The following is a 56967-nucleotide window of genomic DNA, read 5'->3' as shown; positions in this document are numbered from 1 at the left end:
GATGGCATCCCGCATGTTCATCCCTTTCGGTAATTTGACGAGCCAGTTACCGGGCACTTGGGCGTATTGACTGAAGCCACCGAAATGACGTTCCCCGATCCCGAAACCAGTGGCGATGACTTCGTCCCCAACTTTGATATCCAGATGATCCGATTCGATAACAATTCCAACGAATTCACATCCTGGAATGAATGGATAATGGCTCACGATTTTGCCCGATGTGGTTAATCCGAGCGCATCTTTATAATTCAATGCGGAGTAGTGGACTTCCACCAAGACGTTCCCATCCTCTTCTTTCGGAAGGACGTCGGCTTGTACTTCTTTTACTTCGGCATGAAGGTGTTCATCGTGCTGGTCGAGCACGAGTGCTTGGAATGATTCATTCATATGCGTAACCCCTTTTCCTTTGTGTGTCTTCACTCTATCAGTCTTTCCCGTGAGAAATAAAATATATGCACGAATCTTTAGGGAGAATCGGGTAGAGAGTGGTACAATAAAGGGGATTCAAATTGCGTAAGGAGGAATGTAGTATGCGGCACGATGACTATGAGTTTGACGATGTAGAAGTAGAAGAAGGCGAATTGTTCAACGTATACGATATTCTCCCGCCAGACGGAACAATCCTCGAGATGGCGACCGCTGAAGAAATGGTTCGGGCGGCCGAGTTAGAAGCGAAGCATCATGCGCTTCAACGACTTCAGGACTCAAACTTCCAGCTAACAGGTGTGTCGTTTAAAGAACTTCTGACAGAATTTGAACGGTTTGAGCAAGAGTCAATGGAGTTTTGGACAGGGGTTTATAACCGGTTACGCATTCCTTGGGCGTGGACGATTCGGATTGATGTGGCCAATGGTCCGATTCACGTCGTAAACGATCGCGATATCTTTATCGACGAAGACGACTTCGAAGAATACGATGTCGATGATTTATTAGATGAATACGAAGAAGATTGAATCAAAAACGTCTTTCCCTCATTCAGATGGGAAAGACGTTTTTTTGTCGTGAAGCAAGTCATGACGAACGCGACTTAATTCGGTCGATCCGAATAACAATCCGACGCTGCACAAAATGGAAACCCCACTCACCATGGCCCCGACGACGGCAGTATCTCCAATCATCGTAAACGACATAGTGAGACTGAACAGTCCAAATAATAATAATCCTCCGGCGATTGTTTTCATATCATCCACCCTTTCACGTGTCTATGCATGTAGTGTAGACGGTTTAACGAGAAAAGGGTGGTTCTATTTTTAACCTGGTAAATTATTTGATCAAGTCATAGATTGAATACGTCTTGCCATTTTCAAGGGGAAGGTCAACCAATTGTTCAGCGAATACACGCGCGACCGTCTCGGGAGAACGCAGTCGTCCTTCCGTCTCGTACGCACGGAACTGTTCAAGGTCGGCGAACGCCTCTTCCGAAGCAGAACGAATTTCCGCCTGCATCGACGTATCCATCACACCAGGATTAAAGAGCGCCGCGCGGTGTGGTGTTCCTTCCAGTTCTAGCGCTAGCGTCTCTGTGAAATGATCGAGTCCAGCTTTCGTGCCGCAATAGGCGCTCCAGCCTGAAATCGGACGTTTGGCCGCACCAGACGTCACGTGAATCAACTCGGACGGTTTGTTAAAAGAGAGAACCGCATTCGCTAACAGCATTGGTGCGAGCAGGTTGGCGTGAACATGAGCGGTCACTTTCTCCCCATCCAACTGTCCGACACGATGAATCGGTTCGATCCATGCTGCATTTTGAACGAGAAGGATTGAATCTGCACTCTCTAATAGCGGAGTGATTTCTTCGATGGTTGTTCCGATTCCAGAGACGTTCGAAAGGTCGACTGACAGCTGTTGATACGTAACGTCTTCTGCCTGTGAGCGTGAGAGTCCGACCACTTCATAACCTCGAGATTGGAGTTCTTGGGCGATCGCGCGACCGAGACCACGCGATGCGCCTGTGACGAGAGCGAGTTTCATATATATTCCTCCTATTCGTGAATGGTTTTTCGAAATCCGTAGAACGGACGGAATCGTAGTTTTTCGTAATATGTGTGCGAGGTTTGACTCGCCAACAGTTCGATGCGCGTTGTTGGGTATCGTGCGTGGATATGTTGGAGCAGCTGTCCACCGAGCCCACGTTTTCGATATGCGGGAGCGACCAATAATTCGCAGACGAACAAGGTTACTGTCGTATCGGTCAATCCACGCAAATAAGCGACAATCTCCCCATCTTCAGACTCCATGACATAAGTGACGTTGGATTGACGCCATGCCTCACGGGTCAACGCATCACGTTCCACCAATTGGCTCCAACCTTCATCGTGATTGAGTTGTTGAATCGAGTCAAAGTCTGATTCTTTATAGGCACGAATATTCATACAAGTGGTTCTCCAATCTGTGTTTCAATTTGTTTCATGACGTCAAACGCCCCATCTGATTGATTTGAACAAATGACCGAGATGGTATCGATTTCTGGATAGTAACCAGAATGGAAACTGACACCAGGGTCATAGCCCATCACGTGATATTTATAGACGTCCCCCGATGCATGATGTTGAATCCAAATCCCGTATCCATAACTGCGACCTCGGTCATTGACCGTCACATGCGGTGTGAGAAGAAGGGACGTGGAGGAGGCATCAAGAAGCTGATGTGAAAACAACGCCTCCCAAAAACGAGTCATATCTTGAACGGTCACATATGCGCCGCCATCTGCCCCGCCTTTAATCGGAATCGCATATTGATTCGTACGCCATGAGCCGTCCGAATGATCGATATAGCCGAGCGCCGTTTTGGCGGGTAAGGCATCGAGCGAGAAATATCCGGAATCGCTCATGTTGGCAGGTTGAAAAATCGACTGTTCGACGTAATCGGTGAAAGATTGCCCGGTCACTTCCTCGACAATCAACCCTAACAGAATATACCCGGCATTATTGTAGGAGAATCGAGAACCTGGTTCATCCTTCATCGTTTTTTGTTGAAATAGCGGTAAAAAATCATGGACTTGTTGAAGTCGATACATCGGAACATCACGCCACAACGCTTCGAAGTCGTCAGAGACGGACTCATCAAAATAGTCCGGGATGCCTGACGTATGGGTCAATAGCTGATGGATTGTAACTTCTGAGGATATATAGGGCAGGTCGAATGTCTGAAACGAATCAAGGGAAGTCGAAAAAGAGAGTCGACCTCGTTCGACTAACTGACAAATAGCGATTGCTGTGAACAGTTTGCAACCGGAAGCGATTCCGAACCTCGTCGCGACTTCATTTTGAATCTGTTCTGAGCGATTAGCATAGCCAAAGGATTGATGAATAGACGTATCCGCGTTGGTGACGGAATAGACACCAGAGAATGTTTCGTCCACCGTCAGATGCGTGATGTTTTGCAAAAGAACCTCCAATTGTTGAGTCATCAAGTACTTCGACTATATCACGTCTAAATGGTCCATCCATAAATTTACTCAATATTCAAAAAAACATTTACCAAATAACAGGAATTGAGACAGGTGTCTGACCTCGAACGTGGTACGATATGGGCGAACAGAGAGGAAGTGTATTCAATGACGCTATTCTTTTTAGGGATACTCGTTGGATGTTTGATTGCTTTGTGGCTACATAAACGTCAACGGCCACATCCACAGACGCTTTCGTTCATGCATTTCGGGAACCAAACGAAAGATGTCATCTATATTTTTGAAACGAAACCAACGTGGCGTTTTCGGTATATTAGTCCTTCTTTAGATTTATATCTAGGGGAAGGGACCGTCATGCGTAGTTATTCGAATGCGCAGGAATGTTTCCGCAGAATCCATCCGGACGATCGACGATTGTTGCTGGACAAAGTGTTGGGGCGCGTCGACTATGAAGAAGCAATTCTTCAGCGGTGGCGGACGAATGAAGGCACCTATGTATGGTTTGAAGAGTATACGACCCCGATCTATGAGAACGGTGAGATTGTGGCGGTGCAAGGTGTGATTCGGAACATCGAGGCGGCCATGACCGAGCGTGAGCGTCTTCTGTATGAAAGTCGTCATGACAGTTTGACGGGTGTCTTCAATCGTCGGGCGTTTGAAGAGACAATCGGTCAAGCGGAAGGGCTGAATAGCGTCGGAATCATCGTCATCGATGTGAATGACTTGAAAGTCGTGAACGATCAAAAAGGACACTCTGCCGGTGATGGTTTATTGAAGCGTGTCGGTAACCTCCTTCAAACCATCGAGTCCTCTGTCTATCGGATTGGAGGAGACGAGTTCGTCTTGTTTCTTCAGATGATGTCAGAAGAAGCATGCGAGAAGATGGTTCATGAGATCGAAACGACATGCCGAGAAGAGGAAATTTCAGTGGCCATCGGGTTGGCTTGGGCATCTCATCCAGAATCAATCGAAGTACTCTGGCAAGAAGCAGATGATGCGATGTATGAACAAAAGCAGCAACAAAAAAGAGATCTTCTTGACGTTTAGTTCAAGAAAATCTCTTTTTCGTTAACTACTCGCTTCCTCTACTTCAGGTGGTTCTTCACCTAAGTTATTGAGATAACGTTCATATCGTGCGAGTCCATAGCGATAAGATGCCCAAATCAGAAGGGTCGTCACGGCAATGAGTCCAACCGTCAATGGAGCGAACCATCCGGAAACAATCCCATCCGCGTAGGCAAGTCCAATTGGTGAAAAGACGAGATAGACGAAAATCATCGAAGCGACAAGCAAGATTGAAGTCGATAACGCGTGACGCCATGGTTTGACTCGTCCGAGCTCGATTCGAATCGGATTCGCTTGGAGCATCGGTCGTACGCGAGCGAAGATGAGCATGATGGCTGTCTCAACGACGAAGAGGATACCGTAAATGTGAATAAAGTTAATCCCGATTTCCACACCGAACCATTGTTCTGTCCCCCACACGAGGAAATAGTAAGCGATGACGTGGAAGAAAACGACGGTCTTCGCGGCAATCGGGGGAACTCGTTTGACGAGCATACCGATCAAGACGATGACAAGAATCGGGATGTTGAAGAAGCCTGTAAAACGACGAATCAAATCCCATAATCCATCTGGTGCATACATGAGATTCGGGGCGACAAAGAAAGAGACGAGCGCCACGAACGTGCCAAACCATTTGCTGACGCGAATTAAATCTTGGTCAGAAGCATTCGGCTTGAACTTTGGTTTATAAATATCGAGGACGAATAGCGTCGCGATACTATTTAACAGTGAGTTAAATGAGCTGAACACAGCACCGAGTAAGACGGCAAGGAAAAAGCCCATGAGCCACATTGGAAGTAGTTCGGCAATCAAGCTCGGATACGCTAAATCGGCTTTCTCGACGTTCGATCCATACAAATGGAAGGCGATGACGCCAGGTAAGAGCATAAAAATGGGAACAAGTAGTTTTAAATAACCCGTAAAAAGTACTCCTTTTTGTCCCTCTGCCAAGTTTTTTGCGCCGAGAGCGCGTTGAATCACGTATTGATTGAGTGCCCAGTAGAACAAGTTCGCAAAAATCATCCCCGTAAAAATGGAGAGGAACGGGACCGAGTCATTGGCCGAGCCAATGGCGTTCAATTTTTCGGGATTCGTCGTCGCAATCGTCTTCATCCCGTCCAAAAGATTCCCGTCACCTAGTGCGAGGAAGCCAAGCGTTGGAACGAGGAAGCCGATGATGATGAGACCAATCCCGTTTAGCGTGTCGGAAACGGCGACCGCGCGAAGCCCGCCGAAGATGGCGTAAATCGCCCCGATGATTCCGATGAACCAGACGACAATCCAAAGAGACTGTTCAAAACTGATGCCGAGAAGGGTAGGTACGTCGAATAGTTGGAGGACGGCTAATCCTCCTGAGTACAGCATAGACGGAATCGTCACGCACATATAGCCGAGTAAAAACAGCAGGACGGTCAATCGACGAACGTCCTCATCATAGCGTTGACTTAGAAATTCAGGGATGGTCGAGATCCCGATGCCAAGAAAACGCGGTAGTAAAAAAAGCGCCATGATGATGGCTGCAATCCCGGCCGTGACTTCCCAAGCCATTGCCGACATATTGCCGGCGAACGATTGACCGTTCAAACCAATCAATTGTTCAGCAGACAAGTTGGTCAAGAGGAGCGAACCTGCGATGAAGAGGCCCGTCAATCCGCGACCAGCCAAGAAATAATCATCGGCACTTTCGACTTTTCCTCGCGTCATGCGATATGAGACGTAGGCGACGAGTGCCATGAACAAAGCACCAGTCACGAGTATGTAGAGTACTTGCTGAATCGTCATAGAATCCCCTCACTTCTTAACTTATGTTTTATATGTATTTTTAGGAAATACCCTAAAGTGTAAGAAGGTAGTCCTTTTATCTTGATGGAATAATAAAAAGTCATGGACTGGGGCATAAATGAATTGAGCTACCGTTGTGATTAGAAAATCAAAAGAGTTAAATAGATGAATCGGTAGGAGGAATCTTTTTGAAAAAGTGGATGATTGGAATATTATCTGTTGCAGCGGTAGCAGGTTATGTCATGTTTAGCGAAATGCTGAGAGAAGAAAACACGAGTGATTTGGCTGTGACCGAAAGCTTCCGACACATAAACGATTTAGCTACACGCTCGCCGGTCGTCATCGTCGGCAAAGTGAGCAGTCACCCGAGATCTTTTGAATATCATTCGGTAGCTTTTTTTGAATCAGATATTCACGTGCAGAGCATCTATCGAGACGTGAGTCAGGAACTGAAGCAAACCGATACAATCACCCTCTTACAAAATGATATGGAAGAAGATTCGCTCGTCAAAGTAGGAGAGAACGTCCTCTTGTATTTACAAAAATACGAGGGACCCGTGATTGAGAACGCGTATCGAATTGTCGGTCTACAACAAGGACATTTCAAAGTGAATCGGACAGGGACACTGACTTCGGTAGGAGAATCCAATCTTTATCAAGAAAGCGGGCGAAGTGCTGACTTGAGTAAACTAGAGACATTATTGAACGACAATCCTTATATGGCAGAATATAACGACGTGATGACGGATGAAGACATTGAAGCTTTCAACGAGACCCAAGAACGTCTGTTAGAGGAATCTCAATGATATAACGAGTGAAAGCGGCGCTGACGAAATCAGCACCGCTTTTTCGTGTGAACTTTTATAAATGTCATAGAAATTGGAGCATGGACGTCGCGACCGTGAAGTAGATGATGAGACCGAGGTTGTCCATCAGTGTCGTGATAAACGGTCCAGAGGCGACAGCGGGGTCTAACTTCAGGCGATTGATGAGAAGTGGGACAATCGTGCCAATCATCGTGGCGACACTGAGTGCTGCAAAGATGGAGACCCCGACAATGAAGCCGATCAACATGTTGTCATAAAGAATCGTGATGACCCCGAAAATGACAATCATACAAGCAATCCCTAAGATGATGCCCGTCCCGAGCTCGCGTCGAATCATCTTCATGACGTTCTTACGATTAATTGTGCCAAGCGCAATCGAACGAACAGCAACGACGAGTGACTGGGTGGCCGCGTTCCCGGCAGACCCCATGACAAGTGGCATGAAGACGGCGAGGAGTACAATCGTCTCAAGCGTGTCTTCGAAGCCACCGATTGTCGAGGCTGTGATCATTCCGAGAAACATGAGGCTGACAATCCATGGAGCACGTTTTTTTGCCGCCTCGAACGGACTCATGTTGATATCGGACGACCCCTTCGTTGCGGAAAGTTCTTCAAAGTCTTCTGTCGTTTCGCGCTCGATGACGTCTAACACATCATCTACCGTGATGATGCCGAGTAGCTTTTGCTTATCGTCGATGACAGGAAGGGCCAACAAGTCATACTTTTGGACAATCCGGGCCAAGTCTTCCTGGTCGGTCATGACGTTTGCCGAGATGACGCGGAACCCCATGATGTCCTCGATTTTTGCATCGAGTGGCGCGACAATCAAATCACGTAAGGAGACGACACCAACGAGTTGGTGCGCTTGGTCGACCACATATAAGTAATAAATCGTCTCAGCGTCTGGTCCGAGTTCACGTAACTCTTCTAAAGTCAGTCCGACCGTCTTGTTTGCTTGAAGGACGACGAACTCGGTCGTCATGAGCGCCCCGGCCGTCTCTTCCGGATATTGCATCAAGTCTTTGACTTCTTGCTCCTCGATATCGTCCATCTGCTCGAATAGTGTGTCCATGAACGCATCGGGTAGCTCCCGCATCAAATCGGCAGCGTTATCTGAATACATCTCATTTAAAATTCGGACAGCATACGGCTGAGGTGTTTCTTGAATGAATGAACACTGTTCATCTAACGTCAGCTTTTCAAAAAGGTCAGTAAATATTTCAGGTGAGATCGTTCGATACACGAACGCACGCTCATGCTGATCGAGTTCGATAAAATGATCGGCCTGCTCACCGGGGTGGAGGGAGAGGAAGAGGTCTTGAAAATCGACCGGGTCTCCCTTTTGAATCAATGTGCGAAGTGCCGCTTCATGTTCGTTGTATTCCATTTCTTCTATTTTCATATGTTCACATCCTGATCTTTCGCATTTTTCAGCTTACTCTACAGGTTTTAAAAAAAGTTTTTCGTCTTTTTTAGGAGGATTGTATTCATCATCCATACATCTCATTTCCCCTTGTCAGGACGCCGATTTTTCATGCATTGTTTGTTCATTCACAAAGGTGAAGGTTTATACATAGCTATGTGGAATCCCTAACAGGTGAACTGCCGGATTAGACATTCGCAAATTTGGTAAAGTGATAAGGTAAGGGTAGTCACACACCCGAATCACAAGGAGGAAGCGAGATGATCTCAATGACGAATCAACCGATTTCACAAGATACGACGCTGAAACATCCGATTCATGTGTATTCAGAAATTGGAGAATTAAAAACGGTATTACTGAAACGACCGGGAAGGGAATTAGAAAACCTCACCCCGGAATATTTAGAACGCCTCTTGTTCGATGATATTCCCCATTTGCCGGTCATTCAAAAAGAGCACGACTATTTTGCGAGTGCGCTCCAAAATCGCGGTGTGGAAGTCCTTTATCTCGAAAAATTAATGGCTGAGACATTGTCGCTCCCTGGTGTGCGCGAAAAGTTTGTCGCGGATATCTTATCGGAGTCTAAATCAAATATCAACGGCTCTTACGAAACATTAAAAGAGTATTTACTGGATTTTGATAATGAGATGTTGATTGAAACGGTAATGGCCGGTATCCGAAAATCGGAGATCAAGCCGGAGAAGCGCCGACATTTACACGAAATGATTGAAGATACGTACCCCTTCTTTTTAGATCCTATGCCAAACCTCTATTTCACACGAGATCCGGCCGCCGCAATCGGTCATGGTCTCTCCATCAACCGAATGAAAGAACCGGCACGTCGCCGTGAATCACTCTTCACGCAATATATTATGCGCTATCACCCACGCTTTGCGAAACATGATGTTCCGATTTGGTCAGACCGCGACTATCGATTTGCGATGGAGGGCGGGGATGAGCTCGTCTTATCGAAAGAAGTCGTCGCCATCGGTATCTCTGAACGAACGACTGCGCAAGGAATCGAACGCGTCGCCCTCAATTTGCTCAAACATGGAGACAGCTTCAAAAAAGTAATCGCCATCGAAATTCCAAAATCACGCGCCTTCATGCATCTTGATACCGTCTTTACGATGGTCGACCATGATAAATTCACCATCCATCCGTTCATTCAAGGACCGGAAGGAAAGATGAATATTTTCGAACTTTCATTGAATACAGAAGGTGAATTGCAGATCACACAGCATACCGATTTGTTGAAAGTGTTAAAAGACGTCCTCGGTTTACAGGAAGCGACGTTAATTCCTTGTGGAGGCGGCGACCCAATCGCAGCGGCGCGCGAACAGTGGAACGATGGATCGAATACGCTTGCCATCGCACCAGGTGTCGTGGTCACGTATGACCGGAACTACGTCTCAAATGAACTGCTCCGTAAAGAAGGCGTCGAAGTGATTGAAATCATGTCGAGTGAACTATCGCGCGGACGTGGAGGTCCACGTTGCATGAGTTGTCCGATTATCCGCCAAGACATCTAAATGTGATAAGGAGGAAGCAGTATGTCTACAACGTTCAATTTTGATTTGAAAGGTCGTCACTTTTTATCGTTAAACGAGTTTTCTGGTGAAGAAATCAATTATTTGATCGATTTGTCTGCTGCATTCAAACGTCAAAAGAAACAAGGCATCCCACATCGGATTTGCGAAGGCAAAAATATCGCTCTTCTTTTTGAAAAACCGTCGACACGGACGCGTTGTGCGTTCACGGTCGCCGCAATCGACTTAGGGATGCACCCTGAATATTTAGGTAAGAACGACATCCAGTTCGGGAAGAAAGAGTCGGTACGCGATACGGCCATCGTCCTCGGGCGCATGTTTGACGGTATTCAATTCCGAGGGTTCGCCCATGAGACGGTAGAAGGTCTGGCAAAAGATGCAGGGGTACCGGTTTGGAACGGATTGACCGACCTCTATCATCCGACACAAATCTTGGCCGACTTCTTGACGGTGAAAGAACAAAAAGGAGAATTGGCCGGAATCAAATTCGTGTACGTCGGCGACGGCCGGAACAACATGGGGAACACCTTGTTGATCGGTGGCGCAAAAGTAGGAATGGATATGCGGATTTGCGCACCGAAATCACTTTGGCCATCTGATGAAATCGTCAATTATGCGAAATCGGTTGCTGCTGAAACAGGCGCCTTTATCACGTTGACGGAGAGTATTGAAGAAGCGATGGACCAGGCAGACGTCGTCTACACGGATGTATGGGTGTCGATGGGCGAAGAGGCGGCTTTCGCAGAACGGATCGAACTGTTGCGACCATATCAAGTGAACATGGATATGCTTCAAAAGAGCCGCAACCCGGACATCATGTTTTTACACTGCCTCCCTGCCTTCCACGACTTAGAGACAGAGGTCGGTCGGGCGATTCATGAACAGTACGGATTGACGGAAATGGAAGTGACTGATGAGGTGTTCCGCAGTCGTCACTCGTTCGTATTTGATGAAGCGGAAAACCGGATGCATACGATCAAGGCGGTAATGGCGGCAACGCTCACAGAGACACGCGAATGGCTTGAACGTTGACGGGGGAGGGGGACTTCCCCTCCCGTTTCAAAATAAGTGAAAGGGATGAGTAGAATGTCTACGAAGTTGGAGCATGACTCAGGTGGTTCGGCTGGAGTACATCCTGACAAGCAAGACAAGCGATTAGGTCTCGGAGCGTTGACGGCACTTGTCGTCGGATCGATGATTGGCGGTGGCGCATTCAACTTGGCCGCCGATTTAGCGCAAGGCGCGAACGCGGGTGCCATTCTCATCGGGTGGGTCATCACCGGAATCGGGATCATCGCGCTCGGTCTCAGTTTTCAAAACTTGACGATGCGTCGCCCTGATTTGGACGGTGGTGTCTATAGCTATGCCCGTGCCGGTTTCGGTTCGTTCGTCGGATTCAACTCGGCCTGGGGATACTGGTTATCTGCCTGGCTCGGAAACGTGGCGTATGCCACACTGCTGTTCAGTTCGGTCGGCTATTTCTTCCCGATTTTTGAAGGGGGACAAAATATTGCCTCCATCGTCGGAGCCTCCATCATGCTTTGGCTCGTACACACACTCATTCTTCGTGGGGTGCATGAGGCGTCGATGATCAACATCGTCACCACGATTGCCAAGCTCGTTCCGATTTTTGCATTCATTACGATTACGTTGTTCTTCTTCAATCTCGAAAACTTCACCTTCGATTTTTGGGGACAAGGCGGCTTCTCATGGGGAAGTGTTCGCGACCAGGTCGTCTCGACGATGCTCGTCACGCTTTGGGTATTCATCGGCGTCGAGGGGGCGGTCGTTCTCTCAGGTCGGGCTCGAAAGCGTTCTGACGTCGGAAAGGCAACTGTCATCGGGTTACTCGGCACACTCGTCATCTATCTGCTCATCTCCATCATGTCGCTCGGTCTCATGACACCGGAAAACGTGGCGAACGCCTCGCAACCGGCGATGGCTTACTTGCTCGAGTCAGCAGTCGGTCCTTGGGGCGCGATGCTCATCAACGGTGGACTCGTCATCTCCGTACTCGGGGCATGGCTCGGTTGGACGCTTCTCGCGGCTGAGATTCCGTTCGTTGCTGCGAAAGACGGCGTGTTCCCGAAATGGTTCACGAAAGAGAATAAAAATCAGGCACCTGTCAACGCACTTTGGTTAACGAACGGATTGATCCAGCTCTTCCTCTTTACCTTCTTGATTTCAGATGCCGCCTATAATTTTGCGTTCTCCCTCGCTTCAAGTGCCATTTTGATCCCGTATGTATTCTCGGCATTTTACCAAGTGAAGGTATCAAAAAATGGAATCGGTTATAGCGTCAGTGAACGGAGAACACGCGATTTAGCGATTGGATTGGTCGCTTCCATTTACGGATTGTGGCTCATCTATGCGGCAGGAATCGATTATTTACTGCTCACGACCCTTCTATACGCACCAGGAACACTTCTCTACATGAAAGCGCAACGTGAAAATGGCATCAAGTCACTCAACAAAACGGAATGGTTGGTCGCTGGAGTGTTGACCGCACTCGCCATTTTCGCAGTCGTACGCATACTATCTGGTAATATCTCAGTCATCTGATCGGGGGTATCGATATGGAGAAAAAACGTGTGGTCATCGCCTTAGGCGGAAATGCGATTCAACAAGGAAAAGATGCGACAGCGGAAGCGCAAATGCGAGCGGTCGAAGCAACGGCAGAATCTCTCGCAACACTGATTGCAGAAGGAATCGATGTCATCATCACGCACGGGAACGGTCCGCAAGTCGGAAATTTAATGCTACAACAAGCCGCATCAGACAGTCCGGCTACGCCGGCGATGCCCCTTGATGTATGTGGTGCGATGACGCAAGGGATGATTGGATACTGGTTTGAAAATGCGCTGACGAAAGCACTGCGTGCGCGCGGTCTCGAACGAGATGTAGCTTCTCTCGTCACACGAAGCGTGGTCGATCCGAATGATAGTGCGTTCCATCATCCGTCGAAGCCGATTGGTCCGTTTTATACGGAAGAAGAGGCACTTCATCTCGAACGGACGACGGGTTACGTATTCAAAGAAGATGCAGGACGTGGATACCGTCGTGTCGTCCCGAGTCCGGTCCCGATGAAAATCGCGGAACACGCCGTCATCCGAACGCTCGTTGAAGCGGGACACATCGTTGTCGCCTCGGGCGGCGGTGGCATCCCGGTCATGGAGACGACTGAAGGATATGTCGGAATCGAGGCGGTCATCGATAAAGATTTTGCGGCTGCGAAACTCGCGGACCTCGTCAACGCAGACGTGTTGCTCATTCTGACTGCGGTCGAACATGTGTATGTCAACTTCGGAAAACCAGACGAGATGGCGCTACAAGAGACCTCAAAGGAACAGATGGAGACGTATATCGCCGAAGGACAGTTTGCTCCGGGCAGCATGTTACCAAAAGTAAGGGCGGCACTGCAGTTCGCAGAATCCGGTACGAACCGGGTCGCGATCATCACGTCACTCGACCAAGCGCTAGCTGCTATTTATGGGGATGCCGGAACACGTGTCCGTTTGGCCCCATCTCTTCAACAATAAGAATGTGTCGCAAACGTGAAACGTTTGCGACTTTTTGTTTTCTGTCCCGATTCAAGGGGAAGGAATGTTGTATGCCAAAAATGAGATTGTTATCATATTCAGTGTAAACGTTTGCACTAATTTCAGGAAGGAAGTGACGGAGAGCGGAAACGCTCGAGTGTATGCGCCTATTCGAAGAAAATCATGTATATCAGTCGTGGATGAGACCAAAAGCAAGAGAAGAGGCAATCGTGCAAGGAAGCTGTTATCGATTCACCGTATTGACGAGTCAGTTGATTCGGATGGAGTACGCGGAGGATGGGATTTTTGAAGACCGTGCCACCCAAGTGGCGTGGAATCGAGAATTTGATGTTCCACAATTCCGAGTGATTGAAAATGAGGCAGAGCTCCAAATCATCACGGAACATGTTCACTTATACTATACGAAAGGACCGTTCGCACCGAACACGCTCTATGTGGACGTGAAAGGGAATTTCAGTACGTATTATAGCCGCTACATGTTCAACGGTCCCGAGCGGACGCTGAAAGGGACAGCGCGGACGCTCGACCATGTGGACGGGGCGACGGAGTTAGAAGAAGGAATTCTCTCCAAACAAGGGTATGCGATTATTGATGATTCGTCCTCGTTTTTGATGACGGATGATCGCTTCGTCGAACCGAGACGAAAAGGGATTCATGACATTTATTACTTCGGATATGGCCATGATTATAAACAGGCACTTCGAGACTTTTATACGTTGACGGGCCCGACGCCGATGCTTCCTCGTAAAGCGCTCGGAAACTGGTGGAGCCGCTACTGGCGATACGACGAAAAAGAATATAAGACGTTAATGCGCCGCTTCAAGTCCGAAGACGTCCCGTTTTCGGTCAGCGTCATCGATATGGACTGGCACGTGACAGACATCCCGGAAGAGTATGGGAGTGGCTGGACGGGCTATTCGTGGAATAAAAACTTGTTTCCCGAACCGAAGCGATTCCTCAAATGGTTAAAAGATGAAGGAATGATGGTGACATTGAACCTGCACCCCGCGGATGGGGTCCGTGCGTTTGAAGATCAGTATGCGGCGATGGCTGAGGCGATGGGGGTCAATCCGGAATCGGGAGACCGAATCCCGTTCGATTTTTCGGACAAACGATTCATTCAAGCATATTTTGAACAGATGCATCACCCGCATGAGGCGGACGGCGTTGACTTTTGGTGGATCGACTGGCAACAAGGGTCGACATCGAAGATGGAGGGACTCGATCCGTTATGGATGTTGAATCATTATCATGCCATCGATATCGCCCGTGACGGCAAGCGCCCCCTCATTTTTTCTCGTTACGCAGGACCAGGGAGCCACCGTTACCCGGTCGGATTCTCAGGGGACACGATCATCTCATGGGCATCGCTCGCCTTTCAGCCGTATTTCACAGCAACAGCGACGAACATCGGTTATGGATGGTGGAGTCATGACATCGGAGGGCATCATCGTGGTAAAAAAGACGATGAGCTCGCGGCACGTTGGGTCGCATACGGAGTGTTCAGTCCAATCATGCGTCTCCACTCAACGTTCAGCACGTTCAACGGAAAAGAGCCTTGGCGTTTCGGAATCGAAGCCGAACAGTCGATGAAGCGATTCTTACGCCTGCGTCATCAGCTCATCCCTTATTTGTATACGATGAACTATCGGAACCATGCCGAAGCATTGCCACTCGTGTTACCGATGTATATCGAACATCCCGATGATGAAGCGGCTTATCAGGTGCCGAATCAGTTTTATTTTGGAAGTGAACTCATCGTCTCCCCGATTGTCACACCAATGGACCGACAGCTTCATGTCGCGGGGGCGAACGTGTGGTTGCCGAAAGGGGAATGGTTCGATTTCTTTACAGGACATCGTTATGAAGGCGACAAGTCGATTCGTGTGTTCCGTGGACTCGAAGGACAACCGGTTTTCGCCAAAGCGGGTGCCATCATTCCGATGATGCCGCATGAACCGCATGCGAACGAAACAGGCAACCCGAGCGAGCTAGAAGTACTCGTTTTTCCAGGTGCCTCGAATACGTTCACGATGTACGAAGATGACGGGGAAAGCCGGGATTATGAGACGGGGGCATCGCTCGAAACGACGTTCACGCTTGACTGGGAAGCACGCACGCTCCACATCGAGACGTCAGGTGATCTGACACTCGTCCCGGCGAATCGAACGCTGACAATTCTAGTCCGCGGGGTCGTCGGAGAAGGGGACTATGATGCGGAGACGCAGACGTTACACATCCCACTCGGTGAATGGAAACAGGAGCAGACTGTGACGCTTCCGGTCGATCTGACACAGAACGCGCATCGACTCGACCGTCTCTATCGGTTCTTAGACCGTGCTGAAATCGCTTATGACTTGAAAGATCGTCTGTATCAGATGGCGACCACGAAGACGCGTCTCGAGGCATGGCTGTTCGACATCCATGCGCTAGAACTCGATCGTGATTTACAGGACGCGCTATTGGAACTGATGTTGGACTGAAAAAGGGGGGAGACCCCCTTTTATCATGTCAGAAAAATGTTGGATTTAGAAAGCGTTTTCATTGAAAATCCCACTATACTGAAGATAGAAGAATGGAAATGAGGGGATAAACATGCGACACATGTGGACGATTGACGATTTACGGCAGTTGACACTGTTTGCGACATGTCCAAGTCGAGCACTTGAACAGTTGATTCCGCACGTCTATTGCCGGACGTATCGGAAAGGACAACTATTGTTCATGGAAGGGGATCCGCGCGAGCGTGTGTATTTCTTGATGAGCGGTTATATCAAACTCGAACGGATGAACGAAAATGCGACCCATCATTATGCCGACTATGTGAAACCCAAACAATTCTTTCCTTACAACGGTCTGTTTACGGGGGAAGACTATCGTCATACGGCCGAGGCCGTGACGGACATTGAGGTCATCTACATCCCGACGGATCGATTTGAGCGATTCGTGGCCACACAGTCGAGCATGCTGCTCTATATCGTGGGTCAGATGAATCGGATTCTCGATTTGCATGAGCGTCGCGTCCAAGAAATTATCACGCCGAGTGCAAAAGAGCGCGTCTTGAATACACTCCATTTCTTGATGGAAGATTTAGGAGAGCCAGATGAACAAGGCGTCCGCGTCCGCTGTCCGTTCACCGCAATCGAACTTTCTCGTCTGTCCGGTACGTCCCGGGAGACGGTTTCGACGATTTTAGCCAAGCTCCGAAAAGAAGATGTCCTTCGGATCGACGCCCACCAACTCGTCATCGGACATCCCGAATATTTTGAACAAGACATCGATTGACGCCACTCGGATGAGGGCGTCTTTTACATACTTGAACGAGCGGAGCGTTCGCTTCGAGACGGTGCATATTGTATAATTAGTGATGAATCTCACAAAGCAATGGAATTGTAGATAGAGAAAGGATGAATGCAGTGAAACGACTGCAAGCCCTTGCTTTCGCCGAAAGAAGTCATATCATCGGACTCGTGTTGTCCGCAATCATGATCGGACTATCGATTTTGGCGCAAGCATATTTAATCGTCGACATTGTCGACCGAATTTTCTTGAAAGATGAATCATTCGAAGCCATCCTTCCGGCATTGATGTGGCTCGTCCTCGCCCTCTTGGCGCGAGCACTCTTCGGCTACGTATCGGGACGAATTGGTGCGAGTTTGTCCGAAAAAGCAAAACAGGCATTACGCCTTCAATTGTTGGATCGGTATGCCACGAGCCCGGTCGAATCGTCCTTGACCGGTCAGTCCGGGAAAAAGGTCAGTGTGTTCATGGATGCAGTTGATGAGGTGGACGCTTACTTTAGCCAATACTGGCCACAAGTCATCCAAACATCGATCATCCCGCTTCTTATTCTGGTCGTCGTCTTCAGCCAACACTGGATCTCAGGAGTCATCATGATGGTGACGGCACCGTTCATCCCGCTGTTCTTCATCATCATCGGGATTGCGACCCAGAAAAAATCGGAAGAACAAATGGAGAAGATGAACCAGTTTTCCGGTAAGTTTTTAGATGTGTTACAAGGATTGACGACGCTTAAACTCTACAATCGCACCGAGCAAGAAGCGAAGGCAATTGAGAAGAGTAGTCTCGACTTTCGGGATGCGACGATGGTCGTCTTGAAGACGGCGTTCTTATCGGGACTCATGCTGGAGTTCATCTCGATGCTCAGTACCGGTGTCGTTGCGTTAGAGGTCGCATTGCAGATGGTCGTGTGGCAAAACCTCACGTTCTTCTCTGGCTTTTTGATTCTCGTTTTGGCGCCAGAGTATTATTTGGCGATTAAAGATTTAGGAAGTGCCTTCCATACGGGACGTGGGAGTATGGGCGCGGCCGACCGAATCTTTGAGGTATTAGACGCCCCCGATGACCGCATCGAATGGGGAACGAAGTCACTTGGTTCACGAACACCAAACCTTGAACTCGAAGACGTCTCCTTCGAATATGCAGGCGGACGTTTTGCACTTCAACCGTTGAGCGGTCGGATTCCGTCCGGTACCCACCTGGCCTTAGTCGGTGCGAGCGGTTCTGGGAAGACGACAGTACTGAACGTCATCTCCGGACTTCTACAGGTGAAATCGGGACGTGTCCTCGTGGATGGTGAACCACTTCAGTCGTTTGACGAGTCTGCCTGGTATGGAAATATTGCCTATATCTCACAAAACCCTTATCTATTCGCCGGAACACTTGCCGATAACATCGCCTTAGGCGAAGAGGCCGATGAGCTCGCGTTACGGGAAGCGGCCGATGCGGCAGGACTTTCTGAGGTCATCGATCAATTACCGAACGGGATCTGGACGGAACTTGGAGAAGGTGGATTTGGTCTATCGGGTGGGGAACGACAACGTCTCGCACTCGCCCGTGCCTTCTTTAAACGACCTGGTATCCTCTTGTTCGATGAGCCGACGACCGGTCTCGATTTGAAGACTGAGCAGATTGTGAGACGTTCGATTGCTGAGTTGTCGAAAGAGGCAACGTTGATCACGGTGGCTCATCGCCTGCATACAATCAAAGAGGCGGATACCATCTGGTTTATGCAGGACGGGAAACGGATTGCAGAAGGAACGCATGACGCGTTGCTCGCCGTCCCAGAGTATGCGGAACTGTTTGCGCTTCAGAAAGGGGTGAGCCGATGAACTCGCTTTGGACGATTACAAAATGGATGATGCGCGAAAAGAAAGATATCCTTCTCTCCATCTTCTTTGGATATGCAGCCGGGATTGCGGCGGTCGCCCTGTTTGCAGCAAGCGGATACCTTGTCTCAAGGGCAGGGCTCGTCCCGCCACTGTATGCGCTCATGGTACCCGTCGTTCTCATCAAACTGTTCGGGGTCATTCGGGCAGGAAGTCGTTATCGGGAGCGCCTTGCGTCACACCGAGCGACGTTTACGATATTAAGCGAGCTACGCGTCCGCTTTTATCGACAACTTGAACCGCTCGTCCCATCGATTTTTGCAAAATATCGGAGTGGGGATTTGCTTGCACGCGTCGTCGGAGATGTCGAGAGCCTTCAAAACTATTTTCTCCGCGTATTCTATCCGCCAATCATACTCGTGCTCGTGTTCTTGAGTACAATCTTCTTTGTGACGTTCTTCTCGTTCGCGGTCAGCCTATGGATCTTACTCGGTGTACTTGTCACTGGATTTTTGATTCCACTCGGATTTGCTCGAATTCGCGCTCGTCATGACGAGACGATTCGTGCACTGCGAGGGGATGTATCGATTCAGTTGACTGAGATGATGTACGGATATCGAGATTTAAAACTACATCATCAACTCGATCGTACGAAGCAAGCTGTGTATGCGCGCAGTGAACGCTACATGGAAGCGGAGCGGAAAGACACGACGAACCAATTTTTCAACTCCGCACTCGTCGTTGCTGCCTCTTTACTCGTCTCATGGGGCGTCTTGGCAATCGGTGCCTATCAAGTCGTAGATGGGGATTTGAATGGGCTCTTCTTGGCGATGCTCATCATGATGTCACTCACGGCGTTTGAGAACACAACACCGATGGCTGTGTTCCCGGGACACTTTGCAGACAGCAAACAAGCTGCTGATCGATTGTTTGAAGTGATGGAGCCGAGTGAAATGATTGAGGCGCTCGAAGCGAAGCGTCAGGATGTGACGTTCACGACATCGCCATCCATCTCATTTGAGCATGTTCGCTACCGCTATCCGGATACGTATCGAGACGTGATTGACGATGTGTCGTTACACATCCCGAGCGGTTCGAAGACGGTCATCGTTGGACCGAGCGGCTCCGGGAAGTCGACGTTGCTCCAACTGTTGTTGGCATTTGTCCGGACAGAAGACGGGACGATCCGACTCGATCAAGACAACTTGAATGACATGAAACAGACTTCAATCTGGCAACATGCAAGTGTCGTCTTGCAAGACAATCACTTCTTTTACGGGACCGTACGGGAGAACCTGGCACTGGCTGGTGACTGTACCGATGAAGAGATGCTTGTGGCGCTTGAACGTGTCCGTTTATCGTTTTCACTCGATGAGCCGGTCCTTGAGAAAGGAGCGAACTTGTCAGGCGGAGAACGTCAACGGTTAGCGATTGCACGAGCCCTTCTGAAAAACGGGCTGATCTGGTTGCTCGATGAACCTACTTCAGCGCTTGATGCAGGAACGGAAGCGCATGTCTTTTCTGAACTAGTGAATCAGGCTGGGGCAGGGACGCTCATCCTTATCAGTCACCGCTTGACGGGACTCGAAACCTTCGACCAAATCATCGTGATGGAAGCTGGACGAATCGTCGAAGTTGGATCTTATGAGGAATTGATGATGAAACGTGGTATGTTTTACGAATTGAAACAAATCGAACAAGAAGTGTTCGCATAACAAAAAGACGAGCAGCCCCGTCGGTGGGCTGCTCGTCTTGTTTTTGGCAAATATGGGTGCAACAAATGGGGGTTGTCGCAGCAATGCTTTCAAAAAGAGTGTCGTGGAGGGGAATCCACGTGACGTGATGTGTTTGGGGAACGTGCACGTCAAGCTTTTAGGAAGCTACATCTAGAGTATAGTTGATAACGATTCTCATTGTCAATGAGAATTGCGAAAAAAATATCCATACGTGCGAACACGTATGGATGGGGTCTCGAATCAGTTCGAGGGGACGCCTTTTTGAACCGTGAATCGAATGAGACTGAACAAGTATCTCGTGAAGAAGAGCGCGAACGCGTAAAATAGCGCGATGAACGGTGACTGGAGGTCAATCCCAGGAATGTTCATCAAAAACTCTAAGACGAGAATCGATAGCAAGAATACGTAAAGAGCAGCGTCTAAATAAAGTGGCATGAGACGACCACGTTGATGCCAAAACGTACGGATCAGTGGTGCGACGGTCATTCCGATAATCCGTTCAGCAAAACCGATACTAAGTACGGCAATCAAGAAAGATGGGACGGTGTTAAATGCCACTAAATCTGAGAACACGAGTCCTGAAATGAGTAAGAGTGGGCCGATGACGATCATCATCGAGAGCGACGTACGGAAGAAAATCCATAAGTTTTGTTGAATCGAACGAATTCCCCCGAGTGCCGATTGTTGAAGCGTCTTCCCACGTTTATAGTCAATCGCGAACGAGCTGATAAACATAATTCCAAACAAAGATAACAAAACTGACATGAACGATGTTTCCCCTTTTCTGAATAAATCCTGATGTACCAATCTGAACCAAAGTCTAGCCTAGTTTAACGATTCGTTTCGAGAAAGTAAAGCGAGAAAACATGCTCAAGTGTGAAGTGTTCAATCCTTTAAGAAGCGAGGATGAATCGATTTCGTCCAGACTCTTTTGCGTGATATAACGCTTCGTCTGCGTGCTTCAACACACTATCGATTTCAATATCGTTCGAATGGCAGGCTCCCAGCGAAACCGTGATGTGTAGCGTACCTGCGCTCGTTTCAAATGGAAACGACGAAACCTTTTCTCGGATAGATTCTGCGAGGCGAGACACTTCATCCCGCGTAGCGTGTGGCATGACGATTAAAAATTCTTCTCCACCGAAGCGACCGACCAAATGCCGATCTTCACTTTCGTTGACGAGAAGCATACCGAGTTCACGTAACACGTCATCGCCGACGTCGTGCCCGTACGTGTCATTCACCCGCTTGAAGTGATCAATATCGACTAAGATTAACGCATATTCTTCTGCCTCGACCGTCAAGTTAGCCATCGCTTCATTCAACAAACGACGGTTGGCAATTCCGGTGAGCGCATCAGTGCGCGCAAGCTGTTGTTGATGTTGGACGTTCTCAAAGTGACGGCGTAATTCGAGCAATAACCGATAGGCGGCACAAGCTCCACCATAAGACATTAACGTGTAGACGATTAAGACGGGATAGAACAAGTTTAGTGGAAGCGCAGCATAAATCGCTGCTCCAAAGATGGCAATGCTGATTGTAGTGAACACGAGCAAAGTTGGCCGAGTATTATCCATGCGTTTCCGTAAAAGACCTGTTAAGACGACTAACGTAACTATTGTGGCGATGGCTAGATAGAGACCGAGCATGCTACCGTCTGTAAAGAACAGAACTAGGGAACGACCGATTAATAATATGATACCTGCGACAGCACCACTCACCCATCCCCCGAATAGAACGGCAAGCAAAACGGGAATATTACGTAGGTCGATGAGTATCCCCTCGAGCGGTAAGGCATTCACTAAAAGGAGGATGGCAATCAATCCGGTCTGTACCCCAAGTAAGATCCTTCCCTTGAGAGGAGACTGTGGTGTCAGACGAGGGCGATTACGGAACGGTAAAAAGGAAATCGTGAAGAGCGTGAACAAGATACACAGGTTGATAAAGAATGCATTGACGATTGTGAGCATCGAAGCTCCCCCTTATCCTGTATGGAAATATTTAGTTATAGTATAAATCATCTTGTCGAAAACAGGTAGGATTAACCTGCGAACGAAATGAGAAGTACTTTTGGTTAGAATTCAAGCGCAACCCCAATCATCCCTTTTCGGTTTAACAGACATGTTTCAACTTTTAGAACTTTCGTTATCGAAAATCGAAAGTTTGGTATGATAAGAGAAAAGGAGGACTGTCCGTGCGTTACTGGGATCATTTTAAACGAGCGTTTATTCCGATTGCGCTCATTTTGATTGGATTAGCGATCTTTTATACTTTATCGGCTAGAGATAACATGGTGTTGACGCTTTTAGGGGCTGCGATTGTAGGAGTCATCTTATTTTTAGTGATGCGTCATGTGAACCAAGTCGAAGAAGACTAAAACGAGAACACATTTTGTGGTTCTCGTTTTTTGTTGTCTTGCGACTTTTTTGGGTACACTACAAAGTAAGGAGGGATTTTTTATGGCAAAAGCTACATTTGCGGGAGGCTGTTTTTGGTGCATGGTCAAACCGTTTCATAAATATGAGGGGGTCGAACGTGTCATTTCCGGATACACGGGTGGACATGTCGACAATCCGACGTATCAACAAGTTTGTTCAGAGACGACGGGGCATTTAGAGGCGGTTGAGATCACGTTCGATCCTGAGGTCATCTCGTATGAGGAGTTGCTCCGCATCTATTGGCGTCAAATCGACCCGACAGACGGTGGGGGACAATTCAATGACCGAGGCGAATCGTATCGTCCGGCCATCTTCTATCATTCAGAAGAACAACGGGACGCAGCTGAGCGCTCGAAACAAGAAGTGGAAGACTCAGGACGGTTTGACCGTCCGATTGAAGTCGACATTCGCCCTGCGAAAACGTTCTGGGAAGCGGAAGATTACCATCAGGACTACTATAAAAAGAATCCGTTCCGCTACGAGATGTACCGGGTCGGGTCTGGTCGTGCGAAATTCATCAAAGAAGCCTGGAGCGATCGGAAGAAGCAACAGGCACTCCGTGAACGCTTGACGCCGATGCAATATAAAGTCACGCAAGAAAACGGAACAGAGCCGCCGTTTAAAAATGAATATTGGGACGAAGAACGTGAAGGATTGTACGTCGACATCGTTGATGGAACACCACTGTTCACATCCCATGATAAGTTCCAGTCAAACTGTGGATGGCCGAGCTTCTCACGTCCAATCGAGGAGAAACGGGTCGATTTGAACATGGACACGACGCACCACATGGTTCGGACAGAAGTCCGTTCAAAACAAGGTGACAGTCACCTCGGTCACGTCTTTGATGACGGACCGAAAGAACTCGGCGGTTTACGCTATTGCATCAACTCGGCCGCTCTCCGATTCATTCCTGTAGAAGAGCTTGAAGAAGCTGGGTATGGGGAATATAAACACTTATTCAACAAGTGAAGGGGAGAGTCGTATGTTCACAGCCGTCAAACAACAAATTCGGTGCGAAACGATTGGGACCGTTCTTGATTTTTACGACCAGTCGATTCGACATCTTTCGGAAGAAGCGAGACAAGAGAAGTACGCAAAAATGAGTTCGAGCCCGTTCTCGTTCTTTCGAGGGAGCTCACACTTGTTCTATTACGACTTTGCGAGAGTTCCCATCGCGTTTGACACAGGTCCCGACCACCCAACGTTCATTCAAGGAGACTTGCACTTTGAGAATTTTGGTGTGTTCGAGGATGGGGCTGGTACGATCATTTATGACGTAAACGACTTTGACGAGGCGTATATCGGTTCCTATCTGTTCGACTTGTTGCGGATGGCAGTCTCTGTCGATTTATTTGCGGCCGAGTCAGGGTTTGACGGCAAAGCGGCCATCGAAGCATTTGCACGCTCGTATGCGGAGGCGATTGAGAAGCATGCGAAAGGAAAAAGTGAACATATTCAATTTACAAAAGAGAATACGTGTAAAGCCGTGAAGAAAGTCATTAAAAAAGCGGAGAAAAAGAAAGACGAATTTATGTCCGAACGGACGGAAGTAAGGGACGAAGAACGTTACTTTTCTACAAGTGATGATCTGATTCCTCTTTCACCTGGCATGCGTGAGAAAATCGAGGCGGCCTGGGGAGATTATTTATCTTCTTTGTCGGATGAGCATCGACATCATGCGGATCATTATGAAATCAAAGACATCGCCATCAAGCTACAAAGTGGTACGGCTTCCATCGGTCTAGAGCGTTATTATATTTTGATTGAAGGGGCCGATCAAGAGCACGATGAAGATGTCATTTTAGAGATGAAACAGGCACAGTCCGCCGTTCCGTCGCTATTTCTGCCGACGCATCCGCTATTTGAGAATGGATTGTCGCACCAAGGGGCGCGTGTCGTTGCCGCGCAGCGGGCGATGGTTCACAGTCGTGACCCTTATCTCGGCTATTTGACGATTGATGGGAAAGAGTATTATGTAAGGCAGCGTTCGCCGTACAAACGAAAAGTAAAGGCGAAGCATATGAAAGACGAGACGTCACTCATTGAGACGTTGAAGGTGCAAGCACAAATCACAGCGAAAATTCACGCACGGGCCGATGCGACGTCTAACGTGCTAGATTATACGGCGAGTGAACGAATTACGGCGGCCATCGGAGACTCCCCATCGTTATTCATTCGGCAGTTGTCGAGATGGTCCGATTTTTATGCAAATCAAGTTCGCTTTGATTACGATGCCTTTTTGAACTGGGTCGAATCAAGGAAACGTTAAGGACACTTGCGAATCGAAGGGGAAATCCTGCACAATGGAAGCGTAAAGGATGTGTAAGGACCATGATTACAGAACAACAAGTCATCGCCCAGATGCGTCAGGTGATGACACAGATTGAGTCATCAACGGGCGAAGTACAAAAGCGTCATTTGGCAAAGTTGATGGGCTTTTGCGAACTGCTGCTAGCGGAGACGTCTGAAGGGAAACATGTCAGCGCGCCACAAATGACGACACCGGCGAGTGAGGGAAAACCTCCGCTTGATCGTCAGATGGCCGCTTTCCTCGGGATTCCCATGGAAGAAGACGAACAACCCAAATCCGATTCATTGCTCGATTTTTGAACCACATGTGATACACATGTGGTTTTTTGTGGATTCACATTCATTGACTTAAATACCATAGGGGGTATAATGGTGATAAGAATGAAAAGCAAATGGAGGCGTGAATATGTTGGACTTTCTTTTTGTGGCGGTCGTCATTGGAATCGTGTATTTTTGGTGGAGTCGCCGAAACAATGTTAAAACGGTCTCAACGGATGATTTGAAGCGTAGAATCGCAGAAGAGCGGAACATTCAATTGTTGGATGTACGTGAGCCGCATGAATACCGTGGGGGACACATTAAACAAGCGAAAAACGTCCCACTTTCTGGTTTCGGGAACGCACAAGCGAAATATCCGAAAGAAAAGGAGCGTCCCGTCTACGTCATCTGTCAAAGTGGCATGCGTAGCCAACGCGCTGCAGCGATGCTCAAGAGTGCCGGATATACCGACGTCTATTCTGTAAAAGGCGGAATGAACTTCTGGCGTGGATAATAGATGCGACTGAACGAATCGGTTCAGTCGTTTTTTTGTCACCACGTTTTCTCTTTTGCATTTTCGGGGATTCTGCTACGGTAAGGGAAGCAATTGAAAGAGAGGAGATTCATCCAATGGCAGTGATTTTATTTGATATCGATGGCACGTTAGTAGATACAACTGGACCGATGACGCAGGCGATTCATGAGGCGCTCGAGGAACTTCCTCACCTTCCGAAACCGAGTGAAGAGGCGGTCCGTTCAGGATATGGCTTGGCAGGTAACGCGTTTTGGGAGCATGTCATCCCAGAAGCGACGCTCGAAGAAATTCGTCTCATTCGTAGATTACGTCACACGACGCTCGAAAAGACGATGGAAGGGCAAAACGTCTTATTCGATGGCATTCGTGAGATGTTGGAGACGCTTCACGAACAAGGTCATACGTTGACGACGGCGAGCAACTGCGGTGTTCATTACATGAACTTGATTTTAGATACGCAACAGATTCGCTCCTACATGACGGCACCGGAATGCTTGGAGTCTGTCAGTGGCGAAAAGAAAGCGGATATTCTGACAGCACACCGTGTCCGTCATGGTGAGGCGGACTATATGATGGTCGGCGATCGCAAGTCGGATGTCGAGGCAGCACGGGCACATGACTTCCCAGTCGTTTTGACAGGGTTCGGATTTGGAAATGAAGAAGAGTGGGCGCTTGCGGATCACGTCATCAAATCGCCGAACGATTTAGTCGAATGGGTCAACCGATAAGAAAAGGCTTGTCGCACATGCGACAAGCCTTTTTGTATGCCTATACTTACAATCCGAGTGAAATATATTTCACTTCCAAAAATTCTTCGATGCCGTGGTGACCACCTTCTCGTCCGAGCCCACTTTCTTTCCAGCCACCGAACGGCGCTTGTGGAGTTGACGGCAGACCATCGTTCACGCCGACGATTCCATACTCCAATGATTCCGCTAAGTAGACGGCTTCATTGATGTCTTGCGTGAACAAGTAAGCGGCTAAGCCGAACGGCGTATTGTTCGCCCGTTTAATGACTTCGTCGAGTGAATCAAATGTCGCAATCGGTGCGACTGGTCCGAATGTCTCCTCGTTCATGCAGAGCATATCTTCATTCGCGTAACGGATGACCGCCGGACGAATGAAGAGACCGTCTAATACTTCGCCACCATACACTTCACCGCCACGAATTTGAGCATCCTCGATATGCTTTTCAACTTTACTGAGCGCGTCGTCATCGATGAGCGGACCGATGTCGACACCCTCCTCTAACCCGTTCCCGACTTTGAGCGCTTCGACCTCTTTGATGAAACGTTCCGAGAATTCATCGACGACAGCACGTTCGACATAAATTCGATTCGCACAGACGCACGTCTGTCCGCCATTACGGAACTTCGTGGCGACCGCTTGCGGTACTGCTTTATCTAAGTCTGCCTTAGCCGTGACGATGAGCGGCGCGTGTCCCCCGAGCTCGAGTGAAATCTTTTTCATCGTGTCTGCGGCGTCGCGCATGAGCATTTTTCCGACTTCGGTCGATCCCGTGAACGTCAACTTACGGACTCGTTTGTCTTGTTGCCACGCTTTAACGATATCCGACGCTTGACCTGTCACCAAGTTGATGACTCCTTTCGGGAATCCTGCTTTTTCGGCCAATTTGACCAATTCGATCGCGGTCAGCGGTGTCGCCGATGCGGGTTTCATGACGACCGTACAACCTGCAGCGAGTGCCGGGGCAACTTTTCGCGTAATCATGGCAGCCGGGAAGTTCCATGGCGTGATCGCGGCGATGACACCGACCGGCTGTTTAATGGCAAAGATGCGCTTTTGATTCGAGGATGCGGGAATCGTCTCTCCGTACACGCGTTGTCCCTCTGCCGCATACCAATCGATGAAGCCGTTCGCATAGTTGATTTCACCGATGGCTTCTTTCAGGGGCTTTCCTTGCTCCTCGACCATCGTCCGGGCAAGCTCTTCTGTATGTTCTGCAATCAAACGATGCCACTCGGTGAGTAGGGCTCCCCGTTCGTCTGCGGTCTTTTGTTGCCATTCTTGTAACGCCTCGTGTGCCGCATCGACGGCTTGTGTCGCTTCGGCGGTATCACTTTTCGTCACGACGGCCATCACATTTCCCGTGGCCGGGTTTCGTACTTCAATCGTCTGGTCCGTCTCTGTCCATTCCCCGTTAATAAAGTTTTTCTCTTCTCGCATCTTGATTTCCCCTTTCCAAAAAGTGCACAGTTAATTAGAGGATACCCGTTTTTTTAAAACGCACACAATTTTCCAGAAAATGAGGGGATAAAATGTGGATTATCATCGTCGGCTATCTAGTCGGGAGTCTGCTCGGGGGCAGGCTTTATAGGTTACTAAGTGGTCATGATTTAGCGACATCTGGTTCCAACAATACCGGTGCCCGCAATGCGCATCGCATCGGAGGGGTGAAGGCGTTTCTGATCGTATATGGATTCGACGTGCTGAAGACGATTCTTGTCCTACAGGTGAGCGGACCGTATTTTTGGCAGACGGCACTCGCACTCACGCTCGGTCATATTTATCCGTTTTGGCGAATCCGCGCAGGCGGGAAGGGGTATGCCGTTTTTTCTGGAATCATATGGGCATACGACCCGTGGTGGTTTATCGGTGGTCTCCTGATTCTATTACTTTTGATTAAAGTGACGGGCAATTCACGTGAGACAGGTCTCATCATGCTTGTCTTACTTCCGTTGGCTGCACTTGGAAGTATCGGAGATATCATCTGGGCCACGCTCATTGCCATCGTGATTGTCTATCATCATGTGAAGGAGGGAACGACATGATTGTTTATCGAAAGGCCAGTTCATCTGATTTTGACGCCATTCATCGATTAAATTACGAAACGTTCGTCGAAGAGATTCCGCAACATCCGTCGAATCTGGAACGACGACTCGTCGACAAGTTTCATGAAGAGAATACATATTGGATCGGGGAAGTGAATGGTGAAGTGGTCGCCATGTGCGCGCTACGTGGCGAAAGGCCCTTTTCGTTAGAACAAAAAGGAGTGCGTATCCCCTCGGGAGAATGGCTCGAGATTCGGTTGCTTGCTGTGAAGAAAGCGTATCGGCGCAATCGCACGTTCGCCGGATTGATGCGAGCAGTCATTGAAGATGCGACAGAACGTGAAGTCGACGGTATCGTCATCAGCGGGACGACACGTGAACAAGTACTCTATCGCCGATTCGGATTTGTCCCATTTGCGGATCCAATCGGTCCTGAGGAAGCTCGATATGTGCCGATGGTGTTAACGCGTTCGGCTTTTTATGAATCAAAGTCAGCGTCGACCCTTCGACCAAAGAGTTTGCTCGCAGGTCCTGTCGAATGCTCGGAGCGTGTAAGGGCGAGACTCTCGAGACAGCCGCTCCCACACCGTTCAAACGAGACGAGCCGCATGCTTGAATCCATTCAGCAACAATTGACGAAACGAATCGGACTTCCTTATGTCTACACGCTTTTAGGAAGCGGCACGGTGGCCAATGATGCGGTCGCTTCACGCTTGAGTGGACATGGTGTCATTTTATGCGCAGGCGAATTCGGAGAACGTCTTATGGATCACGCCTCTCGCGTCAGCCTCTCGTTTGATATCATTCAAGCGGACCGGAAAGGAAAGTGGGATGTTTCTGAACTTGATCGGATTGCTCCCGACTGGGTGTGGACGGTTCATTGTGAGACGTCTTTAGGGATTCTCATCGATTTCGCCCCGCTGCATGCATGGAGTGGTGTCGTCGCCATCGATGCGATCAGTGCTGTCGGAACGTGCGTCTATGACTATTCTTTTGCAGATTATGTGACCTTCTCCTCAGGAAAGGCGTTACGGAACGCCCCAGGTCTCGCGTTCGTTGCCATGAGAGGGCGAGCAGAAGCGTTACGAGACGTGCCACGCTACCTCGATTTGTCACTCTATGAACCGATTGCTTTCACCCAATCCGAGCCGCTCCTTGCGGCGATGGCGATCGCATTGGATGAACTGACGGAAGAGGAAGTCGCGTCGCATGAAGAAAAGATGCTCGTCTTGATCAACTCACTTCGTGAGAACGGCTTACAAATCGAGCTGAGTCCCGCTCAGTCACCCGGGATTCTGACGATTTCGGTTCCGACTCATCAGTCCTCAATCGACCTCGGTCGACAGCTATCGTACCAAGGATATCTCGTACAATATGAGAGTGAGTATTTGAAGCGGGCGAACGTCATCCAAGTATCGACGATGGGCTGGACGACATCTCGCATGATGCGTGACGTCGGGGCCTATATTGCCGAGTGGATGCAACAAAAAACCGCCACTTCTACAAGTGACGGTTCGCTTAAACACGAAAATCTTGACGTGCCAAGTGACGTACTTTCCGTCCGAGGCGTCTCCAATTGAAGTAAGCGAGAACGGAGACGACACCACCTGACCAAAACAGCCATTCATCTGGTCGGATGTAGCCGAGTAGTCCGACGAGTAAGCCGAGTAACATCACGATAGCGTTGAACGTCTGACGGTGCAACAGTTCTTTGGATTCCAAGTTTCGTTGGAACATCGCTTGCTCCGACAGGCGTTTTCGTGTCGGCTCTTTTAAGTAATTATCGAGCAGTGGTGGGACGTTCAATAACTTCTTCGCATAGTTGATTCCGGTCTTCACATATCGGTTTTGAAGCGTTGTCCCATCTTCCTCGAGCCATTCGATGACAATCGGTTTACCGAGTGTGAACAGGTCGATTTTCGGGTCGAGGATTTGCAGGATGCCAAGCAAGGTCGAGGCGGCCCGCCCGAAGAAGGCAAATTCCGCCGGGAGTTGAATCGGTTCGTTTTTGACGAGCAACTGAATATCCTGTAACACTTTCTCAATCAACCTTGTATCGACCGTATCGATATCGGTCTCCAAATAAAACGTCACGGCCTTTTCGAGTGCTTGGCGAATGTTTTGTTTGTTCGCCGTCGGTAAGAGAAATCGCAAATCTTCCAATCCGTCCACGATACTGTCATAGTCAAGCGAGATGAATGCTTGTAAGATGCTTCGGATCGTCGCCATGTCGTGTGCCGTCGTCTGTCCGACCATCCCGAAATCGAGTAAGATGATGGTGCCGTCAGCCCGGATTTGGACGTTTCCGGGGTGTGGGTCGGCATGGAACTGTCCACCAAACAACAATTGCTCGGCGGCGAGCGTGAACAGCCGTTCGGCTAGTGCGGAGCGATCGATGTCATTTTCTTTTAAGAAGGCGAGGTCGGTGATGCGGCGTGCATCGACCCAGTCCATCGTCAAGATACGATTCGTACAGAGATGCTCGTGATAATCCGGAATATAAACGTCCGGGTTATCGGCATACTTTGCTTTAAAGTAGAGAGCATTTTTTAATTCGGTTTGAAAATTTAGTTCATCCCCGATGACAAAAATCATTTGGCGATATAAGCTATCTAAGTCGGTCGATTTTGCGAGGGATGTCCGCTTCAACATCGACGTGACAATCCGCATGGCACGGAAGTCGGTGCGAATGATTTTTTCGATATTCGGACGTTGAATTTTAATGGCGACGCGTTTGCCGTTTTCAAGAAGCGTGGCACCGTACACTTCACCAATCGAAGCAGAGGCGACGGCATCGATGCCAACGTCTTTGACGACTTGTGTGTAAGGGACGCCCCATTCCGCCTCGAGAATCGCACGCGACTTGTCCCAACCGGATGTCGGGACTCGGTCGACAAGCTCGGAAAGCTCGTTCAAGACGGCAGGGGGCAACAAGTCTGCGCGAATGGACAAAAATTGTCCGAGCTTGATCAATAAGCCTTCGAGTCGGAGCGCGTTTCGTTTGTATTCACGCGCGAGCTTGAGCATGAGTGCTTCATATTCTTCTGTCGTCGTCACGCCTTGTTGTTGTTTACGTGAAAAAGCGTACAGCCGAATCATGAATCGGGCGAACATGGTGACGATAATCCATATGCGGAACAAAGCGATACGTTTCATTGTAATACCGACATCCTTTACGACAGTCGCTCGACTGACCTGATTTTTTGTAACTATACTTTACCATACAATGCGTTGAAGAAAGGGCAAGGGATGTTCATGGAGTGGGAATTGCTCAACGTCGTCGGGACGATTGCGTTCGCGGCGAGCGGAGCCATCATTGCGATGGATGAAAAATACGATATTTTTGGGGTGTGGCTACTCGCGTTTATCACTGCCTTTGGGGGCGGTGCGATCCGGAACGTCCTGTTAGGAAACCCTGTCAGTTTGATTTGGCAACAGAATGATTTATTTATTTTATGTTTTCTTGTCGCACTCCTCATCTTCCTGCTACCGAGTGTCGTATTGCCACATTGGGAACGTTGGGGTGTCATTGTCGATGCCATCGGTTTGGTCGCCTTCGCCTTTCAAGGAGCACAGGTCGCCATCAAGCTAGATTTGCCATTATCAGCAGCGATTGCGGCGGCTGTCCTGACAGGTGTCGGGGGTGGTGTGGTCCGCGACTTACTGGCCGGACGAAAACCGCTCGTCTTACAATCTGAAGTGTATGCGATTTGGGCGATTCTCATCGCGGTCATCACGTATTACTTCAAGCTCGAAGGTGGCCTTGCCGTCTATGCATTATTAATTGTCGTCGCGACACTTCGAGTGATATCCTACTATCGGAAGTGGAATTTACCAGCACGTAAAGTCAGATAAGGGGGAACACAAATGAAAATCTTATTAATGATCGGTGCCGGATTGATGGCACTCGGCGTGGCACTCGGTGCGTTCGGCGCACACGCCTTAAAAGAGAGACTGTCACCGAACATGTTGGCGAACTGGCAAACCGGGGTACTCTATCATATGATCCACGCACTCGGAATCATCGGAATTGCGTCACTGCTCATGCGTGTGAGCATCAGCCAATTTAACATTGCCGGATGGCTCATGTTTGCCGGAATCATCTTCTTCTCAGGAAGCTTGTATGTCATGGCATTGACGGGGATCACGAAACTCGGAGCCGTGACACCGATTGGTGGCGTCTTGTTCATCGCCGCTTGGATTTTTGTGATCGTTGGCGCAACCAAGTTATAACAGAAGACTAGTCAAACCGATATCCATGTCTTTGCTCATGTGTACATGAGGCGAGGACGTGGATTTTTTTTTGATGGGTCGTTCCATCAATTGGAAACTTATGAATGATGTATTCAAAATATTATTTGGAAATAGGGTAAAGCGTTTTCCATTTACATAAAACATTACAGGAAGATTTCAAATTGAACGATTCAAAAAGGTATTGATAAATAATAAGTTAGACGATTTCGTTGCCTGCGCGTCTGTCTGTGCGTAATAAAATTGAAATATAACTTTAACAGGAAAATATCTAGCAGTTAGATATAATTAGTCGTGTTGAAACTCAACTAAATGATCGTTTTTGTTACATACTGAAACGGCTTTAAAAATATGTAGTGTAGTAGGTACCCACGTTTGTTATTTAAGAAAGGATGTACCCCATTCATGAATTGGAAACGCACAGTCTCGACGCTGACGCTTGGTGTGATGCTCATCAGCACACATACAGTTGCCGATGCATCGACTTCGATTAAAGAAAAGCAAGAAGAACAACAAAAAGTACAAGAAAAACGCAATAGCGTTAAAAAAGACCAAGCCGACACGTCTTCAAAGATTGAAGTGAATAAAGAAGAGATTTCGAAAGTTCAGGCAGAGGTCAATAAAATGGACGCACAATTGCAGGACATCATCAATGATGTCGCGATGAAGCGCCAAGAAATCAAGCGAACTGAGATGAAAATCGAAGATCTTGAAGCCGACATTGTAGATTATCAGGAAAAAATGAAGGCACAAGAAGCGATGATGAAAGAACGTATGGCCACGATGCAAAAGAACGGTGGCGGATCGATCAACTGGGCTGAATTCATCTTCGGTTCAAAAAATCTCTCTGACCTCGTCACGCGTATGATTACGGCTGGAACAATCCAGCGAAGTGACCAAGAATTGTTCGATGACTATGAAGCGACACAAAAGTCGTTGAAAGAAGCACAGGCTGACTTGAAAGCAGAACGCGCTTCACTTCTCGAACAGCAAAAAGCACTCGAAGTTCGTCAAGCCGAGCTTGAGAAGAAAATGAAGCAACGTGAAAAACGCATCAAAGAGCTTGAAGAGAAGAACATTAAGTTCGAATCGCAAATTTTCGATCTTCAAGAGATTGAAGCGACGTTAGTCGCACAAGAACAGGCGATTGCGGCTGAAATCGAAGCACAACGTCGTGAGGAAGAGGAAGCTCGTCGTCGTGCTGAAGAAGCAGCTCGTCAAGAGGCGGCACGTAAAGCGGAAGAAGCACGCCAAGCAGAAGCTGCACGTCAAGCTGAGGCTGCTCGTAAGGCAGAAGCAGCACGAGAAGCGGAAGCGGCTCGTGAAGCTGCACAACAGAAGCAAGCTGCACAACAAAAGCAGGACAATAAGACGAATACCCCGTCTTCGTCGTCTTCAAACAACACGGCTTCATCAGCACCAGCACCAAAACCTGAACCAAAACCGGCGCCGGCACCGAAGCCAGCACCAGCACCAGCGCCAAAACCGGCACCGACGACGTCGACACCAGCACCATCTAGCTCGATGTTCATTCAACCGGCTTCAGGTCGCTACTCACAAGGATTTGGTCCAGCGAGTGGGGCATTTGGCTACACGTTCCATAACGGGGTAGACATCGCTGGTCCAACAGGGACACCGATTCGTGCATCTGCGACAGGTACGGTCATTCGTGCAGGTTGGGGTGGCGCATACGGGAACCACGTCATGATCGCGCACGTTATCAACGGCCAAGTTTGGACGACGGTCTATGCGCACATGAACTCAGTATCGGTCAGCTCAGGACAGCGTGTGACACAGGGATCGAACATCGGGACACTTGGAAACACAGGGAACTCGTCAGGTCCGCACTTGCACTTTGAGATTCATAAAGGCGGCTACTCATACTCGGCAACGAGCGCAGGTAGCACGGTCAACCCGCGTCAGTTCTTCTGATGCATCATACAGAAAGCTCCTTTCGATTGCGAAAGGGGCTTTTGTGCGTACAAAAAATCCCTCCGCTGTCGCGAAGGGATACTTGTTAGTTGGCTTGTTCGATATCGCTTGAATGATCTTGTTTTTTACGCATTCGTTCACGCACGTAGTAGATGATCGTCAAGCCAATCAACCACGGGATACCGAACTTCAGCAAAATATTGAAGTCGGTGAACCATGTCGTGATCATTAGGCTGAGCAGTAAGACTGCTCCGAGCAATGGGAGGAACGGGTACCCCATCATACGGACAGGGAGTTTTCGTCCAGTCCATTTCTTGCGGAAGAACAAGTGGGAGACGAAGACCATGAACCAAGTGAAAATGGCTCCGAACATCGAGATTCCCATCAAGAACGGATACGATGACTCCATGAATACTTGTAGTAAAGCGGCAAGAATAATTCCGCCCGTTGAAACGAGTAGCGCGAACGTCGGGATGCCGTTTTTGCTGATTGTTTTGAACGCTTTCGGTGCATCACCAGCTTCCGCGAGTGAGTACATCATGCGTGTCGACGCATAGAGCTGCGCGTTCATCGCTGACAAGGCGGCAATCAAAATGACGAAGTTGAGGATGCCTGCCGCGAACGGCACATCAAATTGTTCCATGACGAGTACGAACGGACTTTGATCGATTCCGGCTTGCTGCCATGGGATGAGCATGAGCATGATGGCGAGCGTGACGACATAAAAGAACGTCAAGCGGAACACGGTAGCGCGTAAAGCGCGTGGTACGGCTTGGTCCGGGTCTTTCGCTTCGCCTGCTGTGACGGCGACGAGTTCGGTTCCAAGGAAACTAAAGAGGGAGATGAAAATCGTCACCCACATTCCGTAAAAGCCGAAAGCGAAGAATCCTTCGTTTCCTGTCGTGATCGATTCAATCGGTGATCCTGGTTCGCCGAACAATGTAGCGGCACCGAGGACGATGAATAGGATGATGGCAGTTACTTTGATGAATGATAACCAGTATTCGGTCGTTCCGAACGTATGAACGTGACGGGCGTTGACGTAAATGAGTAGTCCACCGAAGAGGGCGACCCATACGAACCCGTTCACATCCGGGAACCAGTAACGCATATAGATGGCAATGGCACTGACCTCAACCCCTATGGCCAGTACGTTTGCGACCCAGTAAGAGTAACGGACAAGAAAGCCGGCGAGTGGATGGACGTAGCGCTCGGCGATCGTCCCGAATGATCCGGACGTTGGATGAGCGACCGTCATTTCGGCGAGTGCGCCCATCAATAAGAGGACGATGAACGCCCCGATGGCATAACTGACGAGCACGCTCGGACCAGCAGTTTGGATCGCAAGACCGCTTCCGAGGAAAAGCCCGGTTCCGATGGCGCTCCCGAGGGAAATCATCGTGAGTTGCCGGGTGGACAGCTCGCGTTTTAGTTTATTTGTTTCCAAAATCGATTCTCCTTTAACTGAGTGAAATGTTGTTGTGGACGACTATAGCAGACAGAAAAAAACGATGTCAATTCGAAAAATCGGTGAAGGTTCTCCATTTCGGGGTGCACATATAGAGGCAAAGTTTTTTTAAATTTTTTTATTTGACATGGATTCATCCGCCCTGTATAGTACGAGTTAACTTAACTGAAACGAATAAAGGCGTCGACGAAGAGAAGTAACGACGAATCCTGTATGACAGAGAGCTGATGGGTGGTGTGAATCAGTATATAGGACGTCGCGAATGGACTTCTGAGCTCTAAACCGAACTTTGAGTAGGCTTTAGCGGGTTACCCACCGTTATCACGGGGAAGCGGATGATTGTCCGTGAAGTGGGTTCTGTAGAACCAACGAAGGTGGCACCACGGGGTTACTCGTCCTTCTTGTAGCGTAAGCTATGAGGAGACGGGTGACCCCTTTTTCGTTTCAATAACACAAATCGAGGATTGAGAAGAGTAGCGCGAGAAGACGTTTCGTCCAGAGAGTCAGGGATGGTGAGATCCTGACCGAGGCGTCCGCGTGAATGGGCTCATGAGAGCATGACTGAAAGAAGTAGGTCGTGACGGTTTCCCCCGTTATCGGGATACGATGTGATTGCATCGGAGAGTGGATTCTTTGGAATCAACGAGAGGTGGCACCGCGGTCTAGAACCGTCCTCCATACGACGACTGTCGTGTGGAGTTTTTTTATACACATTTTTAGAGGGGGAACAGACGATGATTCAACAATTGGAGACAAACGCATTATCGACAGCAGATATGAAAGTGGCAGCAAGCGAGATGTTCCAAGCGGATGAGGCACAAATCGAACGGGTGCTACTCGCGATGAAAGAACGCGGGGAGACGGCAGAAGAGATGGCGGGACTCGCGGCGTACATCCGTGAAGCGGCACAGTTCCCCCCGACTGATTTACCGATACTCGATGTGTGCGGCACTGGTGGCGACGGGGCGAATACGTTCAACATCAGTTCGACCGTCGCGTTCGTCCTAGCCGGTCTCGGTATTCCAGTCGCCAAGCACGGAAACCGAAGTGTATCGAGTCGATCGGGAAGCGCAGACGTCCTCGAGGCACTGAACGTTCCAATCGTGAAGACGGCAGAAGAAGTACATGCCGACTTGAAGCGGACGCATTTGAGTTTCCTCTTCGCCCAACATGTCCATCCGATCATGAAGCACGTCATGCCGGTCCGGAAACGACTCGCGACGGCGACCATCTTCAATCAAATCGGGCCGTTGACGAATCCGCTTCGTCCGAAACGACAATTGATCGGTGTATATCATCCGTCGCTACTTGAGAAAATGGCGACCGCGATGCGTCATCTTGGCGTAGAGCGCGGCATGGTCGTACACGGTGCGGGTGGCCTCGATGAAGCGAGTCTCGCCGGTGTGAACGATGTGTACTTCTTTGATGGGGAACAGACGGCGCGTTACGCGGTCGACCCACGAGATGTCGGCTTGATGCGGGCGCCGCTCGAAGCATTACGTGGAGGCACACCGGAAGAGAACGCCGCGACACTTCTCACCGTGTTGAACGGAGAAACAGGTCCGGCACGAGACGTCGTCTTACTGAACGCGGCGCTGGCCCTTTGTACGTACGGCACGACTTCAACACTCCGTGAGGGAGTGAAAGAGGCGAAACGAAGCATTGACGAAGGGCACGCTTTGCGCGTGTTACAACATTTACAACGTACGGAGGTAGAGGCATGAGTTATTTAACGAAAATCATCGGAACAAAAATCGAAGAGGTCAGTCGCATGCAGCCCGTCGATGTTGCTGTGACAAAACCGGTCGCTCTTTTAAATATGATGAATGATGGATTCCATATCATCTCGGAAATTAAACGATCGTCTCCTTCAAAAGGAATGATTCGAGAAACGGTCGACGTTGCCGAACGAGCGCGTCAATATGAACAAGCCGGTGCGACGATGATTTCCGTTCTGACAGACAAAACGTATTTCAACGGTTCCTTTGACGATTTACGACAAGTCGCCGACGTCGTCACAATCCCGGTGCTCTGTAAAGATTTCATCATCGATGAACGACAACTCGACTATGCGAAGCATTACGGGGCGAGTGTCGCACTTCTCATCGTGGCGGTCCTTCATCCGACACGTCTCCATGAGTTGACGCGATATGCCCGCTCGATCGGTCTCGACGTCTTAGTCGAAGTACATGATGAGGCGGAGTTACGTATCGCACTCGAACTTGATGACGTGTTGATCGGCATCAATAACAGAGACTTAAAAACGTTTGAGGTATCCCTCGAGACATCGATCGATTTGATGAAACGCTACCCTGACGTCACGTTTGTCAGCGAAAGTGGTGTCAGTACGGTCGAGGCAGCTGCACGCTTACAAGAAGCCGGGGCAAGCGCCATTCTCGTCGGGGAAGCACTCATGCGTGAAGAAGACCCGACCCGGCTACTCGAGGAGTTGAAAACATGTTCGTTAAAATCTGTGGAATAAAGACAGAAGAAGCTGTCCAGGCAGCGGTCGAGGCGGGGGCGGATGCCATCGGGTTCGTATTCGCGCCGAGTTCTCGTCAAATCGACGTGACGACAGCGAAGACGCTAGCTACACAGATCCCGGAATCGGTTCGAATCGTTGGTGTGTTTTTAAGTCCTTCAATGGAAGACATCGAGCAAGCGATGGACGTGGGACTGACGGATTTACAAATTCACCATCGGACGCAATCAATGGAAGAACTCCGCATCTTCGGGTTACCGATTATCGATGCGTCGACCGAGGAGACGGCGGATGTCCGATTGATGGATCATCCGAATCCGGGAAGTGGGCAAGTATTAGACTGGGACGCAATCGACCGGCCGAAACGTCCGTTTTGGCTAGCCGGTGGTCTATCCCCAGATAATGTGAGACAAGCGATTCAAACGATTCAACCAGACGGCGTCGACGTCTCGAGCGGTGTCGAGACGGACGGTGTAAAAGATATCGAAAAAATTCGCGCGTTCATTCAACGCGCCAAGGAGGAACTATGATGTATGCACAACCAGTAAACGGGAAATTTGGACAATATGGTGGGAAGTACATTCCGGAGACGCTCATGCAAGCGGTCGAAGAATTAGAGGTCGCTTACGAAGAAGCGAAGCAAGATCCTGAGTTTCAAGAACGCTTCTCTTCTTTATTAAGCGAATATGTAGGACGTGAGACGCCACTTTATTATGCGTCGAACTTGAGTCGTCGCCTCGGGACGAACGTTTATTTGAAACGGGAAGACTTGAACCATACCGGTGCCCACAAAATCAATAACACAATCGGGCAGGCGCTCCTCGCGAAACGGATGGGGAAACAGAAAGTCGTCGCGGAGACAGGTGCCGGTCAGCACGGCGTCGCGACTGCGACGGTATGTGCATTACTCGATTTAGAGTGCACCATCTTCATGGGTGAGGTCGACGTCGAGCGCCAAGCGTTGAACGTGTTTCGGATGGAACTGCTCGGAGCGAAAGTCGTCCCTGTCAAATCAGGCAGCCGTACGTTAAAAGATGCCGTCAATGAAGCGCTTCGTTACTGGGTCAAACATGTCGACGATACGCATTACGTGATGGGGTCTGTACTCGGACCGCACCCGTTCCCGCAGATGGTACGTGACTTCCAAAGCGTGATCGGAACAGAGACGCGTCGTCAAATCCTCGAACAGACCGGACGCCTCCCAGACGCCGTCGTCGCTTGTGTCGGAGGAGGAAGTAACGCCATGGGGATGTTCTATCCGTTCTTAAACGATGAGTCGGTCGCCCTCTACGGTGTCGAGGCGGCAGGCAGTGGTATTGATACAGATAAACACGCGGCAACCCTTACGAAAGGGGAAGTCGGTGTCCTACATGGTTCGCTCATGTATGTCTTACAAGACGCGGCCGGCCAAATCGAGGAGGCACATTCGATCTCAGCCGGGCTCGACTACCCGGGGGTAGGACCAGAGCACAGTTTCTTGAAAGATATCGAGCGGGTGCGGTATGCAGCTGTCACAGATGACGCGGCACTCGATGCGTGTCTCGCACTCAGTCGACAAGAAGGCATCATTCCTGCCTTAGAATCCTCACATGCTCTCGCTTATGCGGAGACGCTCGCGAAGACGATGGGTGAGGACGAAACATTAGTGATTTGTTTATCAGGGCGCGGAGACAAAGACGTCCACACAATCCGAGAGAAGGTGGCGACACGATGAAACTAGAAACAGCGATTCGAGAGCGAGAAGGGGCAGCATTCGTCCCATATATCATGGCTGGTGATGGCGGGATGGACCGACTCATCCCGACCATCGTAGAACTAGAACAGATGGGTGCGACGGCGATTGAACTCGGAATTCCCTTCTCCGATCCGGTGGCAGATGGTCCAATCATTGAGGCGGCAGGAATGCGTGCTCTTGAAGCAGGTGTGACGCTCGAAATGGTATTAAACCATTTAATAGAAGGAAATGATCAATTTAACGTTCCAATCGTCTTGATGACATACTTGAATCCAGTGTTTCGGTTCGGGGTTCAACCGTTCTTTGACCGAGCGAACGAATGCGGCGTAAGTGGGGTCATCATTCCGGATCTCCCGTTTGAAGAGAGTCTCCAATTGTTCGCAGATATCGACAGGCATGACGTCGCCGTCATTCCGCTCGTTACATTGACGAGTAGCGAAGAGCGTACGGCATCCATCTTAGAGAAAGCGGAAGGATTCGTCTATGCGGTCACGCTTAAGGGAACGACTGGGAAAGCGGAGGTGTTCCCGGACGAATTACTCGCCTATTTGACTCGATTGACAGAGCAGTCACACGTTCCCGTCTTAGCAGGATTCGGCGTACACCGTCCGGAGCAAGTGCGGACGCTCGGGCAGGCATGTGATGGTGTCGTCGTCGGGAGCTTTATCGTCGAGGCACTTCATGAAGGACGAACAGATGACGTTCAGACGTTGATTCAATCAGCAAAACAAGTGCATATATAAAAAACAGCGCTTCACACGAAGCGCTGTTTTTTTGCCTATAACTCCACTCGGTCGAGACCGTCTTCACCAAATTTTTGGTCGAGTTGATCATGACGATACATCGAAGCGAGCACATATAAAAGGTCGCCTTCTTCGATGGATGTCTGTCCATTCGGTGGAATCAAGTATTCGTTTCGGACGATGGCGTTCACGACAGTGTTTGGTGGGAGTGTGATATCCGCTAGCGTCTTGCCAATCATCGAAGAACTCTCCGTGACAACATAAGGGACGAGCTTATGTTGGGACTGTTTACTCGAGACGAGGGCGATCGTATACGGAGAACGGATTTTATCCGGTCCGAGTAACCCTAATTTTTCAGCGAGCGGTGTCAACGTCGTCCCTTGAATCAAACCACTTGTCACGACGACGAAGAAGACGGCATTGAATAAGAGTTGACTGTCCTCAATACCGGCAATTAAAGGGAATGTAGCTAAGACGATTGGGACAGCTCCCTTTAGCCCGGCCCATGAGATAAATAGTTTCTCTTTTCTTGTGAATGCCATGCCGAGCGTCGATAGATAGACGGCGATTGGGCGGGCCAAGAACATGAGGACGAATGAAATGAGTAGTCCTTTCCAAATCAAGTCCGGTTCGATGAGTTGACGAGGGAAGACGAGTAACCCGAGGATGACGAACATGATGATCTGCATGATCCATGCAAGTGCTTCCGAGAATTGGACAATCGTCACTTCATGCGCCGTATCCGCATTTCCGACAATCATGGCGGCGATATACACGGCAAGCAATCCGCTTCCCAATAAGTAGGCTGTGACACCATATGTGAGGAACGCCATCGAAATCATGAGGACGGCATGCAGTCCGCTCGATTCGAGTCTCAGATGATTCAACATGAGGCGGGACAGTTGGCCGAGGAGGAAGCCGATGAGGGATCCGACAACGATTTGAAGGACAAACATCCAAATCCCGTCCCAGATAGTCGTATCCGGCTTCATCATAAAATCGAGGGCGAGAACCGTCAAAAACATCGCCATCGGGTCGTTCGTGCCGGACTCGGCTTCGAGTGTCGCACCGACTTTCGGTGAGATGTTCTTTCCTTTAAAAGCAGCGAAGACGGCAGCTGCGTCGGTCGAACCGATAATCGCACCGAACAAGAAAGATTCAATCCAATCGAAACCAAATACGAAACGAACGGCCACGGCGACGACGGTCGTCGTGATTAAGACACCCAGCGTAGCGAGTGAAGCGGCTGGCACGAGCACGTTCCGCATCGACGACCATTTCGTCTGAAGGCCTCCTTCAAACAAAATGACAATCAGGGCGGCTACCCCGATTAGCTGCGCCAGGTTGGAGTCGTCGAAGAAGATGAGACCGGTAATGTCACTTCCCATGATCATGCCGATCCCCATAAACAAAATCAAGGCCGGCAAGCCGAAGCGAGTCGAGATTCGCGTCGCCATGACACCGGCTACAAGGAGGAGACCGAAGAGTAAAATGAGTACATCAGTACTGATGACAGGTACGGGCAAACACAACACTTCCTTTCCAAAACAATAGTGTTAGGTTCATTGTACCATGAAATCGTCTGATATTTCAGAATTGACGATTAGACCAACCTTACACATTGGAATTATAAGTTATGGATATGGTAAAGTGAGAACAAGAATAAGGAGGGATGATGATGTCTAAAATTCACGTCATTCATGAGAACGAAGAATGGACGAACCATCTGGTTCATCGCTTAGAAGAACTACAGTTGCCTTATGAACTATGGCACTTGGACCAAGGGACGATTGATCTCGAAGCAACGCCCCCGGAAGGTGTCTTTTATAATCGCATGAGTGCTTCTTCGCACACACGCGGGCATCGGTACGCACCCGAATTGACGGAAGGTGTCCTCGCTTGGTTAGAAGCGCATGACCGTACCGTGTTCAACGGAACGCGTGCCATCCGTCTAGAAGTAAGTAAAGTCAATCAGTACACGGCGCTTCGCCGCGAAGGGATCCGTGTGCCGAAGACGATTGCGGCGGTCGGTAAAGACCAAATCATCGAGGCGGCCGAAAAGCTAGACATGACACCATTCATCACGAAGCACAATCGTGCCGGAAAAGGACTCGGGGTCCAATTGTTCCATACGATCGAAGGATTGAAGGAATATGTGTATGGTCCCTCGTTCGAGGACTCGGTTGACGGCATCACGCTCATCCAACAGTATATCGAAGCCCCGGAACCGTATATTACCCGTTGTGAATTCATCAGTGGGAAGTTCGTTTATGCGGTGCGTGTCGATACATCGGAAGGATTCGAGCTCTGCCCGGCAGACGCCTGCTCGATTGAAGACCAATTCTGTCCGGTCGGGGAGACGCCACCGGCGAAGTTCGAAATCGTTGAAGGATTCGATGACCCGATCATTCCGCAGCTCGAGCGGTTCCTTGAAGTGAATGCGGTTGATATTGCGGGGATTGAGATCATTCGAGACCGAGACGGCAACGTCTACGCCTACGACGTCAATACGAATACGAACTATAATTCCGACGCTGAAGCGAAAGCAGGACGCTATGGGATGCTTGAATTGGCTAGTTTCTTAGGGGAAGCACTTCACGTCACCACGACAAAATAAGGGTCAGGCGCTCGCCTGACCCTTTTGCTGTGTATGTTTAAGTTGCTCTTCAAATCGATTTTGGACTAATTCTGCTGTCGGTGCCATTCGTTCGATGAACGAATCTAAACGTTCCGCAGTGTCACGATCGGTTTCTTTAAACACGCGCATCGTTGTTCACCTCGTTAATCAGGATTACTTGCTTACATCATCCTTAATTCCCGAGGTGCTATACGCGTAAACCTTTTACACGCTAAAGAATGTGCTCAAATTTTCTTTCGGTAAGATGTTTCCGACGTAGAAGTCGCCGAACTCACCGTATTTCGCACTCACTTCATCGAAGCGCATCTCGTAGACGATCTTCTTGAACTGAAGTGAATCTTCAGCGAAGAGCGTGACGCCCCATTCCCATGCGTCGAATCCAGTCGACCCACCGATGAACTGCTGAATCTTACCGGCGTAGCTACGACCGATCATGCTGTGGCGATACATGAGGTCTTTGCGCTCATCCATCGACAACATGTACCAGTTGTCACCGTCGCGACGAGCCTTGCTCATCGGATAGAAACAGATGTGTGCGGCTTTTGGAAGTGTCGGGTAGAGACGTGAGCGGATATGAGGGTTTTGATATGGGTCCCCATCTCCAGATCCACGATACATACCGAGCTCGATGACCGACACGTACGAGTATGACGGAATCATATAGTCGTATAGCGCTGTTTTGCGGAATGCGCGCTCGACGTCTTCAAGTTCGTTGAATGTCGGGCGAAGCACCATCAAGACGAGGTCTGCCTTTTGACCGAGAATCGAGTAGAAGGCGTGGCTTCCTTCACCTTTTGCTTCAACTTCTTCAAGTGAGGTGAGGAACGCAGTGAACTCGTCAATCATCTGTTGACGCTTCTCGGCGTCGACGAGCTTCAAGCGAGCCCAATCGATTGTGCGGAAATCATGAAGTGTATACCATCCGTCTAACGTGGCGGCGGCATGTTGTGTATCTGTTGTAGGTACTGGACGTTCTGACATAAAAAAATCTCCTTTCGGGACTTGGCTTCGCCGTCTATTTTACCATACACGCTTTACTGACTGGCAACTTTGAGACACTGTGAGGGTTATCACGATTCACGAAGGGGAAAGAACAGAGGACAGAAACATGAAAACGGCTACAAAAATGGCTGTATCAGTCGATTTATCGGAACTGTTCTATTCATATAATGATTGATTCTAAGCGATTTATGGCGAAATGGGCAGAATAGTTTATTTTAAAAAGGGTACTGTGTATAATTGAAATCGCGTAAAGACACAAGTCAACGGCAAAACCATTAGCAGTCATGCTGTAAATTGAGAAAAGGGGTTCATTCGTTATGAAATTATTTGAAACGTTGAAGCAAAAAGTCAGTCCGATTCGTCCAACGATCGTCTTCCCGGAAGGCGTCGATGAGCGTGTTCTTGGAGCAGCTGTTCGATTAAAGGCGGACGGTATGGTAGAACCAATCGTTGTCGGTGCGAAAGCAGACGTTGAAGCGGTTGCGGCAAAACACGGTTTTGACATCTCAGGTTTGACACAATACGACCCAGCGACATACGAAGACATCGATGTTCTTGTCGAATCATTCGTCGAGCGTCGTAAAGGGAAAGCGACAGCTGAACAAGCGCGCGAACTCCTCACATCAGACGTGAACTACTTCGGAACGATGCTCGTTCATACAGGAAAAGCAGAAGGTCTTGTCTCAGGCGCGATGCACGCGACGGCTGATACGGTACGTCCGGCACTTCAAATCATCAAAATGCAACCAGGCATCAAAAAGACGTCAGGTGTGTTCATCATGGTACGTGACGACGAGCAATACGTCTTCTCGGACTGTGCAATCAACATCGCACCGGACGCAGCAGACTTAGCAGAGAACGCGTTCTTGTCTGCAGCGACAGCGAAGACATTCGGCATCGACCCACAAGTCGCGCTTCTCAGCTTCTCGACGAAAGGTTCTGCAAAGTCACCTGAAACAGAGAAAGTCGTGGAAGCTACACGTCTTGCGAAAGAAAAATCACCGAACCTTCCAATCGACGGAGAACTTCAATTCGATGCGGCATTCGTCCCTAGCGTAGCGGCGAAGAAAGCACCGGGTTCTGACGTAGCTGGTAAGGCGAACGTATTCGTCTTCCCAAGTCTTGAAGCAGGAAACATTGGCTACAAGATGGTTCAACGTTTCGGTGGATTCGAAGCGATCGGCCCGATCCTTCAAGGTCTCAACAAACCAGTGAACGACTTATCACGTGGCTGTAACGAAGAGGACGTCTACAAATTGACGCTCATCACAGCAGCACAAGCAATCGACGAGCGCAACGAAGCGTAAGTTGAGAGCATCCTTCTTCATAGAAGGGTGCTTTTTTTATGTTTTTTTGAACGGTAGCTGAGGTAAACTAGAAGAGGAATCTATTATCGAAAGGGGAGCTATGTATGCAAAGCATTCATGCAACGGAATTACGAGAAAAGTTAGAGAACGGGGAGTCCCTCCATATCATCGATGTGCGCGAACAAGATGAATATGATGCAGGGCATATCCCGAACGTACCGCTCTATCCACTATTTGAATTCCCACATGTGACAGAAAAGTTGGCACAAGACAATGTGTATCACGTCATCTGTCGCTCAGGTGGACGCAGTCAAACAGCATGTGATTACTTAGAGTCACAAGGCTACAAAGTCGTCAACGTCGACGGCGGGATGCTTGCTTGGGATGGCGACATCGAAGCGTGATGCTAGAAAATCCTTGGGTCGTCGTACCCCTTCTCATCGCGCTTTACCTTACTGTCTATGCGGTGATGAAGCGATTTGACTGGGAGAAGTGGCGACTCGTCTGGGCAGTATGGGTGATGCTCATCATCATCTTATTGACGATTGAACTCGTGACAAGTCTATAAAAAATGCGGAACCTTCTTAAAAAAAGAGGTTCCGCATTTTTTATGCGTCTTGGCGCTTATCGAATGTGATTGATGCGATGGCATCGTGTTGGTGAATCGATTCTTCGTTACGGCATTCGACGAAGAAGTTCACGACTTGCTTCATCTCGTACAAGTCAGCCGCGATCAAGCGGACCATGTCCTCGACGAAACGTGGGTTTTCGTACGCGATTTCAGTCGCACGCTTTTCATCCGGGCGTTTGAGGACCGGGTGGAGTGGTGCTGAGGCGTTCGACTCCGCTGCATCGAGAAGTGCTGAACGCCAGTCGAATCCATCCATTGACGTTTCATCAAGACCTGCTTCGATCGTGATGTATCCACGTTGGTTATGGGCGCTGTACTCACTGATTTCTTTTGAACATGGGCAAAGCGTTGTGACGTTGATGACGAGACCGACCGTCACGTTTGCGACGCCCGTTTCGAGGTTGTACGTCACACGGTGCATAACGTCTGCGTTCATCAAACCGCTAAGGCCAGTTGCAGGTGCTTTACGCGTGAAGAACCATGGGTAACGGATTGTCAATTGTCCTTCCGTTTGTTCCATGCGCTCCGCAAGCTCTTGTGCGAACTCGATCAACGAGCGGTTTGACACCGTCCATCCTTGTTGATGGTACGCGTCGAGTTGTTCCGTCAAACGGGACATGTTGATCCCTTTACGGTCTTGAACGAGCGATGTCGTCAATTCGAATGTAGCGACCGTTGATTGTACCCCTTCTGGCGTCTCGACGTTCACAGGGTGCTTCACATTTGAGATGCCTACACTGTCGAGGGCGAATAAGAAGTTTTTCGGTGTATTTTGTAAATCGACCATTTGTTCTTTCTCGGTCGGCTTTGTTCCTTTAATCGGTGGGACCGACCCGAACAATTTATGTCGTTCTGCTTTAGTAGGTAAAGCGACATGGCTTGTAGACATAATCGGATTCTCCTTTTTTTAGAGCGGTTCAAAGGACCACTCGTTCTTGTTAGGATTTTATCACGAAATGATGGCTGAACGGGTATGATTTTGCTCTCATAACATGTTTTGAATATGCAATCACAAAAAAATCCTTCAGATATTGAAGAAAGAGGATTGATTTACTTTGTGAACGGGAATAAAATGGTCCTGTGAACTTAAAAAATAGATCACTATTAAATATGAAGGAATTGAAAGACAAAAGGAGATGTTTTTATGGATTGGCAGTTAGTCCTGCAGTATGCCTGGATCGTCGTCGTACTCGTCGGTTTGGAAGGCTTGTTATCTGCAGACAACGCGCTCGTCTTGGCTGTCATGGTCAAACACTTGCCGCGTACAGAGCAGAAGAAGGCATTGTTCTACGGACTCTTAGGGGCGTTCGTCTTCCGATTTATCGCATTGTTCTTAATCTCGTTCTTGATTAACGTCTGGCAAGTTCAGGCGCTCGGTGCACTTTACTTGATCGGGATGAGTGCGCGACATCTGTATATGACCTATAAGGCGAGAAAGATGGAACCGATACAGGATTTGGCGGCCGAGGCGAAAGAAGAGACGGCTGTCACAGAAAAGCCGGTATCGAAAAAAGAGTTCTGGTGGACGGTCGCGAAAGTCGAATTTGCAGACATCGCCTTTGCGGTCGATTCGATTTTGGCAGCGGTCGCACTTGCGGTCAGCTTGCCACCGCTCGGTCTTGGTGAAATCGGCGGAATTGACTCTGGTCAGTTTTTCGTTGTCTTGACAGGTGGACTTATCGGGGTCGTCTTGATGCGATTTGCGGCACGCATTTTCGTAAAATTGCTTCATGAGCGTCCATCACTTGAAACGGCCGCCTTCATCATCGTCGGTTGGGTCGGGGTCAAGTTGACGGTTCTTGTACTGGAACACCCAGGCTTCAAAGAATTGATTGCTGGTACGCCGTTCGAATTCATGGGACTTCCAGACGGATTTGTCCACTCGACGGCTTGGACGATCTTCTTCTGGTCGGTCATGGTCGGGATTGCGACATGGGGCTGGTTCTCGTCGAAACCGACAGCAAAACAAGCATAATGTCCGAAAGCGTATCTTCTCACGGGAAGTACGCTTTTTTTGTTTTCATTTCTACGGTGCGGGAATATATCAAATAGATACTATCTTTTAGATAGGAGGGGTTGAATGCCTCGTGAGAATATGACACGATACGCTGTTTTAGGGCTATTGACGACGGAGTGTCGAACAGGATATGACATGAAACAGATGATTGACCGTAGCCTCAACCATTTTTGGAAAATTAGTTTCGGTCAAGTGTATCCGATGCTTCGGACGTTAGAAGCAGAAGGATTGATTGATCAGGTGGAAGATAATGACCGGAAGGCATACGAGCTGACGTCAAGCGGTCATGACGAGTTAAGGCAATGGATTGCAGAAGAGCCGGATACGTTACCAGTTCAACGGAATGAGCTCTTGCTAAAGTTGTTCTTCGCTCGACATGAGACGATGGAGCAAACGCTAAGCAAAATTACACATCATGAACGATTGCTACGGGAACGACTGGAGACGTATGAAGCCATCGAGACGATGATTCAATCGAGCGACTCGCATTCACCTGACGCTGTTTATTGGCTGTTGACACTCGATTATGGAAAACGCCAAACGAATGCATTGATTGAATGGTGTGAAGCAGCTGTGTTAACCCTCAAAGGAGGAGAAAATGATGGCGCGCAAAATAGCCGTCCCGAATGAAGAAGTGGTTGTATTTGTCATTGGTTTGCGAGTGAATCGTTTGCGATCGATTCGAAAATGGTGGCCGGTCTTTAATGCTATGCCGGCCATGCTGAAAGAACTATATACACAAAAGGAACTTGGCTTTCTGTCACATGACCTGACGATTGGCTGGCGTTCAGTCACGTTGATTCAATATTGGCGGTCAACAGATGAATTACTTGACTATGCCCACGGAAAAACGCATCTTGAAGCATGGAAATCATTCAATCAAAAGGCAAGAGCAACGGATGTCGTTGGTATTTTTCATGAAACATACGCGGTGAGTAATTATGAGACGATGTATGTCAATCTGCCAGATCGTGGTCTCGGTAAAGCGCTTGGTGTGATGGATGTGGGTAAAGGGAGAAATTCGGCAAAAGAGCGATTGGATGAACGGTCTTTACACGAGCCAAAGCAACGGACAGATGCATGACGCACCTGTCCGTTTTTATTATGCCTGCACATTCTCTTTTTCGTAAATCGGCACCCAGCCCTCGGTCGTCACGAAAATACGAACGGCGACGACTTGGCGGTCTTCTTGTAATGTGAAGTAATGACGTGTATTGACCGGAACCGAGATGAGGTCACCCGGATTGAGCTCGATATTGAAGTATCCGCGTTCTGCATCGTCAATCGCAAAGATGCCGTGACCACTGACGATGAAACGAACCTCGTCGTCCGTATGATGATGTTCTTTTTGGAAATTGACGAGCAGTTCGTCTAAGTTCGGTGTCGCATCGGACAAGGAGATGACGTCAGCCGTTTGGTAACCACGTCGCGTCGATACGTCTTGAATCTCGTCTTGGAACGTCGATAAAATGACGGCTTTGTCTTCGTCTGTTAGTTGATAGTTCTCTTGAAGGGAAGCCGGTAATTTCGCGATGTCCCATGCTTCGTAAAGGATGCCTCGTGATTCTAAAAAGTCACGTACCTCTTGTTGATCACTGACACGTTCTTCGGTTTGTTGAAAATAAATCGTTGCCATGTTGAATTCCTCCTTATGAATGGACGCCTAGGGCGCGTAATTTTAATGAATAGCTAAACAAAAATTCATATGCCTCTAAATAACGTTTTGCTGCAGCGGGCGTCTCTCCCCAAACGGTGATCCCGTGATTCCGGATGAGAACGGCTCCGGAATCGCTTGTGACATGTGGGGCAAATGCACGGGCGAGTGTCGGGATATCCGCATGATTCTCGATGATCGGGATTCGGACACTGGCCGTTTCCTCCCAATAGCCGAGTGCCTTGATGATTTCTTGGCCCGTGAACGTGACTTGTCCTTTCGCCGCGTAAAGCTCTGAGATGACGTTATTGTCGACGGTATGCACGTGAAGAGAACAGGTTGCGTTCGTGTTGTGAAAGATTTCGACGTGTAGCAACGTCTCCGCGGAGGGTTTGCCTGACTGTTCTCCAATCAATTGACCGGTCGCATCGACGAGGACGAAATCTTCATTGGTGCGCTTACGTTTATCACGACCACTTGCTGTCACAAGGAACGTCAACGGGTCGTCCGATACGCGGATGGCCAGATTGCCGCTCGTCCCAGGGAACCAGTCCCGTGCGGCAAGCTCGTCTTTAATGTCGGCAAGTTCTACCCATCGTTCTTGTACGGTCATACGTTCACTCCTTTCATGTGAGCTGAAATGTCATAGAATGTCTCGAACGGAACATAGTGGATTCCTTCCGCCTCGCATAGCGAAATCAGTTGACCGCGCGCATACACGACGTCGGCACGTTTGGCGATTTCAAAATCGGTGACAGAGTCCCCAATGACAATCAACGTATCGGCAGGTGAGACGATCTGTCGGGCAATCGTCGGCTTGCAACATCCGCAATCATTCGAACAATGAACATCGCATGAATGAGGCCATGTGACGCGCGCGGTCTCTCCTGAAAAATCAACGTGATTGCAGTAGATGTGTTCCGGTGCGACATGACCTTCTAGAATCGGATGGACGAAAAAGTCCATGCCCCCACTGACGACATCAAATCGAAAACCGTGCGACTTCATCTCTTGCAAAAACGCGATGAACCCTGGTCGAAGTGTGATAGTCGACTGCAGAAAGTCGCGGTATAAAGCTTCCTGATGACTCGGGAGTAAGTTAAACATTTGACCGACGCCTTCTCGAATGGAGAGCGTTTGGTTCAAAACACCATCTTTGAGTTCGACCCATTCAGGTGGGGCGAAGCGTCGCATCAACGCGATGATGTTATCTTCTTCCGTGATGGTCCCGTCGAAGTCACAGATGACGTGCGTACTCATCGCGCACCCCAGGCATCTAACGCGGTCGATAATGCATCAGTCTCGCTCGTCTTACCGATTGCCTGATCGATTGCTTGGCGGAATGCCCTCGCACCGGCAGCCGCACCGTCTGGATGCCCATGAATCCCGCCGCCGGCATTGATGACGACATCCGTTCCGAAGTCACGAATCAAATCCGGGACGAGTCCTGGGTGAATCCCGGCAGAGGGGACCGTCAGAATCGGTTTCGTCCAATGGGATTCCGTCGCATATGTTTGAATCTGTTCTGCTTCGTCTTTCGGTGTCGACAGTGAACCATATGGTGACGGGAAGAGCGTCAAGTCTGCCCCGGCGAGTCGAATCAGTTTCCCGAAGAGTAGGGAATGACGAATCGATCCGGTCAACGCTCCTGCAAAAGCGGGATGTGCCAAAATCGGGACGTGAATCTCAGGGTCTTTGGCGAGCTCTCTTAATGCGTCGAGCCCGTACGTATACACGTTGAACAACAGTGCGGTCGCGCCTGCCTCAATCAAACGTTTTGCCTGGTCGCGTAAGGTGAAAACCGGTCCGCTCAACGTGACGGCGTATAGAACGGAACGACCCGTCAATTCTTTATGCTCTAGAATGATCGATGCTCCAATCCGAGCCCGTTCGAGCGATGGGGTGAGCGGATTGTCATATAAAATCTCATCGTCTTTCACGAGATCGATGCCACCTGTAAACTGGTCACGAAGTTGTGTCGCTAAAAAATCAAGGTCACGCCCGATGACGCCTTTAAAGATGCTCATGGCGAGCGGTCGGTCGTGTACTCGAAGGATGTCGCGGACACCTTCAACGCCGAATGCGGCACCAGGAAAGTCCGATGCGAGCTCGTCCGGGAGCGATAGGTCGACAAGTTGGACGCTCGGGTCGAGCGACAGTTTTCCAAATGTCGTCGTCAGAATGGACGAAAAGTCCGGCGTCACATTATGTAGCGGGTAACGAATCGAGAAACGACTCGTCGTTTCCTGTTGGGAGGTATCGATGACCTCACCTCGGAACGCCTGTAGTTGATGCTGTTCGAGATGGTTCAATTCGGTCCATGTCCCGACGGTCAGCTCATGTGCGATTTTCTCAGCCACGTGCTCGACGTGATCGGTATGTTTGATTTCATAAGTAGCGATGATTCCCATAAGTTCCTCCTTTCAGGTCAAACAAAAAATGACCTCATGCCAAGGCAAGAGGTCATTCGAAAACAATGAACTCTTATCTCTCAGCGATAGCTGCAAGAATTAGCACCGTGCCATTTCTGGTCGGTTGCTGCGACATCATCGGGCTTGTCCCTCCGTCTGCTCTTGATAAGAATAGTTGTGAAGTTGTGAAATTTAATTGAATTTTTACATAGAATCGCTCACTCGTCAATTCCTTTTTTTGAGAAAAAAAGTTTGAAAATAATGTTTCTATATATGCGTGTCAAAAATAGGGAGTCGACCGAAAATAGAGGATTGACAACTAGCGTGCCTAGTCCGTAATATTCGTCTCAACACGTCAAACACAATTACATCATTTACTCTTATCGCGAGTTGGCAGAGGGAATTGGCCCTAAGACGCCGCAGCAACCGACCATTTGGCACGGTGCTACATCCACCAGACATATGTCTGAAAGATGAGAGGAACAACCAATTTGGGTGTGCCTCTTTCTCGCGGAGAAAGGGGCTTTTTTCATGCATAGATTCAAGAAAGGGGAAAATCATCATGGCTTATGAGGCGTTTACAGAACAAAGTGTCGTCGAACACGTTCGACAGTTGGGGTTACTAGAAGAGGGGATTGCAGAATGTGAGGAGATCGGGGATGGGAATTTGAATCTCGTCTTTCGCATTCGTCAAGGAGAAACGTCGTTGATCGTGAAACAGGCGTTGCCGTATGCAAAAGTCGTCGGAGAGAGCTGGCCGCTCACGCTTGACCGTTCGTGGATCGAACAACTGGCACTTCGTGAATTTTCAAAAGTCGTACCACGATTCGTACCAGATGTACTCGGTAGCGACCGTGAACTCGCCTATACGATTTTAGAAGATTTGTCAGCGTTTGAAATCGTCCGGACGGGTTTCCTAAAAGGAGAGAGCTATCCGAATTTAGCGCGTCACGTCGGTACATTCCTTGGGGAAACGTTGTTTGCGACGTCTGACTATGCGAACGGACCGCTCGCCAAGAAACAAATCGAAAAAGAGTATTACAATCCAGAGCTATGCGATATCACAGAAAAACTGATCTTCACTGATCCGTATCGTGATGCAGAATCGAATCAAATCGAAACGGCTCTTCGTTTAGACGTGGAGCAGCTGTGGTCAGACCTCGCCTTGAAAATTGAAGTGACGAAATTGAAGGTCGGGTTCGTGACCAAACATGAAGCGTTGCTACATGGGGATTTACATACAGGAAGCATTTTTGCGACCCGTCAGGAAACGAAAATCATCGATCCTGAGTTTGCGTTTTACGGCCCATTCGGTTTTGACATCGGTCAAATCATTGCCCATTTGGTGTTCTCGACGTATGCACATCCATTGAAGCGGTTCGAACGCTTCACAGAAGTGCTCACTGTCTGGGAGACGTTCGAAAAAACGTTCCGTACCCGCTTCACCCAGGCGGTCGAGCCGTTCAACACAGTAGGATTCGTGGACGAACTGTTGCCATCGATTTTGAGTGATGCGATTGGCTACGCGGGCTGCGAATTGATTCGTCGGACGGTCGGTCTAGCGGGCGTCGCTGACTTGGAAACATTGCCAGACGACCTTCGGATCGAACGGAAACGTCATGCCCTAGAACTTGGCACGCGTCTCATCAAACAGCGTCATCAGATTCAATCCATCGATCAGCTGATCCCGGTCCTATCGGAGGTGCGGGTATGAGTGTGCAAAGTATTCATTTCGATGCCGACACCGAGGTGTTGACGATTTTAGATCAGACGCTGTTGCCGCAAGAAGAGCGCTATATTGAAGTGTTGACGCTCGAACAGGCCGAACAGGCAATCAAGTCGCTTCAAGTTCGGGGAGCGCCGGCCATCGCTTACTTTGGGGCGTTCGTCCTTGCGAAAGAGGCATCACGTCTCCAGGACAATTTATATTTTCACCGCCAATTGGACCAGGTCGGCCAACGGTTGATTGCGACAAGACCAACAGCGGTCAACTTACAGCATATCATCGAATCACTCCTTCGACTGAATGTGGGGGAAGACTTTGAGCAGATCGCAAAAGCCATCAAAGTGCGTGCGATTGAAATCTATGAACAAGACGTGGCCACGTATCGCACGATTGGTGAACATGCGTTGACTGTGTTACCTGCTGGTGGGAACGTGTTGACGATTTGTAACGCCGGTGCCATTGCGACGTCACGATACGGTACCGCGCTTGCTCCGTTCTATGTCGGAAAAGAACGAGGCATCCCGTTTCGTGTATTCGCGTCGGAAACTCGTCCACTGCTTCAAGGGGCACGGTTGACGGTATGGGAGCTCGACCGGGCAGACATCGACGTCACATTAATCACGGACAACATGGCCGCATGGACGATTCAGACGAAACAAATCGATGCCATCATCGTCGGGGCGGACCGTATCACCCGTACAGGTCATACGGCCAACAAGATCGGGACACTCCAACTCGCGATTTTGGCGAAGCATTACGGCATTCCGTTTTATGTGGCAGCCCCGCATTCGACGTTTGATTTGGAAGCAGACGACACGATTCAAATCGAAGAACGGGACGCGCATGAAGTGACTCATATCGGGGGACATCCGACGGCACTCGTCGGCATCACCGTCTTCAATCCGGCGTTTGATGTGACCCCACCAGAACTCATCACCGGTCTGATCACGGAGACAGGTGTGCTCGAACCGACCGAGTCGGTCATTGTACAACACGTAGGAGGAAACGCATATGTCTAAAAAAATCATTTTCTTCCTGTTGACCGTCATCCTGGCTCTTGTCGGATGCACGAACGAACAGGCGCAACCGAAAACGACCGCGACAACAAATAAAACGGAGACAAAAACAGTCAGCGTATCGAATGAGACCCTTCCAAAAAACCTAGAAGTCGCCCTCGTCATGCAGATGTCGATTGGGACGTTCTCTTCCCAATATATCGAAGGGGTGACCGAGCAAGTCGAAGCGTTCGGTGGCAACGTGAAAGTGTATAACGCCGATAATGATTTATCGAAGATGGCGAGTTATGTCGATACGGCGACAACACAAGGGGTCGATGTGATCTTAATTGACCACGGGCGTGCCGATGCCTTGAAAGAGCCCGTTCAACGGGCGCTCGACAAGGGCATCAAAGTCGTCGCATTCGATAACGATTTAACGAATGAAGGGGTGACAGTCATCGACCAAGATGATTATTCCCTCGCTTGGCGTTCACTCAAAGCTCTCGCAGAAGACTTGGACGGGGAAGGGAACATCGTCACAATCTGGGTCGGCGGATTCACGCCGATGGAACGTCGTCATACGATTTATGACGCGTTCTTGAAACGATACCCGGGTATCCAAGAAGTCGCGAAATTTGGTTCGGCGACGAACAATACAGCGCTCGATACGCAAAGTCAGATGGAGGCAATTTTGAAGAAGTATCCGGAAGGCGAAATCGATGCGGTGTTTGCGATGTGGGATGAGTTCGCAAAAGGGGCGAGCCGTGCAATCAAGCAGGCAGGACGTGATGAGATTGCGGTCTACGGGATTGACTTGAGTGACGAAGACCTACAACTCATGCAAGAGGACGGGAGTCCGTGGGGTGTGACGGCCGCGACGGATCCAGCCGAAATTGGTCGCATTCAAGTCCGTTACGCTTATCAAAAAGTGGTCGGGGAAGAAACCCCTTCGATTCACTCGGTTGATCCATATTTAGTGGACCGTGACGTCTTGCCGGATGAGCCTGTCACGATGAATGACCTCGGACAGTACGTTCCGGGTTGGGGCGAGTCGAATGCGGCATGGTCGGACTGGATGAAGGAGACGGACTGATGATTCGCTTGGAACGAATCACGAAACAGTATGGTGACGTGACGGTGCTCGATCAGCTATCG

58 protein-coding genes, 2 riboswitches and 2 other annotated features (2 of these 62 cut by a window edge) are annotated in these 56967 nt (G+C 49.2%); of the genes, 38 read left to right on the top strand and 20 right to left on the bottom strand.

From position 1 onward, the window contains the following. Window positions 1-387: the start of an MDR family oxidoreductase gene (locus PJK55_RS10095; RefSeq protein WP_271305693.1), read on the bottom strand. Its footprint begins 606 nt before the window's first position; 387 of the gene's 993 nt are visible here — the first part of the coding sequence; the start codon lies at window positions 385-387; its stop codon lies beyond the left edge, outside the window. Between the two features lie 143 nt (window positions 388-530). Here PJK55_RS10095 and PJK55_RS10090 point away from each other — a divergent pair, with 143 nt between their 5' ends. After that, window positions 531-953, top strand: coding sequence for a hypothetical protein (locus tag PJK55_RS10090; protein ID WP_271305692.1), 423 nt, complete (start codon window positions 531-533; stop codon window positions 951-953). Between the two features lie 18 nt (window positions 954-971). Here the strand turns inward: PJK55_RS10090 and PJK55_RS10085 are convergent, their stop codons facing one another. The 4 genes from PJK55_RS10085 to PJK55_RS10070 form a co-directional block, all read right to left on the bottom strand. Then, on the bottom strand, window positions 972-1181 hold the full coding sequence (locus tag PJK55_RS10085; RefSeq protein ID WP_271305691.1) for a hypothetical protein: 210 nt from the start codon (window positions 1179-1181) through the stop codon (window positions 972-974). Window positions 1182-1263: 82 nt separating this feature from the next. After that, a complete protein-coding gene (locus tag PJK55_RS10080) occupies window positions 1264-1971 on the bottom strand; it encodes an SDR family NAD(P)-dependent oxidoreductase (protein WP_271305690.1) in 708 nt (235 codons plus the stop codon). An 11-nt stretch (window positions 1972-1982) separates the two neighbouring features. Beyond that, window positions 1983-2372 carry a GNAT family N-acetyltransferase gene (locus PJK55_RS10075; RefSeq protein WP_271305689.1) on the bottom strand — a complete coding sequence of 130 codons (390 nt, stop codon included), beginning with the start codon at window positions 2370-2372 and terminating at the stop codon, window positions 1983-1985. Continuing rightward, the gene (locus tag PJK55_RS10070) at window positions 2369-3409 is read right to left on the bottom strand and encodes a serine hydrolase domain-containing protein (RefSeq protein WP_442899503.1); all 1041 of its coding nucleotides are present in this window, start codon (window positions 3407-3409) and stop codon (window positions 2369-2371) included. The genes PJK55_RS10075 and PJK55_RS10070 overlap by 4 nt, the downstream gene beginning before the upstream one ends. Window positions 3410-3556: 147 nt before the next feature. On the opposite strand from PJK55_RS10070, the gene PJK55_RS10065 reads away from it, so the two are divergent. Continuing rightward, a complete protein-coding gene (locus PJK55_RS10065; RefSeq protein ID WP_271305687.1) occupies window positions 3557-4456 on the top strand; it encodes a sensor domain-containing diguanylate cyclase in 900 nt (299 codons plus the stop codon). Window positions 4457-4477: 21 nt separating this feature from the next. Here the strand turns inward: PJK55_RS10065 and PJK55_RS10060 are convergent, their stop codons facing one another. Then, window positions 4478-6256 carry a solute:sodium symporter family transporter gene (locus PJK55_RS10060; RefSeq protein ID WP_271305686.1) on the bottom strand — a complete coding sequence of 593 codons (1779 nt, stop codon included), beginning with the start codon at window positions 6254-6256 and terminating at the stop codon, window positions 4478-4480. Between the two features lie 188 nt (window positions 6257-6444). On the opposite strand from PJK55_RS10060, the gene PJK55_RS10055 reads away from it, so the two are divergent. Further along, complete coding sequence (locus PJK55_RS10055; RefSeq protein WP_271305685.1) at window positions 6445-7062, top strand: hypothetical protein; 618 nt, start codon at window positions 6445-6447, stop codon at window positions 7060-7062. A 64-nt stretch (window positions 7063-7126) separates the two neighbouring features. Here PJK55_RS10055 and mgtE read toward each other — a convergent pair whose 3' ends face one another. Then, a complete protein-coding gene (gene mgtE / locus PJK55_RS10050) occupies window positions 7127-8485 on the bottom strand; it encodes a magnesium transporter (RefSeq protein ID WP_271305684.1) in 1359 nt (452 codons plus the stop codon). 323 nt (window positions 8486-8808) lie between these two features. Between mgtE and arcA the strand changes: the two genes are divergently transcribed. The 8 genes from arcA (at window position 8809) to cydC (ending at window position 20460) form a co-directional block, all read left to right on the top strand. Next, window positions 8809-10038: an arginine deiminase gene (gene arcA / locus PJK55_RS10045; RefSeq protein WP_271305790.1), complete on the top strand. Its 1230-nt coding sequence runs from the start codon at window positions 8809-8811 to the stop codon at window positions 10036-10038. A gap of 21 nt (window positions 10039-10059) precedes the next feature. Further along, complete coding sequence (gene argF / locus PJK55_RS10040) at window positions 10060-11088, top strand: ornithine carbamoyltransferase (RefSeq protein ID WP_271305683.1); 1029 nt, start codon at window positions 10060-10062, stop codon at window positions 11086-11088. Between the two features lie 54 nt (window positions 11089-11142). Beyond that, entirely contained in the window at window positions 11143-12618 is a 1476-nt protein-coding gene (arcD, locus tag PJK55_RS10035) for an arginine-ornithine antiporter (RefSeq protein WP_271305682.1), read from the top strand. Window positions 12619-12632: 14 nt separating this feature from the next. Continuing rightward, window positions 12633-13595, top strand: coding sequence for a carbamate kinase (arcC, locus tag PJK55_RS10030; protein ID WP_271305681.1), 963 nt, complete (start codon window positions 12633-12635; stop codon window positions 13593-13595). Window positions 13596-13756: 161 nt separating this feature from the next. Further along, a complete protein-coding gene (locus tag PJK55_RS10025; protein WP_271305680.1) occupies window positions 13757-16099 on the top strand; it encodes a glycoside hydrolase family 31 protein in 2343 nt (780 codons plus the stop codon). 112 nt (window positions 16100-16211) lie between these two features. Next, the gene (locus tag PJK55_RS10020) at window positions 16212-16901 is read left to right on the top strand and encodes a Crp/Fnr family transcriptional regulator (protein ID WP_271305679.1); all 690 of its coding nucleotides are present in this window, start codon (window positions 16212-16214) and stop codon (window positions 16899-16901) included. Window positions 16902-17023: 122 nt separating this feature from the next. Continuing rightward, window positions 17024-18748: a thiol reductant ABC exporter subunit CydD gene (gene cydD, locus PJK55_RS10015; protein WP_271305678.1), complete on the top strand. Its 1725-nt coding sequence runs from the start codon at window positions 17024-17026 to the stop codon at window positions 18746-18748. Continuing rightward, the gene (cydC, locus tag PJK55_RS10010; RefSeq protein ID WP_271305677.1) at window positions 18745-20460 is read left to right on the top strand and encodes a thiol reductant ABC exporter subunit CydC; all 1716 of its coding nucleotides are present in this window, start codon (window positions 18745-18747) and stop codon (window positions 20458-20460) included. Before cydD ends, cydC begins: the two co-directional genes overlap by 4 nt. Window positions 20461-20721: 261 nt before the next feature. On the opposite strand, the gene PJK55_RS10005 is transcribed toward cydC, so the two are convergent. Together PJK55_RS10005 and PJK55_RS10000 are read right to left on the bottom strand one after the other, a co-directional pair. After that, window positions 20722-21246, bottom strand: coding sequence for a hypothetical protein (locus PJK55_RS10005; protein ID WP_271305676.1), 525 nt, complete (start codon window positions 21244-21246; stop codon window positions 20722-20724). A 128-nt stretch (window positions 21247-21374) separates the two neighbouring features. Then, window positions 21375-22451: a diguanylate cyclase gene (locus PJK55_RS10000; protein ID WP_271305675.1), complete on the bottom strand. Its 1077-nt coding sequence runs from the start codon at window positions 22449-22451 to the stop codon at window positions 21375-21377. Between the two features lie 224 nt (window positions 22452-22675). Here PJK55_RS10000 and PJK55_RS09995 point away from each other — a divergent pair, with 224 nt between their 5' ends. The 6 genes from PJK55_RS09995 to PJK55_RS09970 all read left to right on the top strand — a co-directional run bounded on the left by PJK55_RS09995 (window position 22676) and on the right by PJK55_RS09970 (window position 26753). Continuing rightward, window positions 22676-22858, top strand: a complete 183-nt coding sequence (locus PJK55_RS09995; RefSeq protein WP_031422036.1) for a hypothetical protein — start codon at window positions 22676-22678, stop codon at window positions 22856-22858. An 82-nt stretch (window positions 22859-22940) separates the two neighbouring features. Continuing rightward, window positions 22941-23891 carry a peptide-methionine (S)-S-oxide reductase MsrA gene (gene msrA, locus PJK55_RS09990; protein ID WP_214744801.1) on the top strand — a complete coding sequence of 317 codons (951 nt, stop codon included), beginning with the start codon at window positions 22941-22943 and terminating at the stop codon, window positions 23889-23891. A gap of 13 nt (window positions 23892-23904) precedes the next feature. Continuing rightward, window positions 23905-25191 (top strand): DUF2252 domain-containing protein, encoded by a 1287-nt coding sequence (locus PJK55_RS09985; RefSeq protein WP_271305674.1) that lies wholly within the window; start codon window positions 23905-23907, stop codon window positions 25189-25191. 62 nt (window positions 25192-25253) lie between these two features. Beyond that, a complete protein-coding gene (locus tag PJK55_RS09980; RefSeq protein WP_271305673.1) occupies window positions 25254-25532 on the top strand; it encodes a DUF5327 family protein in 279 nt (92 codons plus the stop codon). A gap of 106 nt (window positions 25533-25638) precedes the next feature. Then, on the top strand, window positions 25639-26004 hold the full coding sequence (locus PJK55_RS09975; protein WP_214744795.1) for a rhodanese-like domain-containing protein: 366 nt from the start codon (window positions 25639-25641) through the stop codon (window positions 26002-26004). A 116-nt stretch (window positions 26005-26120) separates the two neighbouring features. Further along, window positions 26121-26753, top strand: coding sequence for an HAD family hydrolase (locus tag PJK55_RS09970; RefSeq protein ID WP_271305672.1), 633 nt, complete (start codon window positions 26121-26123; stop codon window positions 26751-26753). Window positions 26754-26799: 46 nt separating this feature from the next. Here the strand turns inward: PJK55_RS09970 and PJK55_RS09965 are convergent, their stop codons facing one another. Continuing rightward, window positions 26800-28212 (bottom strand): NAD-dependent succinate-semialdehyde dehydrogenase, encoded by a 1413-nt coding sequence (locus tag PJK55_RS09965; RefSeq protein WP_271305671.1) that lies wholly within the window; start codon window positions 28210-28212, stop codon window positions 26800-26802. Between the two features lie 92 nt (window positions 28213-28304). On the opposite strand from PJK55_RS09965, the gene PJK55_RS09960 reads away from it, so the two are divergent. Both PJK55_RS09960 and PJK55_RS09955 read left to right on the top strand, forming a co-directional pair. After that, window positions 28305-28817 (top strand): glycerol-3-phosphate acyltransferase, encoded by a 513-nt coding sequence (locus PJK55_RS09960; RefSeq protein WP_271305670.1) that lies wholly within the window; start codon window positions 28305-28307, stop codon window positions 28815-28817. Further along, window positions 28814-30397, top strand: coding sequence for a GNAT family N-acetyltransferase (locus tag PJK55_RS09955; protein WP_271305669.1), 1584 nt, complete (start codon window positions 28814-28816; stop codon window positions 30395-30397). The genes PJK55_RS09960 and PJK55_RS09955 overlap by 4 nt, the downstream gene beginning before the upstream one ends. On the opposite strand, the gene PJK55_RS09950 is transcribed toward PJK55_RS09955, so the two are convergent. Next, window positions 30336-31973, bottom strand: coding sequence for an ABC1 kinase family protein (locus PJK55_RS09950; RefSeq protein WP_271305668.1), 1638 nt, complete (start codon window positions 31971-31973; stop codon window positions 30336-30338). The two genes, PJK55_RS09955 and PJK55_RS09950, sit on opposite strands and share 62 nt — an antisense overlap. 93 nt (window positions 31974-32066) lie before the next feature. Between PJK55_RS09950 and PJK55_RS09945 the strand changes: the two genes are divergently transcribed. The 3 genes from PJK55_RS09945 to PJK55_RS09935 all read left to right on the top strand — a co-directional run bounded on the left by PJK55_RS09945 (window position 32067) and on the right by PJK55_RS09935 (window position 35000). Beyond that, the gene (locus PJK55_RS09945; protein WP_012727503.1) at window positions 32067-32672 is read left to right on the top strand and encodes a trimeric intracellular cation channel family protein; all 606 of its coding nucleotides are present in this window, start codon (window positions 32067-32069) and stop codon (window positions 32670-32672) included. A gap of 12 nt (window positions 32673-32684) precedes the next feature. Beyond that, window positions 32685-33050: a DUF423 domain-containing protein gene (locus PJK55_RS09940; RefSeq protein ID WP_214694798.1), complete on the top strand. Its 366-nt coding sequence runs from the start codon at window positions 32685-32687 to the stop codon at window positions 33048-33050. 423 nt (window positions 33051-33473) lie between these two features. Then, on the top strand, window positions 33474-35000 hold the full coding sequence (locus tag PJK55_RS09935; protein ID WP_271305667.1) for a murein hydrolase activator EnvC family protein: 1527 nt from the start codon (window positions 33474-33476) through the stop codon (window positions 34998-35000). A gap of 85 nt (window positions 35001-35085) precedes the next feature. On the opposite strand, the gene PJK55_RS09930 is transcribed toward PJK55_RS09935, so the two are convergent. Next, complete coding sequence (locus PJK55_RS09930; RefSeq protein WP_442899506.1) at window positions 35086-36399, bottom strand: amino acid permease; 1314 nt, start codon at window positions 36397-36399, stop codon at window positions 35086-35088. Window positions 36400-36642: 243 nt separating this feature from the next. Further along, window positions 36643-36871 (top strand) — a binding site (T-box leader). Window positions 36872-36919: 48 nt separating this feature from the next. Continuing rightward, window positions 36920-37147 (top strand) — a binding site (T-box leader). Between the two features lie 55 nt (window positions 37148-37202). On the opposite strand from PJK55_RS09930, the gene trpD reads away from it, so the two are divergent. From trpD to trpA, 5 genes are read left to right on the top strand one after another with little or no spacing between them, the layout of a single operon-like run. Then, complete coding sequence (trpD, locus tag PJK55_RS09925; RefSeq protein ID WP_271305665.1) at window positions 37203-38192, top strand: anthranilate phosphoribosyltransferase; 990 nt, start codon at window positions 37203-37205, stop codon at window positions 38190-38192. After that, window positions 38189-38950, top strand: coding sequence for an indole-3-glycerol phosphate synthase TrpC (gene trpC, locus PJK55_RS09920; RefSeq protein WP_271305664.1), 762 nt, complete (start codon window positions 38189-38191; stop codon window positions 38948-38950). Before trpD ends, trpC begins: the two co-directional genes overlap by 4 nt. Beyond that, complete coding sequence (locus PJK55_RS09915; protein ID WP_271305663.1) at window positions 38926-39480, top strand: phosphoribosylanthranilate isomerase; 555 nt, start codon at window positions 38926-38928, stop codon at window positions 39478-39480. Before trpC ends, PJK55_RS09915 begins: the two co-directional genes overlap by 25 nt. Continuing rightward, on the top strand, window positions 39477-40664 hold the full coding sequence (trpB, locus tag PJK55_RS09910) for a tryptophan synthase subunit beta (protein WP_214744775.1): 1188 nt from the start codon (window positions 39477-39479) through the stop codon (window positions 40662-40664). The genes PJK55_RS09915 and trpB overlap by 4 nt, the downstream gene beginning before the upstream one ends. After that, window positions 40661-41428 (top strand): tryptophan synthase subunit alpha, encoded by a 768-nt coding sequence (trpA, locus tag PJK55_RS09905; protein ID WP_271305662.1) that lies wholly within the window; start codon window positions 40661-40663, stop codon window positions 41426-41428. Before trpB ends, trpA begins: the two co-directional genes overlap by 4 nt. Before the next feature lie 35 nt (window positions 41429-41463). Here the strand turns inward: trpA and PJK55_RS09900 are convergent, their stop codons facing one another. Further along, window positions 41464-42954 carry a potassium/proton antiporter gene (locus PJK55_RS09900; RefSeq protein WP_271305661.1) on the bottom strand — a complete coding sequence of 497 codons (1491 nt, stop codon included), beginning with the start codon at window positions 42952-42954 and terminating at the stop codon, window positions 41464-41466. Window positions 42955-43106: 152 nt separating this feature from the next. On the opposite strand from PJK55_RS09900, the gene PJK55_RS09895 reads away from it, so the two are divergent. After that, on the top strand, window positions 43107-44045 hold the full coding sequence (locus PJK55_RS09895) for an ATP-grasp domain-containing protein (RefSeq protein WP_271305660.1): 939 nt from the start codon (window positions 43107-43109) through the stop codon (window positions 44043-44045). A gap of 3 nt (window positions 44046-44048) precedes the next feature. Here PJK55_RS09895 and PJK55_RS09890 read toward each other — a convergent pair whose 3' ends face one another. Both PJK55_RS09890 and hemQ read right to left on the bottom strand, forming a co-directional pair. Then, window positions 44049-44195, bottom strand: coding sequence for a hypothetical protein (locus PJK55_RS09890; RefSeq protein ID WP_214744768.1), 147 nt, complete (start codon window positions 44193-44195; stop codon window positions 44049-44051). A 75-nt stretch (window positions 44196-44270) separates the two neighbouring features. Beyond that, the gene (hemQ, locus tag PJK55_RS09885) at window positions 44271-45047 is read right to left on the bottom strand and encodes a hydrogen peroxide-dependent heme synthase (protein ID WP_214694768.1); all 777 of its coding nucleotides are present in this window, start codon (window positions 45045-45047) and stop codon (window positions 44271-44273) included. Window positions 45048-45385: 338 nt separating this feature from the next. On the opposite strand from hemQ, the gene pta reads away from it, so the two are divergent. From pta to PJK55_RS09870, 3 genes are all read left to right on the top strand, one after another. Further along, window positions 45386-46375, top strand: a complete 990-nt coding sequence (pta, locus tag PJK55_RS09880) for a phosphate acetyltransferase (RefSeq protein WP_214744764.1) — start codon at window positions 45386-45388, stop codon at window positions 46373-46375. A 104-nt stretch (window positions 46376-46479) separates the two neighbouring features. Further along, window positions 46480-46779 carry a rhodanese-like domain-containing protein gene (locus PJK55_RS09875; RefSeq protein WP_271305659.1) on the top strand — a complete coding sequence of 100 codons (300 nt, stop codon included), beginning with the start codon at window positions 46480-46482 and terminating at the stop codon, window positions 46777-46779. Continuing rightward, window positions 46776-46943: a hypothetical protein gene (locus tag PJK55_RS09870; protein ID WP_158024803.1), complete on the top strand. Its 168-nt coding sequence runs from the start codon at window positions 46776-46778 to the stop codon at window positions 46941-46943. The genes PJK55_RS09875 and PJK55_RS09870 overlap by 4 nt, the downstream gene beginning before the upstream one ends. Before the next feature lie 40 nt (window positions 46944-46983). Here the strand turns inward: PJK55_RS09870 and folE2 are convergent, their stop codons facing one another. Then, entirely contained in the window at window positions 46984-47895 is a 912-nt protein-coding gene (gene folE2 / locus PJK55_RS09865) for a GTP cyclohydrolase FolE2 (RefSeq protein ID WP_271305658.1), read from the bottom strand. Between the two features lie 255 nt (window positions 47896-48150). Between folE2 and PJK55_RS09860 the strand changes: the two genes are divergently transcribed. The 3 genes from PJK55_RS09860 to PJK55_RS09850 all read left to right on the top strand — a co-directional run bounded on the left by PJK55_RS09860 (window position 48151) and on the right by PJK55_RS09850 (window position 50107). Continuing rightward, the gene (locus PJK55_RS09860) at window positions 48151-48981 is read left to right on the top strand and encodes a TerC family protein (RefSeq protein WP_271305657.1); all 831 of its coding nucleotides are present in this window, start codon (window positions 48151-48153) and stop codon (window positions 48979-48981) included. Window positions 48982-49086: 105 nt separating this feature from the next. Further along, window positions 49087-49653, top strand: a complete 567-nt coding sequence (locus tag PJK55_RS09855) for a PadR family transcriptional regulator (protein ID WP_271305656.1) — start codon at window positions 49087-49089, stop codon at window positions 49651-49653. Beyond that, window positions 49625-50107: a DUF4188 domain-containing protein gene (locus PJK55_RS09850; RefSeq protein ID WP_271305655.1), complete on the top strand. Its 483-nt coding sequence runs from the start codon at window positions 49625-49627 to the stop codon at window positions 50105-50107. The genes PJK55_RS09855 and PJK55_RS09850 overlap by 29 nt, the downstream gene beginning before the upstream one ends. Before the next feature lie 18 nt (window positions 50108-50125). On the opposite strand, the gene PJK55_RS09845 is transcribed toward PJK55_RS09850, so the two are convergent. Genes PJK55_RS09845 through PJK55_RS09830 form a run of 4 tightly spaced genes read right to left on the bottom strand, consistent with a single transcriptional unit; the run spans window position 50126 to window position 53088 of the window. Beyond that, on the bottom strand, window positions 50126-50659 hold the full coding sequence (locus tag PJK55_RS09845) for a cupin domain-containing protein (protein WP_214694760.1): 534 nt from the start codon (window positions 50657-50659) through the stop codon (window positions 50126-50128). 13 nt (window positions 50660-50672) lie between these two features. Then, entirely contained in the window at window positions 50673-51290 is a 618-nt protein-coding gene (locus PJK55_RS09840; protein ID WP_271305654.1) for a methylthioribulose 1-phosphate dehydratase, read from the bottom strand. After that, window positions 51287-51937, bottom strand: coding sequence for a 2-hydroxy-3-keto-5-methylthiopentenyl-1-phosphate phosphatase (locus PJK55_RS09835; RefSeq protein ID WP_271305653.1), 651 nt, complete (start codon window positions 51935-51937; stop codon window positions 51287-51289). The genes PJK55_RS09840 and PJK55_RS09835 overlap by 4 nt, the downstream gene beginning before the upstream one ends. Continuing rightward, complete coding sequence (locus PJK55_RS09830) at window positions 51934-53088, bottom strand: 2,3-diketo-5-methylthiopentyl-1-phosphate enolase (RefSeq protein WP_271305652.1); 1155 nt, start codon at window positions 53086-53088, stop codon at window positions 51934-51936. Before PJK55_RS09830 ends, PJK55_RS09835 begins: the two co-directional genes overlap by 4 nt. Before the next feature lie 70 nt (window positions 53089-53158). Continuing rightward, a riboswitch (SAM riboswitch) is annotated at window positions 53159-53260 on the bottom strand. Window positions 53261-53465: 205 nt separating this feature from the next. Further along, a riboswitch (SAM riboswitch) is annotated at window positions 53466-53568 on the top strand. Window positions 53569-53650: 82 nt separating this feature from the next. On the opposite strand from PJK55_RS09830, the gene mtnK reads away from it, so the two are divergent. The 4 genes in view from mtnK to PJK55_RS09810 are tightly spaced (each overlapping or abutting the next) and all read left to right on the top strand, a layout consistent with a single transcriptional unit that may run on beyond the window. Next, window positions 53651-54802: an S-methyl-5-thioribose kinase gene (mtnK, locus tag PJK55_RS09825; protein ID WP_271305651.1), complete on the top strand. Its 1152-nt coding sequence runs from the start codon at window positions 53651-53653 to the stop codon at window positions 54800-54802. Then, on the top strand, window positions 54799-55833 hold the full coding sequence (mtnA, locus tag PJK55_RS09820; RefSeq protein ID WP_271305650.1) for an S-methyl-5-thioribose-1-phosphate isomerase: 1035 nt from the start codon (window positions 54799-54801) through the stop codon (window positions 55831-55833). Before mtnK ends, mtnA begins: the two co-directional genes overlap by 4 nt. Continuing rightward, window positions 55826-56905 (top strand): sugar ABC transporter substrate-binding protein, encoded by a 1080-nt coding sequence (locus PJK55_RS09815; RefSeq protein WP_271305649.1) that lies wholly within the window; start codon window positions 55826-55828, stop codon window positions 56903-56905. The genes mtnA and PJK55_RS09815 overlap by 8 nt, the downstream gene beginning before the upstream one ends. Beyond that, window positions 56905-56967, top strand: the start of a protein-coding gene (locus PJK55_RS09810; RefSeq protein ID WP_271305648.1) for a sugar ABC transporter ATP-binding protein. It continues 1311 nt past the right edge of the window; the window shows 63 of its 1374 coding nt (coding positions 1-63); the start codon lies at window positions 56905-56907; the stop codon falls past the right edge of the window. The genes PJK55_RS09815 and PJK55_RS09810 overlap by 1 nt, the downstream gene beginning before the upstream one ends.

Source organism: Exiguobacterium sp. MMG028, assembly GCF_027947425.1.
Taxonomy (GTDB): Bacteria; Bacillota; Bacilli; order Exiguobacteriales; family Exiguobacteriaceae; genus Exiguobacterium; species Exiguobacterium aestuarii_A.
This window is presented reverse-complemented; position numbering and strand designations above follow the sequence as displayed.

Excerpts from the sequence above, each read along its gene's own strand:
- mtnK (WP_271305651.1), top strand. The coding sequence starts at position 53,651 with ATGGCTTATGAGGCGTTTACAGAACAAAGTGTCGTCGAACACGTTCGA.
- PJK55_RS10020 (WP_271305679.1), top strand. The coding sequence starts at position 16,212 with ATGCGACACATGTGGACGATTGACGATTTACGGCAGTTGACACTGTTT.
- PJK55_RS10005 (WP_271305676.1), bottom strand. The coding sequence starts at position 21,246 with ATGTCAGTTTTGTTATCTTTGTTTGGAATTATGTTTATCAGCTCGTTC.
- PJK55_RS09855 (WP_271305656.1), top strand. The coding sequence starts at position 49,087 with ATGCCTCGTGAGAATATGACACGATACGCTGTTTTAGGGCTATTGACG.
- PJK55_RS10060 (WP_271305686.1), bottom strand. The coding sequence starts at position 6,256 with ATGACGATTCAGCAAGTACTCTACATACTCGTGACTGGTGCTTTGTTC.
- trpC (WP_271305664.1), top strand. The coding sequence starts at position 38,189 with ATGAGTTATTTAACGAAAATCATCGGAACAAAAATCGAAGAGGTCAGT.
- PJK55_RS09845 (WP_214694760.1), bottom strand. The coding sequence starts at position 50,659 with ATGGCAACGATTTATTTTCAACAAACCGAAGAACGTGTCAGTGATCAA.
- trpB (WP_214744775.1), top strand. The coding sequence starts at position 39,477 with ATGATGTATGCACAACCAGTAAACGGGAAATTTGGACAATATGGTGGG.
- PJK55_RS09975 (WP_214744795.1), top strand. The coding sequence starts at position 25,639 with ATGTTGGACTTTCTTTTTGTGGCGGTCGTCATTGGAATCGTGTATTTT.
- PJK55_RS09835 (WP_271305653.1), bottom strand. The coding sequence starts at position 51,937 with ATGAGTACGCACGTCATCTGTGACTTCGACGGGACCATCACGGAAGAA.
- cydD (WP_271305678.1), top strand. The coding sequence starts at position 17,024 with ATGAATGCAGTGAAACGACTGCAAGCCCTTGCTTTCGCCGAAAGAAGT.
- PJK55_RS09940 (WP_214694798.1), top strand. The coding sequence starts at position 32,685 with ATGAAAATCTTATTAATGATCGGTGCCGGATTGATGGCACTCGGCGTG.
- hemQ (WP_214694768.1), bottom strand. The coding sequence starts at position 45,047 with ATGTCAGAACGTCCAGTACCTACAACAGATACACAACATGCCGCCGCC.
- PJK55_RS09875 (WP_271305659.1), top strand. The coding sequence starts at position 46,480 with ATGCAAAGCATTCATGCAACGGAATTACGAGAAAAGTTAGAGAACGGG.
- PJK55_RS10075 (WP_271305689.1), bottom strand. The coding sequence starts at position 2,372 with ATGAATATTCGTGCCTATAAAGAATCAGACTTTGACTCGATTCAACAA.
- PJK55_RS09980 (WP_271305673.1), top strand. The coding sequence starts at position 25,254 with ATGATTACAGAACAACAAGTCATCGCCCAGATGCGTCAGGTGATGACA.
- PJK55_RS09890 (WP_214744768.1), bottom strand. The coding sequence starts at position 44,195 with ATGCGCGTGTTTAAAGAAACCGATCGTGACACTGCGGAACGTTTAGAT.
- PJK55_RS09955 (WP_271305669.1), top strand. The coding sequence starts at position 28,814 with ATGATTGTTTATCGAAAGGCCAGTTCATCTGATTTTGACGCCATTCAT.
- PJK55_RS09895 (WP_271305660.1), top strand. The coding sequence starts at position 43,107 with ATGTCTAAAATTCACGTCATTCATGAGAACGAAGAATGGACGAACCAT.
- argF (WP_271305683.1), top strand. The coding sequence starts at position 10,060 with ATGTCTACAACGTTCAATTTTGATTTGAAAGGTCGTCACTTTTTATCG.
- PJK55_RS09945 (WP_012727503.1), top strand. The coding sequence starts at position 32,067 with ATGTTCATGGAGTGGGAATTGCTCAACGTCGTCGGGACGATTGCGTTC.
- PJK55_RS09960 (WP_271305670.1), top strand. The coding sequence starts at position 28,305 with ATGTGGATTATCATCGTCGGCTATCTAGTCGGGAGTCTGCTCGGGGGC.
- PJK55_RS09915 (WP_271305663.1), top strand. The coding sequence starts at position 38,926 with ATGTTCGTTAAAATCTGTGGAATAAAGACAGAAGAAGCTGTCCAGGCA.
- PJK55_RS09965 (WP_271305671.1), bottom strand. The coding sequence starts at position 28,212 with ATGCGAGAAGAGAAAAACTTTATTAACGGGGAATGGACAGAGACGGAC.
- trpD (WP_271305665.1), top strand. The coding sequence starts at position 37,203 with ATGATTCAACAATTGGAGACAAACGCATTATCGACAGCAGATATGAAA.
- cydC (WP_271305677.1), top strand. The coding sequence starts at position 18,745 with ATGAACTCGCTTTGGACGATTACAAAATGGATGATGCGCGAAAAGAAA.
- PJK55_RS09830 (WP_271305652.1), bottom strand. The coding sequence starts at position 53,088 with ATGGGAATCATCGCTACTTATGAAATCAAACATACCGATCACGTCGAG.
- PJK55_RS10025 (WP_271305680.1), top strand. The coding sequence starts at position 13,757 with ATGCGCCTATTCGAAGAAAATCATGTATATCAGTCGTGGATGAGACCA.
- folE2 (WP_271305658.1), bottom strand. The coding sequence starts at position 47,895 with ATGTCTACAAGCCATGTCGCTTTACCTACTAAAGCAGAACGACATAAA.
- pta (WP_214744764.1), top strand. The coding sequence starts at position 45,386 with ATGAAATTATTTGAAACGTTGAAGCAAAAAGTCAGTCCGATTCGTCCA.
- arcD (WP_271305682.1), top strand. The coding sequence starts at position 11,143 with ATGTCTACGAAGTTGGAGCATGACTCAGGTGGTTCGGCTGGAGTACAT.
- PJK55_RS10080 (WP_271305690.1), bottom strand. The coding sequence starts at position 1,971 with ATGAAACTCGCTCTCGTCACAGGCGCATCGCGTGGTCTCGGTCGCGCG.
- PJK55_RS09935 (WP_271305667.1), top strand. The coding sequence starts at position 33,474 with ATGAATTGGAAACGCACAGTCTCGACGCTGACGCTTGGTGTGATGCTC.
- trpA (WP_271305662.1), top strand. The coding sequence starts at position 40,661 with ATGAAACTAGAAACAGCGATTCGAGAGCGAGAAGGGGCAGCATTCGTC.
- PJK55_RS10000 (WP_271305675.1), bottom strand. The coding sequence starts at position 22,451 with ATGCTCACAATCGTCAATGCATTCTTTATCAACCTGTGTATCTTGTTC.
- mtnA (WP_271305650.1), top strand. The coding sequence starts at position 54,799 with ATGAGTGTGCAAAGTATTCATTTCGATGCCGACACCGAGGTGTTGACG.
- PJK55_RS09930 (WP_442899506.1), bottom strand. The coding sequence starts at position 36,399 with ATGATTTCCCTCGGGAGCGCCATCGGAACCGGGCTTTTCCTCGGAAGC.
- PJK55_RS10070 (WP_442899503.1), bottom strand. The coding sequence starts at position 3,409 with ATGACTCAACAATTGGAGGTTCTTTTGCAAAACATCACGCATCTGACG.
- PJK55_RS09985 (WP_271305674.1), top strand. The coding sequence starts at position 23,905 with ATGTTCACAGCCGTCAAACAACAAATTCGGTGCGAAACGATTGGGACC.
- PJK55_RS09840 (WP_271305654.1), bottom strand. The coding sequence starts at position 51,290 with ATGACCGTACAAGAACGATGGGTAGAACTTGCCGACATTAAAGACGAG.
- PJK55_RS09970 (WP_271305672.1), top strand. The coding sequence starts at position 26,121 with ATGGCAGTGATTTTATTTGATATCGATGGCACGTTAGTAGATACAACT.
- PJK55_RS10065 (WP_271305687.1), top strand. The coding sequence starts at position 3,557 with ATGACGCTATTCTTTTTAGGGATACTCGTTGGATGTTTGATTGCTTTG.
- arcC (WP_271305681.1), top strand. The coding sequence starts at position 12,633 with ATGGAGAAAAAACGTGTGGTCATCGCCTTAGGCGGAAATGCGATTCAA.
- PJK55_RS09815 (WP_271305649.1), top strand. The coding sequence starts at position 55,826 with ATGTCTAAAAAAATCATTTTCTTCCTGTTGACCGTCATCCTGGCTCTT.
- PJK55_RS10090 (WP_271305692.1), top strand. The coding sequence starts at position 531 with ATGCGGCACGATGACTATGAGTTTGACGATGTAGAAGTAGAAGAAGGC.
- PJK55_RS09860 (WP_271305657.1), top strand. The coding sequence starts at position 48,151 with ATGGATTGGCAGTTAGTCCTGCAGTATGCCTGGATCGTCGTCGTACTC.
- PJK55_RS10085 (WP_271305691.1), bottom strand. The coding sequence starts at position 1,181 with ATGAAAACAATCGCCGGAGGATTATTATTATTTGGACTGTTCAGTCTC.
- PJK55_RS09850 (WP_271305655.1), top strand. The coding sequence starts at position 49,625 with ATGGCGCGCAAAATAGCCGTCCCGAATGAAGAAGTGGTTGTATTTGTC.
- msrA (WP_214744801.1), top strand. The coding sequence starts at position 22,941 with ATGGCAAAAGCTACATTTGCGGGAGGCTGTTTTTGGTGCATGGTCAAA.
- PJK55_RS09950 (WP_271305668.1), bottom strand. The coding sequence starts at position 31,973 with ATGAAACGTATCGCTTTGTTCCGCATATGGATTATCGTCACCATGTTC.
- mgtE (WP_271305684.1), bottom strand. The coding sequence starts at position 8,485 with ATGAAAATAGAAGAAATGGAATACAACGAACATGAAGCGGCACTTCGC.